Source organism: Streptosporangium sp. NPDC006007 (assembly GCF_040614315.1).
Classification (GTDB): Bacteria; Actinomycetota; Actinomycetes; order Streptosporangiales; family Streptosporangiaceae; genus Streptosporangium.
The window spans coordinates 1-56878 of record NZ_JBEXUG010000008.1; the positions used below are offsets into that span (position 1 = coordinate 1).

Here is a 56878-nt window from a genome sequence, read left to right on the forward strand (position 1 = left end):
CGGTCGATCCTGGCGAAGGTGCGGCCGTGCCGTTTCGCCTTGTACTCCAGCATGCCGACGAACCGCGACCAGCCCGCGTCGTGCACGCTTTTGGCCAGTTTCGTGCGCGCCAGACCCGACACCGCCAGGTTCTCCACGTACACCGCTTGGTTGTCGCGGATCAGTCGCGTGGAGAGCTTGTGCGCGAAGTCGCGGCGCGCGTCGGCCACCCCGGCGTGCGCCTGGGCGACCTTCACGACGGCTTTCTTGCGGTTCGCCGAGCCCTTCTGCGTGCGGCTCAGCGCCTTCTGCGCCTTACGGAGCCTCTTGGCCGTGCGGCGTAGGAAGCGCGGGTTGTCGACCTTCCGGCCATCCGACATGACCGCGAAGTGGGTGAGGCCCAGGTCGATGCCGACCTCGGCCGGTGTCGGCGGCAACGGCTCGCCGGCCGTCTCGATGACGAACGACGCGAAGTACCGGCCCGCCGCGTCCTTGATCACCGTCACGCTGGACGGCTCGGACGGCAGGTCCCGCGACCAGCGGACCTCCACGTCCCCGATCTTCGGCAGGCGCAGCCTCCCGCCGGGGGTGACCTTGAACTTGGCGTTCTTGGTGAAGCGGACGGCCTGCCGGTTGTCCTTGCGCGACCGGAACCGGGGCGGGGCGACCTTCGGGCCTTTCCGCCTGCCGGACAGGGAGGAGAAGAAGGTGCGGTAGGCGGCGTTCAGGTCGGCGAGCGCCTGCTGAAGGACGACCGCTGAGACCTCGCCCAGCCAGGCACGCTCCGGGGTTCGCTTCGCCTCGGTGACGACCCGCTTGGACAGCTCCCCGTCGGAGATGTACGGCAACCCGGCCGCGTGGGCGTCCCGCCTGAGGCGCAGCCCGTCGTTGAACACCGTCCGCGCGCATCCGAACGCTTTGGCCAGCGCCAGGCGCTGACCCGGCGAGGGGCGGAGGCGGTAGTTGAAACGAAGCTGCACGGTAATCAGTGTGCCTTCGACCTGTGACTGAACGTATGGGAATCCGCGAGATCCGCGAACACCTCGGCGACCGCGTCAACGCCGCCCACCACCTCGGCGAACCCACCGTCATCGAGCGCAACGGCCACCCCTTCGCCGTTCTCGTGCCCTACACATGGTGGGAACAGCGGCGAAACACCGAAGGCCAGGGCACGCTCGCGCCCTGGCGGGCACTCCCGCGCGGGCCTTCACCCCCGGCCTGAAGGCCGGAGCACTAGCCCGCAGACCGGTAGCCCTTCACCTTGATGCCGCGGATGGTGAGGCGCTGGACGACGCTGAGGATCATCTCCTGGGTGATGCGCTTGTCGATGTAGGCCAGCATCCGCTCCGAGCCGGACTCGATGCCGAGGGCGACCTCGCGCAGCCCGCACGCGGCGAGCAGGTCGAGCGTCTCATCCGGCACCCGGTGCAGCACGTTGATCCGGCCGGTGGCGTCCCACACCGCCCACTCGCTCACCTTCTCGGCGGCGAACGCAGCCGTCATCCGGTCGATCACGCGGCGGGCACCGAGGAACAGGTCGTCGACGAACCGGAACGCCGTCACGCCCTGGTCGTCGCGGAGCCGGTGCATCTCGCCGAGAATGCCGGACGGTTCGCGCACTCGGATCGTCACGTCCGGGTTCACCGAGACCGCCGCGCCGCAGAACGAGCAGTCGTAGGGGCAGCCGCGCGCCCCGACCATGTTCGCCTCGATCCGGTCGTCCTCGGCCCGATAGGGGTCATGGACGAGGTAGCCGCGATCGACAAATGGCAGCGCGTCGATGTCCGGCGCCAGGTGGTAGCCGGTGCCGGGACGGCCGCCGCTGACCGGCGTGCCCAGGACGGGGTCACGCCACATGACGCCGGGCAGGCCGGTCCGGTTGCGGTGGTCGGCCAGCAGCTCCACGACGCGGATGTGCGGGTCGAGGGCGGCGACGATGTCCGCGCTGATCTCGTAGGTGGGGGCCAGCAGGTTGAAGCCGGCCCAGCGAGGCGCGCTCTGGTTGATCAGGCTGACGGTGTCGGCGATCGGCAGGCCTGCGGCCTCGGCGTCCAGGACACCGACCGTGAAGCCTTGGGAAGCGGCGTAGGTGGCGATGTAGGCCGTGCCCAACACGGGCAGGGTGTAGTCGTTGACGCGGGGCCGGAGGGAGTAGTCCCGCAGAGGGGCGTTGACGAGAAGCAGGTCGAGCTGCGCAGGTGTGGTGCTTGGGTCAGTGGTGCGTACTCCCTTGATCAGCGTGTGCATGGTGATCTCCCCAGGCGAGTGTGAGGACGGTGAGAACGGATAGGTGCGGCCCGGCCAGGCGCCGCCACCTGGCGGCGAACCCTGGCTCGTCGGTGGGCCAGGCGTTGGAGGGGTCGGCCAGCGCCGCCCAGGTGCGGACGGCCAGATCGGCGTACGGGTACAGGGAGAAGTCGCCGGAGAAGTCGGCGACGGCGGCCCCGGCGGTCCACGGGCCGATGCGTGGCACCGATTGCAGGGCCTTGACCAGCGCGTCGGGGGCGAGCTGCGCCCACTCGGCGTGGTGGTCCAGGTGGGCGGCGGCTGCGGCCTGGAGTGGTCGGCGCTTGAAGGCCATGCCGAGCGCGGCGAAGTCCTCGACGCTGAGCGCGAGCGTCTGCTCGGGAGTGGGGACCAGCCATGTGGCCCCGACAGCGTCACCCGCGGCGGCCCGGAACGCGCGGTGCATCTTGCGGGCCTGCCCGGCGCGGATCACCTGCCGGACGATTCCGGTCACCAGCGCCTCCCACAGATCGGGGTTGCGGACCCGCTCGACACGGCCCAGCCGGCGCAAGGCGGCGGCGAGCCCGTCCGGCAGCCGCTCGTCCAGCAGAACCGCGGGGTCGTAGGAATCGACGACGGGCGCAGGGCCGTCTCCGCGGATCAGCGTGGCCGTGCGGTTGAGTGAGCCGGTAAGCCTCCATGCCCCTTCCGGAGTGCGCAGAGCCCTGACCGGGGCACCGGCGTCAAGGTCCCAGGCGGGATGGTCCAGCATGAGCCAGGTCATGGCAGAGGCCCTTCGGTTCGACGATCGACGATGTCCGCGCCACCGTACGCAGCCTTCAGCAGTGGCGCGGGAAAAGGGAGGGATCGCTTCTCCGGAGTTTTGCGGTCGGATCGCGCCCTCGGCTTGGGCGCCGTCTGTTCGTTCTCATGTGGCAGAGCCTGCTGACCCGCGCAGTAGCGCGCGGACCTCGTTCTTGCGGTAGCGGCGGTGACCGCCGGGCGTGCGGATGGACGTGAGCCTGCCCTCCTTGGCCCAGCGGGTGACGGTCTTGGGGTCAACCCGGAACATCAGGGCGACCTCGGCCGGGGTCAGCAGCGATTCGAAGGCCAGGAGGCGCAGCGACTCAAAGCGGAGCGGGAGGGGTGGGAAAGGGGTGAGGCGGGTGGAGCCGTCATCACCGATAATCTTGATGGCTTTCATGGGAGATCTCCTGGTGGGAGTCGGGGGACCACTGGCGGACGCGGTCGAGGATCTCTGCGGGTACGGCGAGCGCGGCTGGGCGTTTGGAAGGTCCTGCGGGCGATGGAGGGCTGGGCGCGAGGGGTGTGCGACCCGGGCCCCCTCCGACCCGGGCCGCACGACGGACGGCGCGACGGTGTCCCCTGGGATACGATGCCGCGCCGCACCGGTTCTAAGCCGCGCCCTGGTAGAGGCGGCGGGAGTGGTGCGGCGCGGCGGCGGGTGCCGGGGAAAGGGCGCTACCGCGCCTGCTCAGGGAAGAAGAGGACGCCAGGAGCGTCGGGGGCGCCGGAGGTGTCGGGGTGGTGAGAGGAGCTTCGCGGCGGGCGGTCACGGTCATAACGGCCTCGTACATCCGCCTCTCCAGCTCCTCGGAGCTAACGGCGTCGACCATCAGCGGCTCGGATATCTGCCAGGTGGCGATGGCGTAGAAGCGTCGGCTGCCCACGCCGTACAGCACGACCCAGCTCGGCCAGGTGCGGGCGAGTCGTTCGGCCTGGGCGCGGGCGGGGCCGTCCCACAGGCGGCGATGCACCACGGCGGTGCGGACCTGCCCGGCGCGGTGACGGCCGGAGGTGTGGGTGTCGTGGGGGTCGCGGCGCCACCTCATGACGTCACCTTCCCGGCCGCCGCGGTCTCCTCCTGGCGGGCGGTCTCGGCCTGGAGCTCCTCGAAGGTGTCGGCGTCCACCGTCCGCTCGGCCCCGGCGTGGAACGCCTCCTTGGAGAACGGCTCCCATCGGCTGGCCCAGAAACGGCCCCTGTCGCTGAGGAACACCTGCCAGCCAGGGATCACCGGCGTCGCGGACTCGGGCATTTTGGAACTAGCATCGTGCATTGATCGGACCTCCATCGTCCGGTTGAGGGCTCGTCTGGACGCTGCCGGCGTCCGGCGAGCCCGTTTTATGGGGTGGGGAAGAAGGCTCTGGGGTGCGCCGTACGGGGTCGGCGGCCGGTGCGCAGGCGGGGTGGTCTCAGCCCTGGGAGCACGGTCGATGGCCGGAGGCATATCGCGGGGGGCGGGGCGCCGGCCGTCCTCACGCCGGGGCGGCGCGGCGGTGGCCCTGAACGGGGGCGCGGGACGCCGGACAGGGCGGGGTGTCCGCTTGGGCAGCGGCGGCCGTACGACAGGCGCGGCCGGAGCGATCACAGGCAGGTCGGGGCGGCGCTGCGCGGGCACCAGCGGGATCACCTCGGTCGGGGCCACGTCCACGGGCGGCTCGACGGCGGGGAGGATGCACGGGCCGCCGTGGCGGCGGGCCTCCAACCGCATCTCCGTCAGCGCGCCGGACGGCTGCGCGTACTCGTGATCGGCGGGCCGGTCGAGACAGCCGTGCGCGTAGGGCGCGTGCCCGCACAGGGCGCACCCCATCGGCATCGGTACGGCGTTGGCGAAGCAGCCGCAGCCGTCCCGGATCGGCGTGGTCCGGTCGAGGACCGGAGCACTAGGGTTGGTCATGGGTCAGGACCTACTTCCTGATCAAGGGCCCGTCCGGACGTCGCTAGCGCCGGGCGGGTCCGCCTTATGTGGCCTGTTCACATCCAGCCGAGAGTGGTCGATCTTGTGTTCGAATACTTATCTCTACACGTCTGCACTCGTAGCTAGATGATCTAGCGCGTGGGCATCCGTTTACATTCGTCGTGTGATCGAATTCGAGCCTGACCGGCCCATATGGATCCAAGTGGTCGAGATTCTTCGGGGGAGGATCGAGCGGGGAGAGTATCAACCGCGTCATCTCGTTCCCTCTGAAGTTCAGATGGTTCAAGAGTTCAGTATCGCGCGCACGACCGTGCGGAAGGTGATTGCATACCTGCGGGATCAGGGTTTCGTATACACCGTTCCACAGATCGGGACTTTCGTGCACCACCGAGACAAATGGCATCAAAGCGAGAGTCGGCAGACCGAAGACTGACGCAGAGGGTAGTCGCGGAACTGCGGTCGCCATGGTGGTCCCTTCGGGGGTGCGCTAGATCACATCATCAACATGCAATGCGCACATGCGCAAGCGTTTTGCTCATAGAACTTTGAGGAAAGTGACGGCAGAATGCCATCATGTCGATGAAGTCCCCCACCGTTCGCCACCGCCGTCTGGGCCGTGAACTGCGGCGACTCCGCGAAAATGCCGGCCTCAGCGTGACGGAGGTGGCCGTCCAACTCGGCTGGTCAGTCAGCAAGGTGAACCGGATCGAGAACGCGAGGATCGCGCTGACCGCGGCGAATGTCGGGCATGCCTGCGATCTCTTCGGCGCGGACTCCGCCACCAAGGCCGGGCTCATCCAGCTTTGTAAGGACGCCGCTGTGCGCGGATGGTGGACGGCTTACCACGATGTACTCGGAGGTTCGTATGTCGTTCTGGAAGCAGATGCATCCGCCATACGCACCTGGGAGCCCCTGCTGATCCCTGGTCTGCTTCAGCACGAGGACTATGCCCGCGAACTCATCCGAGGCGGCCGTCCCGACCTGGATGAATCCGATATGAGGCGGCGGGTGGACGCTCGGATGACCCGCAAGGTCTGCCTCCTCGGAACGAACGCGCCGATGTTTCACGCACTGGTGGACGAGGGCGCCCTGCGGCGTCCGATGGGACCACCCTCCGTCATGGCCCGCCAACTCGATGACCTGCTCCACGTTGCTGAGCGGCCAAACATCACTATTCAGATCCTGCCATTGACCGTAGGCTCGCACATCGGCTTGGACGGCGCGTTCTCCGTCCTGTCCTTTGACGTCGAAGATCCAGATGTGGGTTACACGGGGTGTCCCGGCGGAGACGTCTTTGTGGAGGCCACTGATCAGGTGCGTAACCTTAAGCTGTCATTCGAGCGCCTTGCCAGCGCCTGCCTGTCCCCCAAGGAATCCGCAGTTCTCATCGCTGCGGTGAGGAGTGAGCATGATCTCCCCTGATCTGTCCGGCGCCGAGTTCCGCAAGTCCAGCCTCAGCGGCAGCAGCAACGACAACTGCGTCGAGGTGGCCACGAACCTGCCCGGCCTCGTCGCCGTCCGAGACAGCAAAGACCCCTCCGGTCCGGCACTGACCTTCTCCCCGGCCGCCTGGAGCGACTTCCTCGCGGGCATCCACAGCGGAGACCTCTGACCTCAGCATGAAGGGCGCCGCGCGGCCGGGTACGTGGGATGCCTGACCGCGCGGCCCCGTTGTCCCTCGCCGCTGTGGGTGCCGTCACGGTAGCCCCCCGGCACAGTTTCAGCGTCGGTGGTTTCGCCTACTCCTCTGCACCGATATCCAGGCGGTACATGAAAGTCGGCGCCGCGCTCTCCGAAGTGGAGCGCCGACTTCGTCTCAGACCGCGCGGCGTTCCGGAGCGCCAGCTTCGACCAGGCGGGCACGGCGCCGCTCGCGCAGGCTGACCACGCCGAGCCGTACGCGCTGGGCCTCCAGGAGCGCCTGGCCCTTGCGCATCAGCTCGTGTAGCGACTGTTTGCGGATCCCGAGGATCCCGGCGATGTGGTTGATCGAAATAGAGGTCGCCGTAGTACTCGCCGAAGATCGAGCGGATACGGGTAGGCCACTCCCCGGGGTAGTCGATAACGGACAGTTCGGCGGTTCCGTCTGGGGACCAGGCGAAGATCCGGAAACGGGCTTGCCGATCTTCCCTCCGACTCGGTGATCAACCGGGCATCGTGAGAATATGCCGCGTTTTCTCCCTCGCATCCTCTCCCGGCTGCCCCGCGCGCCCCGCCCCGGCACCGCGGAGCACCGGCCGGTCAAGCTGCTGCACATCGGCGCCGCGATGGCCCTGACCCTGGTCGCCGCCTGCGCCTTGGCCGCGCTGCTGCTGAGCGGTGCGCTGGCCTGGCTCGGCCTGCCCGAGACCACCGGCAAGCAGTACGGCCTGAAGACCCTGCTGGACATCATCAAGATCTCCCTGGCCGTGGTCGGCGGTATCGGCGGTGCGGTCGCCTTGGTCGTCGCCTACCGCAAGCAGCGACTGGCCGAAGAGGAGAACCACCGCGCCCGGGAGGAGAACGAACGCGCCCGCCAGGCCGCCCGCCGCGAGGACACCAAGCTGTACGCCGAGCGGTTCGACAAAGCCGGCGACAAGCTCGGCGCCGAGTCCGCCGCAGTCCGGCTGGCCGGCGTCCACGCCCTGGCCGCTCTGGCCGACGACTGGGACGGAGGCCGCCAGATGTGCAACGCGGCGATGTTCGCTGACTTCCGCTGGCTTTCACCAAGGCCCATGAGCTGGGAAGACGAACTTCAGTGAAAGCCGGCGGCCCCTATGCCTAGGTCTACGGATCAGAAGGTTGGAGTTTCGAGTATCTCCGGCCGCACACATGTGAGAAGGCCCCTGAGCAGATCGGGATTTGCGACGTTCGTTAGAACCTGAGGGCCGAGCTTCGCGGGGGCCTTGACCGGGCAGGACAGGGGCGTACCTTCACTTCTGTCGGCTCTCACCTGTCCGAGCCGTCACAGGTGCACCTGGAGGACGGATGCCTCGAATCACCATCAAGGTGGACGGAATCACCTATGAGGAGGAGGTCGAACCGCGTCTCCTCCTCGTCCACCTGCTGAGAGACCGCCTCGGTAAGACCGGGACACCCGTCGGCTGCGACACCGGCAACTGCGGCGCCTGCACGGTGGCGCTCGACGGCGGGAGCGCGAAAAGCTGTTCCGTGCTCGCCGTACAGGCCGACGGGGGCGAGGTCGTCACGGTCGAGGGCCTGGCGCGCGGAGCCGAGTGGCATCCCATGCAGGAGGCGTTCCACGCCGAGCACGCCCTCCAGTGCGGATACTGCACCCCCGGCATGATCATGGCCGCGCTCGACCTGCTCAAGGACGATCCGGACCCGTCGGAGGAGGCCGTCCGCGAGGGGCTCGAAGGCAACCTCTGCCGGTGCACCGGATACACCAACATCGTCCGGGCGGTACGGCGCGGCGCCCAGGAGATGGCACGGCGCGGAGCGGGCGCGGAGGCACGGCCGGAGACCCCGACGGAGACGGGCACGGGAACGGGGACGCGGGCGGGAACGGGAACGGGAACGCGGGCGGGAACGGGAACGGGAACGGCAACAGGAACGGGGACGCGGGCGGAGGCACGGACGTCATGAGCGAGCGCCTCGGCACGGGCCCGGCCGCCGGGCGGGCCAACGGGAACGGGCGGCCCGCTCCCCCCTCCACCGCGAACACGCCCTCCACCGCCCATGGACCCTCCGCCACACGGGAGGTCGGCAGGGCGCGCAGGCGCAAGGAGGACGCCCGGCTGGTCACCGGCCGGACCACCTGGACCGACAACATCCAGCTTCCGGGCATGCTGTACGTCGCCTTCCTGCGCAGCCCGATGGCGCACGCCCGGATCACCCGGGTGGACATCTCGGCCGTACGCGCCCTGCCCGGCGTGGTCGCCGCCTACGGCGGCCGGGACTTCGCCGACGAGCAGGGCAGCCTGCCGTGCGCGTGGCCGGTCACCGAGGACGTCGTCATCCCCGACCATCCGCCCATGGCGGTGGGCGAGGTCCGCTACGCCGGCGAGGCGGTGGCCTGCGTGGTCGCCACCGATCGCTATCGGGCGGCCGACGCCCTGGAGGCGATCGAGATCGACTACGAGCCGCTGGAGGCGGTGGTCGACATGACCGAGGCGCTCACCGAGGGCGCCCCCACGGTCCACGAGTCGGGAAACCGGGCCTTCACCTGGAAGTTCGCCGGGGGTGACATCGACGCGGCGTTCCGCGACGCCCCCGTGGTGATCGACCGCGCCTACGTCCAGCAGCGGCTGATCCCGACCGCGATGGAGCCCAGGGCTGTCGTGGCCACCACCGACGGCGAGACCTTCACCCTGTACTCCTCGACCCAGATCCCGCACGTGCTGCGCGTGATGCTGGCCATGACCACCGGCATCCCCGAGCACAGACTCCGGGTGATCGCCCCGGACGTGGGAGGCGGTTTCGGGTCCAAGCTCCAGGTCACCGCCGAGGAGGTGCTCGCCCTCCTGCTGACGAGGAGGCTGGGCAGGCCGGTGAAGTGGACCGAGTCCCGCTCCGAGGGCAACCTGACCGTGCACCACGGCCGCGACCAGCTCCAGCGGATCCGGCTCGCGGCCGAGCCGGACGGGCGGATCAGGGGCGTCGAGGTCGACCTGCTCGCCGACATGGGCGCCTACCTGATGCTGGTCACACCGGGCGTGCCGCTGCTCGGCGCGTTCATGTACAGCGGCATCTACAAGGTGGACGCCTACGACTTCACCTGCACGGGCGTGTTCACCACCAAGATGCCGACCGACGCCTACCGGGGCGCGGGCCGTCCGGAGGCCACGTTCGCCATCGAGCGGGCCGTGGACGAGCTCGCGCACGAACTCGGGCTGGACCCCGTCGAGGTACGGCGCCGCAACTGGATCACCCACGAGGAGTTCCCGTACACCACGGTCTGCGGGCTGACCTACGACTCCGGCAACTACGAGGCCGCCACGGACAGGGCGCTGGAGCTGTTCGGCTACGACGGGCTCAGGGCCGAGCAGGCCGAACGGCGCGCCCGGCACGACCCGGTCCAGCTCGGCATCGGCGTCTCGACGTACACCGAGATGTGCGGGCTGGCCCCGTCTCGCGTGCTGGGCTCGCTCAGCTACGGGGCGGGCGGCTGGGAGCACGCCTCGGTCCGGATGCTGCCCACCGGCAAGGTCGAGGTGATCACCGGGACGAGCCCGCACGGCCAGGGGCACGAGACGGCCTGGAGCCAGATCACCGCCGACGCGCTGGGCGTGCCGTTCGAGGACATCTCGGTGCTGCACGGCGACACGGCCGTCTCGCACAAGGGCATGGACACCTACGGGTCCCGTTCGCTGGTCGTGGGCGGCATCGCCGTCCTCTCGGCCTGCGAGAAGGTGAAGGACAGGGCCAGGGAACTCGCCGCGCACCTGCTGGAGGCGTCGGCCGACGACATCGAGTTCAGCGGCGGCTCGTTCAAGGTGCGCGGGACCGCCGAGGGGAAGAGCATCCAGGAGCTCGCGCTGGCCGCCTTCACCGGGCACGACCTGCCCGACGGATTCGAGCCCCGCCTGGACGCGGAGACGACCTTCGACCCGGAGAACTTCTCCTTCCCGCACGGCACCCACCTGTGCGCGATCGAGGTGGACACCGAGACCGGCAGGTCCACGATCAGGTCCTACGTCGCGGTGGACGACGTGGGCTCCGTGGTGAACCCGCTGATCGTCGAGGGGCAGGTGCACGGCGGCATCGCGCAGGGCATCGCGCAGGCCCTGTTCGAGGAGGCGGTCCACGACTCCGAGGGCAACCTGCTCACCACGACGATGTCCGACTACCTGATCCCGTCGGCGGCCGACCTGCCGGTCTTCACCACCGACCGGACCGAGACCCCGGCGACCAGCAACCCGCTGGGCGTCAAGGGCGTCGGAGAGGCCGGCACGATCGCCTCGACCCCGGCGGTGGTCAACGCGATCGTGGACGCGCTACGTCCGTACGGCGTGCGCGACGTGCGGATGCCGTGCACCCCGGAACGGGTCTGGAGGACGGTCACCGAGGCGGTCACGGCCGGATCCGAAGGAGATGCCCGATGATTCCCGCGCCGTTCGACTACATCCGGCCCACGTCTTTGGACGAGGCCTGTCAGGTGCTCGCCGACGCCGCGTCCTCAGGGGACGACGTCAAGGTGCTGGCCGGCGGCCAGTCGCTGCTGCCGCTGCTGCGCCTGCGACTCGCCTACCCCACCGCCCTGGTGGACATCGGGCGGCTGGCCGGGCTGCGCGGCGTGGCGGACCGGGGCGACCACGTGTTCATCGGCGCGCTGACCACCCATGACGAGGTGCGCCACTCCGAGGTGGTCAGGGAGCAGGCCCCGCTGGTCGCGCTGGCCACCGCCACCGTGGCCGACCCCGCCGTACGGCACCGCGGCACTTTCGGCGGATCGCTGGCCCACGCCGACCCCGCCGGGGACCTGCCCGCCGTGGCCCTGGCGCTGGACTGCGTGTTCGTCGCCAGATCCGGCGACGGCGAGCGGGAGATCCCGGCCTCCGAGTTCTTCGTCGACTACCTGGAGCCGGCGCTCGAACCCGGCGAGGTACTGGTAGGCGTCCGGGTGCCCAAGCTCGGCCCCGGCTGGGGCTTCCACTACGAGAAGTTCCACCGGACCGCCCAGTCCTGGGCGATCGTGGGCGTGGCCGCGGCCGTACGGCTGAGCGAGGGGGTCATCGGGGAGGCGCGGATCGCCCTGACCAACATGGGGTCGGCGCCGGTGCGGGCGCGGGCCGTGGAGGCGGCGCTGCGCGGCGTGCGCCCGGCACCGTCCGGTTCCAACGGCGTACCCGATCCGGCCGGGGACGCCTGCGGTCTGGCCGACGAGGGCACCTCGCCCCCCGGTGACCTGCACGGCGCCCCCGACTACCGCCGCCACCTGGCCCGGGTGCTGACCCGTCGGGCGGTCAGAGCCGCGAGCCGCCTTCCCCCTCCGTGAGGCGGAAGCCCACGCCTCCGGCGGAGCCCCGGGGCTCCGCCGGAGGGAAGGTGGTCTTTCCACCGGTGGGACGGGCAGACTGGTAGTGCCGACACGCGCGGTGGTGATGCCGTGTGGGCGGTGGACCGACAAGGAGCGGACCGATGGCGATGCGATTCGAGCACGAGTTCACGGTTCCGGTGCCGGTCGAGCAGGCGTGGTCGGCGCTGCTCGACGTCGAGCGGGTCGCCCCCTGCCTGCCCGGAGCCACCCTGGAGGCGGTGGAGGGCGACTCCCTGACCGGCCGGATGAAGGTGAAGGTCGGGCCGATCACGATCACCTACCGGGGCGAGGCGGCGTTCGAGGACGTGGACAAGGACGCCCACACCCTGACCGTCCGGGCCTCCGGCAAGGAGTCGCGGGGCGCGGGCACGGCCGCCGCCGCGGTCCTCGCCCGGCTGCGCCCCGAGGGGGCGGGCACCCGGGTCACCGTCGAGACCTCCTTCACCGTGACCGGCCGCCCGGCCCAGTTCGGCCGGGGTGTCATGGCCGAGGTGGGCGCCAAACTGATCGACAGGTTCGCGGTGAACCTGTCCCGGCTGCTGGAGGGCGGCGGCGCGGAACCGGCCGTGCCGGTGGAGAGCGCCCCGGAGTCACCGGCGGTCCCGGCGGTTCAGGAGGGCTCGGCGGTTCAGGAGGGCTCGGCGGGCTCGGCCGCGCCGAAGGCCCCGGAGCCCTCGAAAGCCCCGGCGAGCCCGGAAAGTGTGGCGATCTCGAAGGCTCCGGAGGACTTCGGGGGTGAGGTTCTCGGCGAGTCCTTCGGGCAGGGCGGGCCGCACCGCCATCTCAGCTCCGTCCCCCCGGCACGGGAGACCGCCGAGGCCGAGAAGGCCCGTGGCCGCGACATCCACCCGGCCGGCACCTCCCGGACCTCCCGGACCGCCGACGAGGAGGCCCTCGACCTCATGGAGATCGCCGGGCGCCCGCTGCTCAAACGCGTCGCCCCGCCGGTCGCCGTCCTGATCGGCCTCGTCCTGACCGGCTGGCTGATCCGCTGGGCGCTGCGCCACCGGAGCGACCGCGACCGCCCCGGCAAGCACTGAACTCTCCCCCGCCGGAACGGCTCAGTGAGCGAAAGCGTGGCTGTCGCGGCGCGGGGAGGGGCGTCGACGCGGCCCCACGACTGTGAGACGGTGGCGATCTGGTAGCAGTCCAATGACACTTCGCCTGTTCGCTCCAGATTCGGCCCGGGATCAGCCCCCTCGGCGCCGTATCCGCGGGGAGAGGCATGTTCAAGACGGCCGGCCGCGTCACACGGGAAGGACGCGAGATCACCTACCGCGTGCTGGGTGACGGGCCGCGCCCACCGTCTGGATCGGCGGAACCAACCTCGACGGACGGTTCCGGGTCATCGCCCAGGCCGCGGTGTTCGCCCCCGAGGGCGGTTGCCTGCTCGTGGACGCCGCCGGGGGCCGGCACGCCGAGCGGGAATGCCGGGAGAACGCCGGCCCAATCTTCCAACCTCGGTCGCGTCCCGTCACCTGTCCGATCAACCCCAAAAAAAGTTGGGAAACGGTACCAACCAGATTTGAGGGGCAAACCTGAAGACACAGATAGAGTGTTCAGACGGTTCCAGGTTGGCACAATTAAAATCTCAGATTTTCTGCGGTCGAACGGGCGATGGCGTATGGCCGAAAAAAGCAGGGGAAATCCGCCTGACGATCTGGTGAGTGGAGAGCGCATCGAGGCCGCCCGCCGCGCCAGGAAACTGTCACGACGAGCCCTCGCCGACCTCATCGGGTGCAGCGAGGAATGGCTCAGGCTCATTGAGAAGGGAAACCGGAAACTCGATCGGCTCTCCACCCTTCTCAAGCTCGCCGAAGTTCTTGAGGTGGAGGAGCTGTCCGAATTCCTCAGCGTCCCCACCAACCTACCTCTACCGCGCGCCGAAGCGGAGTATTCCGACATCGTCAACGTCCTGCTGCGTCTACGCGGGTCACCGGCCGAGGAGGTGCCGAGTGTCCACCGGTTGTGCGGGTACCTTTCGATGGCCTGGGACCTGTGGCAGCGCTCCCCCCGGCGCTACACCGAGACCCGCCGCGCCCTTCCCGGCCTGCTCCTGATGGCCGAGGCGTCGGCCGATCACGCCACCCCGGAAGACGTGGCCGCCACCGCGGTCAACCTCGTGCAGACCTACCGGCTGTTCTCGGCCTTCCTCCGCAAATGCGGCCAGCACGACCTCGCCCTGCTGGCCTCCGATCGCGCGCTGGTTCACGCCAGGCGCTCGACCGACCCGCTCATGACGGCGGTGGCCTACGGCGGGCTGGCCGAGGTGCTGATCCGGCTGGGCCGGGCCACCCTGGCCCGCGAGTTGTGCCTGGAAACGATCCAACGGGTCGATGCCCTCGACACACAGGGGCCCCAGGCCGTCTCGGTCGCGGGAGCCTGCTACCTGACCGCGGCTCTGGCCTGTGCCGCCGCGGGTGACCGGCTGCTCGCGGAGCAGATGCTGGAGTGGGCGCGGGAGAGAGGGGAACGGCTGGAAGCAGACCGGAACGACCTGCACTCCGCCTTCGGTCCCACCGATGTGGAACTGCACGCCGTACGGATCCATGCCTACCTCGGCCGGCACGGCCAGGCCATCAAGCTGGGGGAGAGTCTGGAGGTCGAGCACCTGTTCGCGCGAGAGCGGCAGGCCCGTCACTTCATCGCGCTGGCCGTTTCGCACGTGAGCGTCCACAACGCGACGGCCGCCGTCTTCGCTCTGCAGAAGGCCGTGCGCATCTGCCCGGAGGAACTCCGCTACGACCTGCTGGCGCGACAGGCCATATCGCTGCTGCACATGCAGAACAACGCGCTGATCAGGAGGGAGGTCCGGGATATCGCCCGCCTGGCGCAACCGGAGCGGTGATCCGCGGGCGGTTCTTTTCCCGGCGGCAGAATTCCTCTCTCCGCATGCGGGCCGACTGCCGCAGCCGAAGTGGTACGGCGGTTGCCGGCAAGGATAATGGGATGGACATGATACCCGTTGTCCATGTCGTGCGGGTTTTTCCCCGACGTGCGACGGCGCTTTTCTACTCCGCGATCCGGGTTCGCCCGGACCATTCGTAGACGGTCAGGGAACGGCCGTCCACATCGATGGTCCTGTCAGTCGGCACGAAATGTTCGTAGCCGTTGCCGCAGGGGATTTTGATCTTCTCGGCGCCGGGCTTGACATGGTGGACGCGCTGGTCGTCGGGCAGGCCGGCGGGGCCGCCCACGAGGATCACGTTGGGGATTTCGCCGTTCACGGCGCCACCCGCCGGGCCGGAACCTCAACCTCAAGACGTTGTCGGAGGCAGGAGACGAATTCCGTCGCCGGTCTCGGTTCTTCGACGCCTTCACCAGGGATCCCGATAAGGAATCCGCCGTCGTTCCTCATGTTTTCCTCCGTATGCTCTCCTCCGCCTTGGACAAGACGGCAAGCATCTCATCTTTTCTTCCTGAGGGGTCCAACAAAAATTGGAGAGGCTTGACCCACCGGATTTGCAGGGCAAATCAACGAAAACCGATACCGTCTCCCGGCGGCCTTGGGCGGGTACAACTAAATTTTTTCCAGGTCTTTCGGCGATCGAATGGGCGATGGCACACGGCCGGACTGGCGGGGAAATATGCCCGACGACCTGGCCGATGGTGAACGCATTGAGGCCGATCGCGGGCTGAATCGTGGCCGGCTCAAATGGAACGGTAAGGGAAATCTTCCTTGTCCGCGCGCCGATTGGATGGGCAGACTCATTTCTCTCTCACCATTATCGGCAAGGGTCATGGGGCGGGTGCGATATTCGTGCCGGTCGAGGTTTCTGCCGGATCGACCACCGCGTGATCGATCAGGCCGCCTCGGACCCCTCAGTCCCGAAAGCGTGACGGCTCATGTGCCCGTCCGCCGCGACGAGGTGAATACAGGATAGGAGTTCGCGATGTCGGCATCCGAAACAGAACCGATCGCGGTGATCGGAATGGGCTGCAGATTTCCCGGCGGGGTCCAGACACCGGGCGGTCTGTGGAGGCTGGCGGCCGAGGGGCGGCAGACGGCGGGGCCCGTACCCCCCCACCGCTGGGACGCGAAACGGCTGGCGGCCCTGCATGACCCGCGGCTTGAGGCTCCGGCGGCCGTCGGGTGCTTTCTCGAAGGAGACGTGTGGGCCTGGGAGCCGGAGGCGTTGTCGGTGGCCCCCACGGAGCGGGAGTGGGTGGATCCACAGTCACGGGTGATGATGGAGGTCGCCTGGGAGGCGGTGGAGCATGCCGGCATCCCCGTGAGCCGTGTCCGCGGCTCACGGACCGGTGTCTACATAGGGACGTACGCTCAGGACAATCTCTTCCGCGAGGCGCGCCCGGTCGAGGACGCCCCCAACAGCCCTTACCTGTTCGGGAACTACACGGCCGGCACCGCGGGACGCGTCGCCTTCGCGATGGATCTGCGTGGCCCGGTGATGGTGGTGAGCACACACTGCTCGTCGGGCCTGGTGGCGCTGGATGTGGCCTGCGGGGCTTTAACGCTGGGCGAGTGCGACATGGCGCTGGCCGGCGGCGTGCTGCTGATGCTCGCCCCACAGACCCACTACCTGGAGGCGCCGCTGCTGCTGTCGGGACACGGTGCCTGCTACGCCTTCGATCCACGTGCCGACGGGTACGTGCGTGGTGAGGGCGCCGGGGCCGTGGTTTTGAAGCGGCTCGCCGACGCCCTGCGGGACGAGGACCGGGTGCTCGCGGTGATCCGCGGAAGCGCGGTCAACAACGACGGGCAGTCGACCCGGCTCACCGCTCCGTCCACCGAGATGCAGCAGCAGCTGTTTCGGGCGGCGGTGGAGAGAGCGAAGATCGACCCGGGTGAGGTCGGCCTGGTCGAGGCGCACGGACCCGGCACCGGGGTGGGCGACCCGATCGAGTACACCTCGATAAACGCCGTCTACGGCAGAGGCCGGGGCCGATGCGCCCTGGGGTCGGTGAAGACGAACATCGGGCACTCGGAGCCGGTCTCCGGCATCGCCGGCTTCATCAAGACGGTGGAGTGCCTGCGCCGAGGCGTGATCCCGCCCAACCAGAACTTCGCACGGTGGAATCCGGGAATCGACCGGAAGACGCGGTCGCGGCTGTTCGTCCCCACCGAGCCGACCCCTTGGCCGGTCAAGGGCGCCTCCCGGCTGGCCGCGGTGTGTTCCTACGGTGTCAGCGGCACCAACGCGCATGTGGTCGTGGAAACGGCCCCCACCGCTCGAAGGCCGGCTGCCGCGAAACGGAGGCCCGCTCCGGGCACACGGCGGCTTTTCCTGCTGTCCGGCAACTCGGCCGAATCACTGGCCGCCTCCGCCTCCCGCCTCGCCGACTGGGTGGAGGGAGACGGCGCGTCGACGGATTTGGCGGACACCGCGCACACCCTGGCGATGCGCCGCGGCCACGCCGACCACCGCCTCGGGGTGATCGCGGACACCACGGACCAACTCGCCGGACGGGCGCGGGCGTTCGCCGAGGGCAGGGAAGCCGAGGGGACGGCGACCGGGACACCGGTGCTGCCGCCGGGACACCCGGGGCCGGTGTTCGTCTTCACCGGACAGGGCTCACAGTACCCGGGAATGGGCCGGAGCCTGCTGAACGACGAGCCGGTGTTCGCTCAAGTGATCGACGAGTTGGAGCCGCTGATCCGCGCGGAGTCCGGCTTCTCGCTTCGGGAGATGATCACGAAGCCGGAAGGCCCGGCCGGTGTCGACCGGATCCAGCCCACCCTGTTCGGCATCCATGTGGCGCTGGCCGCGCTGTGGCGCTCGTGGGGGGTGGAGCCGGCCGCGGTGATCGGCCAGTCGCTCGGCGAAGTGGCCGCGTCGGTCGTCGCGGGCGCGCTCAGCCTCGAAGACGGCGTGAAGGTGATCTGCCGTCGCGCGACCTTGCTGGCCCGCGTCGCCCACGGGGCGATGGCCTCGGTGATGCTCGGCGCGGCCGACACCCAGGCCGCGATCGACGCCGCCGGCGCCGACGGGGTCTTTCCGGGGGTCCTCACCGGCCCGCGCACAACGGTGATCTCCGGGGACGCGGCACAGGTCCGCGGCCTCGTCGAGCACTGGAACGCGCGGGGCGTGGTGGCCCGCATGATCGACGTCGGCGTCGCCTCGCACTCGCCACAGGTCGATCCCGTCATCGGCGAACTGCACGCCGTCCTGACGGAGGTGCGCCCCCACCGGCCCGGCGCCGTCGCCTTCTACACCACCGTCACGGACGACCCGCGCGCACCCGGCCCGCTCGACGCCTCGTACTGGGTGCGCAACCAGCGTGACACCGTGCACTTCCAGCGTGCCGTGACCGCCGCGCTGAGCGACGGCCACCGGCTGTTCATCGAGTGCACCGCTCACCCCCTCGCCTCCCGCCCCATCCTCGACATCGCCCGAGAGGAAGGCGTCGAAGACGTGGTGACCGTGGGGTCGCTGCGCCGGGACACCGACGACCAGGAGGCGTTCCTCACCCATCTGGCCGCCGTGCACGCCGCGGGCTTCGACGGCATCGACTTCACCACGCGTTACGGTGACGGGCGGTTGGCCGACGCGCCCACCACCGCGTGGAACCGCACCCGTCACGGAGGCGCCGACACCCCCTACGCGCTCGTCGCCCCGCACCTGCCCGCCGCCGTCCAGCACCCGCTGCTCGGCGGCCACGTCCACGACCCCGACCAACCGCGGCGCCACCTGTGGCAGTCCCCCATCGGCCCCCGGCGGCTGCCCTGGCTGGCCGACCACCGGGTCGCCGGCACCCCCGTACTGCCCGGCACCGGCTACGCCGAGATGCTGCTCGCCGCCGGCGCCGAGGCCTTCGGCACCGACCGCGTCGCCCTGGACGACCTGCGCGTCGTGACCCCGCTGGTCCTGGACCCCGAGCCACAGGTCACCACCCGTCTCATCCGGGGGGACGACCGGCAGGCACGCGCGGAGATCATCACCCGCAGTGCCGACGGCCTGCTCGTCCACGCTCACGCCACGGTGCGGGCTCTTCCCGGCGACAGGCCCCCCGCCGAAACGGATCTGCTCCACCGTCCCACCGACGCGTGGACCGACACACCCCCCGCCGACCTGCACCGGCACTTCCGTGAACGTCACGACGTCTTCCACGGCCCCGCCTTCGCGGCCATCGACCGCGTCCAGATCCATCCCGACCGCGACCGGGCCGTCTCCTCACTGCGCATAGACGACAGCGCCCGGGTCTCCGCCGCCGCGCTACGGCTGCACCCGGTACTCGCCGACGAGTTCGTCCAGACCGCGGTGGCCGCCTGGCTGGCGCACTGCCCCGTCAGCCCCGGCCCCGTCGTCGTCGCCGGATTCGACGGGATAAGCGTGTACGGCCCCACCGGGCACGCCCGTGTGGCCTCAGTCACCGTGCATCGGGCCGACGACCTGACCTGCCACGCCTCCGGTCTCCTGACCACCGCCGACGGCACCGTCGTCGCCGAACTGCGTGGCCTGCGTCTGACCAACATCACCCCACCCGAGCAGCGCTACGCCGACCGGCTGGCCCACCTCGACTGGCGTCCCGAACCACCCCTGGCGGACGTGAAGTCCACCGGTCAGCGATGGCTGGTCATCGCTCCCGCCGACACCCTCTGGGGTGAACGGCTCCACCGCATGCTCGGCGAACACACAGCCGGCAGCCGTCTGCTCCCCTATCTCCCCGAGCGGCACCCGGATCTCCCCGAGCAGCCCGTGGACGACGCGGCGCTCACCGCGGCGCTGAACGACGAGACCTCCCAGCCCCGCGGTCACGTCCTGCTGATCCTCGACCGTCATGACGCCCAGAGCCCGCCGGCCGCCGCTCTCAACGCCGTCCGCCGCACCCTCGGGGTGCTCCGGCACCTCGCGACCCGCACGGCGTCGACTCACCTGTGGGTGATGTGGCGCGGCGGTGAGACGCCGAGCGCCGCGGGCGTCCGCGGCCTGCTGCGATCCGCCGCCTTCGAACACCCCGAACTGCACGCCGGCAGCGTGGAGATCTCCGGCGACACCCCCCTGGAAGCCGTGCTGCCCGACCTGCTCGCCGCCGGCCAGCCGATCCGCGAGGTCGCCTGGCGTGACGGCGTCCGCCACCTCGCCCGCGTCCGCCCGGGACCGGCCGCTCCCTCACCCCTGAGGAGACAGACCACCCTCATCCGGCCCGACGGCAGTTACCTGATCACAGGCGGCCTCGGCGGACTGGGCCTGCTGACCGCCGGGCGCCTGGCCAAACGCGGCGCCCGTCACCTCGTCCTGGTCGGCCGCGGCAGCCCCACCCCCGACACCGCACGGGAACTGGAGAACATCGGCGCCATCGGCACCCGCGTCGACCTCGTTCTCGGAGACATCGCCGCGGCGGACGTCATCGACCGGGCCCTCACGGCGGCCTCCGGCTCGGGCGGTGTGCTGCGCGGCGTCATCCACGCCGCGGGCGTGGTCGAGGACGCCACTCTCACCAACCTCGACGACGAGCTCCTGCGACGGGTCTGGCGTGGCAAGGCCGCGGGCGCCTGGGCCCTGCACCACGCCACTCTCCGGCTGGACCTGGACTTCTTCGTCGTCTACTCCTCCATCGCCTCCCTGATCGGCTCCCCGGGCCAAGGCGCCTACGCCGCCGCCAACGCCTATCTCGACTCCCTCATCGCCCACCGTCGCGCCCACGGCCTGGCCGGCACCGGGATCAACTGGGGCGCCTGGTCCCAGGCGGGCCGCGGGCGGCACCTCGCGGACCGAGGTTTCATCATGATCAACCCGGATGACGGTCTCGACGCCTTCGAGCGCATCCTCGGCGAAGACCATCGCCAGGTCGCCTACTCCCCGATCGACCCCGTCCTGTGGACCGCCCCCTACCCCGCCCTGAAGAACTCCGCTCTCCTGGCCGATCTCCTGACCGGTCACCCGGTCTCCGCGGAACACGGCGGCTCGCCGATCCGTGACGCGCTCCTCGCCGCCGGCGGCCCGTCCGAACGTCACCGGACCCTTCAGGAGTTCGTCATCGGCCAGGTCCGCGAACTCCTCGGCGACACCACCCGGCACATCGGGGCCCATACAAGCCTGGTTCTCCTGGGTCTCGACTCGCTCGGCGCCGTCCAACTGCAACAGCGCCTGTCCAGCAACCTGCGCATCACCATCCAGCCCGGCGTCATCTGGACGAAACCCAGCGCCGCCGCTCTCACCGGCTGGCTCCTGGATCACATGACCCTGGTTCCCGACAGCGAGGTAACAGACTGATGGGCCGCTACAGCCGCCTGCGCTACATCCAGACCCTGGATCCGGAGCGCGACTACGAGGAGATCTTCCAGCTCACCACCCGCTACGAGTTCCCCTGGGACTACAACACCGGGTACTCCTTCGCCTTCATCACCGACTTCGTCATCCCCTCGATCACCCACACCCTCGCCTCGACCGGAGAGTTCGCCCATCACAGCATGAAGCGCTACGACGACACCATGCTGTTCCCCTTCGACACCCACCGCCACGGCATGGAAACCCCCGACGGACGCGCCACCGTCCGCGAGCTGAACCGGATCCATGGGCACTACGAGATCGACAACACCGACTATCTACACATCCTCGCCGGCCATCTGGTGTCCGCGATCGACTGGATCAACGCCTACGGCTGGCGGAGGCTGTCCGAGCCCGAAGAACGCGCCCTGGTCCTGACGCATCGTCGTCTCGGCCGGCTGATGGGCATCAAGGACATTCCCGAGACGTACGAGGGCTTCAAAGCCTGGCTCGAAGCCGACATCAAGAAGCGCGGCGCCTGGCACTACGCCAACAGCGCCATGGTGGGTTACGTCCTGGGCATCATCGCCGATCTCTGCCCACGGGGCACCGGGGCGATCGCCGCCCGGGGCATCGTCTCCCTCCTGGACGACGACATCCGGATCATGCTCGACCAGCCCAGGACGCCCGCCTGGTTCTCCGCCACCGTGCGCCGGGCCCTGCGCGCCCGGGGGCGCCTCCTGCGTCTCGCCCCGCCCCGCCGCCGCCCCTACATGCGCACCCCCCACTCCTACCCCCATGGATGGAGCCTGGAGCACCTCGGCCCCCGGCACCTGAAAGGGCGGGAAACATGACCACGTCTCATTCCCCGCGGGCCGACGCCCCCGTGGAAACGCGTCGGCGCACCCGGCCGGTCCTCTGGTTCGCCGCCATCGGCGTCGTCTGCACCGCCTTCGCACTTTTCGCCTGGACCGCCTGGATCGTCACAGGTCGCGCCATTCCTACCGCCACCGGCCCGACCCCGGTCCCGCTCGCCTATCAGATCGGCGCCTGGGCGATCCAGGGCATGTCGGTAGCGGCGATCGTCTGGAGCGTGGTCCACGTCGTCCGGCAGTGCAGACGACAGCGTCGCGTCACCTACGACGCGCTGGCCCTGATCGGCGGCACCCAACTCGCCTGGCTTGAGCCGTACATGAACTTCTTCAGACCCGCGGCCGAAACCTACAACTCCTACTACTTCAACCTCGGGTCCTGGGGGCCTTACCTGCCCGGATTCCTCAACCAGGAAAATTTCCGTGAACCACTTCCACTCCTCTACGAAATCGCCTACGGCGCATATTTTCTTCTTCTGGCGAAGTTCGGCTGCAGGGTGATGAACCTGTGCGCGCAACGCTGGCCTCACATGAGCAAGGCCGGCCTTATCGGATGCCTCTTCGCGACGTTTCTTATTATCGAGCCATTCGTCGACAACCTATATGTGCGACTCCATTTCTATCAGTTCTGGAACACGATTCCCGAGCTCACGCTCTGGAGCGGTGAGACCTACCAATACCCGATATATGAAGCCGTTGTGGCCAGCGCACTCTTCACCTCTTTTGGCGCTCTCCGCCATTTCCGCGACAACTACGGGAACTCTCTCGGAGAGCGAGGTGCCGATGAATCAACCAGGCCGCTCCTCCGTTCGACCGTGCTGCGCTTCTTCGGTGTCACCGGATGTCTCAACCTGGTGTTCGGCGCGTACGTATTCATCTACGCCTGGAGCAGCGTCTACGGCGGGCCGATTCCCGGCAACCCTCCCAGCTACATGCTCAACAACGTCTGCGGGGTGGGCGCGGAACAACCCTGCTCCGTGTCCAACGTCCCCATCACACGGTGAAACCCGGCTGGGCGGTCCGATCACGAACGAGTGGCGCCTTAGAGCTCTCCGGGCGGACTGCCCCGGCGGGCAACCTTTCGAAGGTGAACCCATATTCCATAAGACGGAGAACGTGTCCGGCCCATCATGACGCTCCTGGTGGCCCCGCCCATCGTCGTGATGGCCGGCTACGCCGGACCAGGGCGCGAGGTCTGGATGCTGGAGGGCTCGCTGAGCCTGCCCCACCGGGCCCAGCCCTGGATCCGCCTGCTGGCGGGCGTCGGCCTCGTCCACGTGTGCATGGTGGGCTTCGTCGTGCTGACACAGCTCTACACGCCGCTCACCTACCTCATCGACCTTCCCCCCTGGTTCGAGCGGCCGACATGATCACCGCGTCCTCCCGCGCGCGGCACGCCGTGGTGATAGGAGCCGGTATCGCCGGGCTCGCCGGGCTCGCCGCCGCGCGGGAGGACGCGACCATGTTCCGCGACCTCGCCCGCGTGACCAACCTGCTCGCCCACCCGGCGACGTTCGTCCGGCCTCGCCACCTGGCACGAATCCTGCGCTCCCGGCTCAGGACGACATCACGCCGGTTCGGCGCCCACCCCAAGGCGAGCCGGCGGAACGGCGCATCCGGCCCGCCCGTTCCCAGGGGGTGAGCGGCGCCCCCGTCCAGCCAGGTCGCGGGTCAGCTCCAGGTCATGTTGATCTCACGCTGGAAGTCGACGTATCCGGCACGTTCGAATGCTCGGGCCATCGGGACGTTTCCGATGTCCGTGGACGCGCGGATCCGTGGGACGTCCTGTCGCGCGAGGATCCTCGTGCCCTCGGCGAGCAGGTCGTCGATGTGGCCGTTCCCCCGGTGCGCGGGCAGGACGCCGACATAGGCGATGACCGGGTTGTAGCCGTTGTGGCTCGGGATGACGAATCCCACGGACTGGCCGCCGGGCGTCATCGCGATCCGCCACCGGTCCCGCGGGCCGGGGTAGAGCGCCAGCTCTCCGTCGTACTGCTCGGCCGCCACCCGCGCGGCCGGCATCCGGGTCAGCTCGGCGCGGCTGTGGGCGTCGAGGGTGCCCTCCAGGACGAGGGTCATCAGCTCGACGAGCTCCTCGCGGTCGCCGACCGGCCTGAACCTCAGGCGCCCGCTCCGCTCGGGAACCGGCGTCCCGGGACGCCACTCAAGGCGCAGCCGTTCGACGAGCAGCCGGGCGCCGGTCCGTTCCAGAACGGCTACGCGGTCTTCGACGGCACGTCTGGCCGTCTCGTCGTCGCGCCACCGAGGGGGGAGGAACCGGCTGTACTCAGGCGGATGGACGCCCGCCGGCAGGACCGCGCCCATCGCGGTCTCAAGCAGCCGGAGCCCGATGTCGAGGCGCTCCGGCTCATCTGTGGCGTCGTCGAGGTCGAAGGTGTCCAGCATGAACGGCGGGTCGCCCTCGCGCCGCGTCCACCAGGCCAGCCTGGCGGCAAGACGGTCTCCCCGCAGCGCCATCCACATCCACTCGGGCCGCCGGCGGCCGGAGTCGAGGTCGTGCGCCAATTCGTCGTTCAGGACGTAGGGCAGGCGGCAGAAGAGTTCGATTTCCTCGCGCCCGGTGATAGGGCGCATGATCAGGTCGTTGTGGGTCAAGGCACTTCCCTCTGGCAGGTGTGCCCGCTCGTCCCGGGGTCGGCTATCCGGCCGTACCCCGGGAGGGAACCGGCACGACGGTCATGGCGAGCATCGGCTTGTCCCTCCTTTCGCCGTTCAGGTCCGGCCGTCGGCGGCCGGGGGTTGGCGAAGTTCTATCCGACGTTTCCCCGGGTGCGCAAACCCTTTTCGCGCCCCGGGGCGCCGAAGCGGGGTACGAGACCGGTCCAGGCCCGGGGCCCGCCCTTCGGGACCTTGGCATATCGGACCGGAAACTATTAAAAATAGGCCAATAAATCCATAAGCCAGACAATGGTCTCCCCGGCCGGGGGAACACCTCAAAGCGTGATCAATGGTCCGGACTGCAGCGTGGTCGTCATCACCTACAACGACGCCACGCGGCTGCCCAGGGCCGTGCGGTCCGTGCTGGGCCAGTCGCTGCGGAACGTTGAAGCGATCATCGTGGACGACGCGAGCACCGACGACACGGCACGGATGGCGCGAAGGCTCCAGCGGGAGGATCGAAGGGTCCGCTACCTGCGGCGGGAGGTCAACAGCGGCGGTTGCGGAGCACCGCGGAACGACGGCGTCGCGGCGGCCCGCGCGCCGTACGTCATGTTTCTCGACAGTGACGACGAGCTGACCCGGCACGCCTGCAAGAGCATGCTGCTGGAGGCCGAACGGACCGGCGCGGACTTCGTCACCGGGCAGATCTCCCGGTTCTACGACCGGAGCGGCAAGACCAGGCGCTACTACCCCGAACTGTTCACCCGCCGCAGGACCGTCGAGGGGATCGCGCGGGAGCCCGAGATGTTTCTCGACTCCTTCAGCACCAACAAGCTCTACCGGGCCGAGATGCTCAGGCGGCTGCCGTTCCGGGAGGACCTGCACTACGAGGACCACGTCTTCACCACCGAGCTCTACTGCGCCGCCCGGCGGTTCGCCGTAGTCCCGTGGGTGGTCTACCTCTGGCATCGGGCGGCGGAGGAGAGCGAGTCGCGGCTGTCGATCTCGTTGAACATCGGGGAGATGGACAACGTCCGGCAGCGGATCCGGGCGGCCCGCCTCAGCGACGGCATCCTGCGCGAGAACGGCCTCGGCCACCTGGTCACCGCGCGGCAGCGCCGGTTCGTCCGCCAGGACCTGCGGGTCTACCTCAACCCGCTGCCCTCGCGTGGCCCGGTGTGGGCCGAGGAGTTCGCCTCGCTGGTCCGCCCCTACCTGGCGGAGCTGGAACCGGCGGTGTTCGAGCCGGTCGACCCCGTCGTCCGGGTCTGCTGCCACTTCATCCTCGACGGCCCGGCCGACGAGCTCGTGGTGGCCGCCAGGTCCCTGAGCGAGCCGAAGGCCGCGCCGCGCTTCGCCGTGCGGGAAGGCGGGCGGACCTACTGGGGCACCGCCCAGGCCCGGGAGCTGGACATCACCTCGCTCCGGATGGCCGAGCTGCCCTACAGCGCGACCCGGCTCCGCCACGAGGCCGCCTTCGACACCGATGGCACGCGGATCACGTTGACGGTCAGGACCTACGACCCGTTCGGAGTGCTGGCCGCCACCCCGGACTGGAGCGCGTTCATGGAGTTCAAGAACCACCGGGTGAGGCTGGCACCGCGCGCGCAGGACGACGGCAGCCGGCTGAGCGAGGTGACCGTCGACCTCTCCAGGCTGCGGCAGGGCCGCCTGGGGCATGACAGCCACTACGACCCGAAGATCTCGATCGTCCGCGCCGACGGCCGGATCACCTCGGACCGGCTGCTTGTCGATCCGGCCGCCGAACCGGTCACGATCGCCTTTCCCTGGCACCGGGTCACGGTGCGGGCGCAAGGACAGGCCGCGTTCCTGCGGGTGCGGTGGCGGCGGGAGGGGCTGCTCCGGTGGGTGGCGCCCCTGCTCGGCAGGGCCCGCGACAGTCTGGTGCGACGGCTGAGCGGACCCGATCTGAAGCTCCGCGTCTACAAGACGCTGATCAGGGTCGTCCCGCCCCGCGAGGACCTGGTCCTGTTCGAGTCCGACGTCGGCGCCGGCTGCACCGGCAGCCCGCGCTACATCTACGAGGAGCTCAGGCGGCGGCGGGTGCCGTTCGACATGGTCTGGTCGGTCGCCGCGAACCGGCGTAACTTCCCCTCGGACGCCGGGCTGGTGCGGCGGATGAGCTGGCGCTACCTGTGGACCATGGCGCGAGCGGGCTACTGGGTGGACAGCCACGGCCTGCCGCTGGCCTACCCCAAGCCCACCGGAACCCGCTACCTGCAGACCTGGCACGGGCAGGGACTCAAGACGGTCGGCTTCGACGCGCCCGACCTGCGCGCCGACTTCGCCGAGCCCAGGGCGCGCTGGCGGGCGGCCGTGGCGCGCTGGGACGCGCTGGTCTCGCCGAGCGCGGAGTTCGAGCGGATCTTCCTGCCGTCCAACGGGTACGAGGGGCCGGTGCTGAGGTACGGCTCGCCCCGGTGTGACGTGCTCGTCCACGGCGACGAGGACGCGGTACGGCGGGCGAAGGACCGTCTGGAGATCCCTCGGGGACTCAGGGTGCTGCTGTACGCGCCCACCTACCGGGACCGGGCGAAGTCCTCGGGGATGTCGGTCCGGGCCGACCTGGACATGATGGCCGAGGCGCTCGCCGGAAGCTGGGTGGTGATCCTGCGCACCCACCCGGTCGAGCGCTACCGGGTGCCTCAGCGCCTGCGCCACTTCGTCCGCCCGGCCGGATCGTACCCTGAGGTCAACCACCTGATCCTGGCCTCGGACGCGCTGCTGACCGACTACTCGTCGCTGATGTGCGACTACGCGGTGACCGGCCGGCCGATGCTGTTCCTGATCGACGACTGGGACGAGTACCGGCGCGTGGAGCGGGGCGCCCACCACGACCTGCCCGCGATCGCCCCCGGCCCCTGCCTGACCACCACCGAGGAGCTGATCCACGCGCTGCGCGACCTCGACGCCGTGGCCGCGTCGTTCGCCGCGAGATACACCGAGTTCCACCGGCTGTGGTGTTCGGATGAGAGGGGCCACGCCACCGCGAAGGTGGTGGACGCCTTCTTCGGCCCCGCTCCGCGCCCCCTCCCCGATCCGGTGGAGAACGGCGCTTCCGCGGGTGACCGGAGAGGGGCGAAGGAGCGGGAGCCGGCACGGAGCAGGGGCTCGGCGGGCGACCGGGATCCGCTCCCGCCGGGGTGGCGGCGGTGAGCGGCCGGCCGAGGTCCGTCCTGTTCGCCTGCATGGACGCCGACACGCTCGGCGGGATCCAGCGGGTGACCCACACCGTGGCGCAAGGGCTGGCCGAGCGGGGGTACGACGTCCACGTGCTCGGACTGCACCGGGCCGAGACCCCGTTCCGCTACGTGCGACGGCCCGGCTACCGGCAGCACGTGATCCACCGCACCCCGATGGGCGGCCTCTCGTGGCTGGGGACGCGCCGGGAGCGCCGCCGGCTCGGAAGGCTGCTGCGCGAGCTGGGCCCCGGCTTCGCGGTGCTCACCTCGCCGGGCGTGGTGTCCCGGCTCAAGGACCTGCTCCCCGAACGGCTGCTGCCCATCGGGCAGTACCACGGGTCCTACGAGCACGCGCGGGGCTCCTGGCACCTCGGCTCGGTCCGCGGCCACTACGGCGACCTGGAGCAGGCGGTGTTCCTCAGCGAGGACGACGCGCGGCTCTTCTCCGAGCACGCGCTGCTGCCCAACACCTGGGCGATCCCGAACCCGCTGCCCGCCTGGCCGGAACGGACCGCCACGCTGACCGGTCACCGGGTGCTCGGGGTGGGCAGGCTGGAGGGCGTCAAACGGTTCGACCGGTTGATCTCGGCCTTCGCCGAGGCCCGCCGTACCGTGAACACCGTGAACACCGGGAACACCCGGCACACGGGGGGCGGGGGCACGGACGGGGACGGGGACTGGGAGCTGCGTCTGATCGGCGAGGGCACGGAGCTGGAGAGACTCCGGGCACACGCGAGGGCGTGCGGAGTGGCGGACCGGGTGGTGTTCCGCGGCGCGGTGCCCGCCGCCGACATGGGCCGCGAGTACGCGAACGGGTCGGTGCTGGGGCTGTCCAGCGAGCACGAGGGGCTGCCGCTGGTGCTCGGCGAGGCCGCGTCCCACGGCGTGCCCTCGGTGGCGTTCGACGTGTCGGGCGGGGTGCGGTCACTGGTCGTCGACGGTGAGACCGGCCTGCTGGCGCCCCCGGCGGACGTGCCGGCCCTCGCCGCCGCGCTGGCCCGGCTGACGGCCTCGGAACGGGAGCGGCGGCGGCTGGGCACCGCCGCTCGCGCCCATGCCGAGGCGTTCCGCCCCGAACGGGTTCTGGACCGCTGGGAGACGCTGTTCGACCAGGTCACCCGTTGACGGTGGCCGGCTCGTTGCGCGGCAGGGGCACCCCGGCCAGCACGAGCTGACCCGAGGTGAGCCGGGCGCCGAGCGGGTTCGGCTCGCGGAGCCGTACCAGCCGGTCGAAGGCCACCCGTTTGACCCGGGACAGTTTCCGCTTGGCCGCGGTCCGCTCGTAGGCGACCATCCGCGAGGTCTCGGTCTTCGGCGCCCCGCTGAGCTCGTAGCCGTAGGCTTCCAGCCGGTCGCCGAGGACGCTCTCGCAGAGCGAGACCTCCCAGGGGTCGAGCCGTTCACGCCAGGTGCCGGTCCGCGAGGTGGTCACCTCGTCGCGGGTACGCGCGTGCCAGGACTTGTGCGCGGGGCAGGCGACGTCGGCCACCCGCCTCGGCTCGCACATGTCCGGGCCGTAGTCCTCGCCGAGAAAGTCGCAGAGCCTGCGCAGGTGGGCCTCGGGGTCCGCCGTCAGGTCCTCGTACCGCAGCTCGTGGTAGCTGCCCTCCGGGAGCTTCGGCGCGCCGTGCCGGGCGAAGTCGATCGCCTCGGCCCAGGCGGCGACCGCGCTGTAGACGCTCCCGCTGTACCAGGGCATCTCCTTCAGCGACGCCACGCAGTCCCGGCCGTCCCTGATCAGGTGGACGAACTGGGCGTCGGGGAAGAACCTGAGCAGCACGTCGATGTTCTGGAAGTAGGAGGGCCGTTTGTCCCCCCAGCGCGGCTTGCCGTGGTGGGCCGCGTAGAAGCGCAGCACGATTCCCAGCGCCGAGCCGAGCGTCGGCGGTCCGGCGACGATCTCCTTGACCACCTCCTCCCCGTCCAGCCGCAGCTCGTGGAAGCGCGACTGCCGGCGGTTGACCACCCATTCGGCCAGCTCTCGCCTGCGCGCCGAATCGTTCAGATCGCCGAAGTGCAGCCGCCGCTGGTAGGCGGTGACCATGAACCGGGTCTCCGGGGGAATCGCGATGCGCGGGTGGGCGTGCAGCATGAGCTGAAGCATCGTCGTCCCCGACCGGGGACAACCCACGATGAAGATCGGTCGATCCGACTGCATTCTCAGACCTTCGCCAGTTCGCCCAGCTGCCGGGTGGTGAGCTGCGCGGCCACGGGGCTCGGCTCGCGGAACCGGTTCAGGCGGTCCCGCATCTCCTTGCGCCGCCGCGCCCAGCGCCGCTTGGCCGCGGCCCTCGCGCAGGCGTCGACATGGGTCTTGCCGGCCTTGGGCGCCCCGCTCAGCTCATAGCCGTTGGCGGTCAGCCGCTCGGCCAGCACGGTCTCGCAGACCGAGACCTCCCACGGCTCCAGCCTCGCCTTCCAGGAGCCCGACCTGGCGGTGGTCACATCGCCGTGGGTGTTGCTGTGCCAGACCTTGTGCTGCGGGATCGCCATCCGGGCCACGTGGTACGGCTCGCTCATCGCCGGGTCGTACTCCTCGCCGAGGAAGTCGCACAGCTTGCCGAGCTCGGTCTCCGGGTAGGCCGTCAGGTCCTCGTAGCGCAGCTCGTAGTAGGTGTCGGCCGGGAGGTTCCTGGCGTGCCTGCGGCCGTAGTCGATCGCCTCGGCCCAGTTGGTCACCGCGTGGAAGACGTCCTTGGTGTACCAGGGCATCTCCTTCAGCGACGCCACGCAGTCCCGGCCGTCCCTGATCAGGTGGACGAACTGCGCGTCGGGGAAGAGCCGCGTCAGCAGGTCCACGTGGTGGTAGTAGCTCGGGCGCTTGTCGCCCCAGCGGGACTTGCTGTGCTGCTCGGCGTAGGAGCGGAAGGTGATCCCCATCGCCGAGCCGAGCGTCGGCGGCCCGGCGACGATGTCCTCGATCAGCTTCTCTCCGTCGATCTTGAGCTCCTTGAACTTGGTGTCCTTGTCGCTCACGATCCACCGGCCCAGCCTGCGCCGGTTCCCCTGCTCGCGCAGGTCCCCGAAGACGAACCTGCGGTAGTAGCCGGGCACCACGAACCGGGTTTCCGGCGGCACCGCGATGCGCGGGTGCGAGTGCAGCATGAGCTGCAGCATGGTGGTGCCGGAACGCGGACAGCCGATCACGAAAATCGGTCGGTCGGACTGCATGACAACGAACCCCCGTAGAAGATGATCAGACAGCTACGCGCTGCGTGTTTTCCGGGCGCGGCACGGCGGGCACGGCCCTGGTGAACAACCACATCCGGTAAATCAGAAAGACCTCGTTCAGCAGGAGCAGCACCCCGGCCACGATCGACACGGGGACGAGCGCCGCCGTCCCGATCAGCGGGCCGACCACGAACACGGCGGCGTGGAACTCGATGCCGCTGATCAGGTGGCTGCGCACCCGGTGCCGGGTGAGGAGGCGACCCGCCCTGCGACGCAGGCCGGGCCTTCTGAGCGGCCGGTACGCCAGGGAGCGGGCGCTCTCCGGCCGCTCGGGGCGGTTCTCCCTGACCACCTCGCGAACACGCTTCATCTGCGGCGCGTTCACGTAACGGAACAGGTCGAGGACGGCCACCCCCGCGCCGAGCAGGATGTAGGAGACGTCTCCGGTCAGCGCGTACTGCCCGGACGCCAGACCCGCCGCGCAGCAGACCACGCGGATGCGGTCGCCCACGTAGTCGAGCCAGAGCCCGAACGCGGTGCCCGTCTCCTTAAGCCGGGCGATCTTCCCGTCCATGCAGTCGATCATGAAGCTCACGTAGAACAGCGCGGCCCCCGCCACGAGCTGTCCGAACGCGAAACAGACCGCCGACCCCAGTCCCAGGACCAGCGACAGACGGGTGAGCCCGTTCGGGGTGACGTCGGTGTGGTTGGCGATGAGAAGCGTGAGCCTGCACGCCACCGGGTCGACCAGGAAAACCGTCCACCAGGAGTCTCTTCGTTTCCGGGTCGCGTGAACGTCGTTCAACGAATAGGCCCTCATGCCTTCCAGAATGGCCACCCAGAGTGATCGAAGGTTGACACTCTGGCGCCATGAGGGAATCTCCATACCGGTTCTTGACCGGCAGCGTCACCCTGAGGCGTGCGGGCCCGTGCCGCCGAGGTCACGCGGCCCCCCGCCGGGGCCGCTCCGGCCCCCTCCGTAACCGGGCAGCAGGGACAGGAACAGGACGCCGATGATCATCGGCGCCACCATGTAACGGTAAAGCTGCGCGGGGTTGGCCAGCAGCACGCCGAGCTGCTGACCCAGGACGACGGCCGCGAGCACCATCACGGTCCGGTCCCGGCGGGCGTGGGCGTGGGCGACGACCACCGCGTAGGCGAGGTAACACCAGATCGCGCCCCGCCAGAACAGCCACACCAGCCAGGGCTCCCGGGCGGCGTCCCGGAACGCGGTCGCCGCGTCGCGCAGCGGGGCCGACAGGGGGCGCGGGGCGAGAATCGGCCGGTAGGGGCCGGCCCTCATCTCGGCGTTCCAGCGCGCCCAGCCGAACAGGTCGTCCGGCACACCGACACCGTGCACGGCCGTCCGCGCGGAGGGCCCGCCCGCGCCCTCGACCACCTTCCACGCGATCGAGCCCCGGCAGAGCCGCGCGGCGGCGACCACGGCGGGCGTACGCAGGATGACCCGCCTCCAGAGCGCGATCAGCTCCCCGTTGCGGGCGTCGGCGGCGGCGGTGAACCCGGGGCGCTGCGTGGTCGGGTCCGTGGTGTGACAGTCGGCCGATCCCCGCCAGTGGGACAGGGGCGCGACCCCGGCCATCACCGCGGTGTCCCTCGGGGTGAAGGAGTCCCTCGCCCGCTTGAACGCGACCGCGATGTCGCCGTACGCCGTGGCGTAGGTCAGGCTGGGCGGGGCACCCGGTATGCCCATCGCGGGGAAGACCACCCCGGTCAGCGTGAACGCGAGCAGCAGCGGCACGCCGACGACCGCGAGCAGCCGCAGGCGCGTCCCCCGTAGCGACCAGACGATGAGCGGCGCGGCGATGGCGACGAACAGGAACCCGTTGTTCCTGAAGACCACCATGCCGGTGAGCTCCGCCCCGAGCGCCACGAGCGTGGCCGTGGTCCGGCGCGACACCAGCCGGGCGAGCGTCGCCGTGGCCAGCACGGCGCAGACGGTGAACGGCACGTCCTTCCAGACCGTCACCACGAAGGAGCCGGTGGCCGGCAGCACCGGAACCGCGATCGCCGCCAGACCGGCCGCGATCGGCGGAGCGCCGAGCCCGCGCAACGCGGAGGCCGCGTAGGCCAGCGCCCCGGACATCGCGACCGTCTGCGCGAGCGTGAGCGCGCCGAGATCGCCGGTGAGCCGCAGCGAGAGCCAGACCAGCCCGTCGTAGGCCACCGAGTGGTTGGCCATCCAGTGGCCGGTGGTGACGTGCCACACGTAGGAGATCGAGTCGTAGCTCATGAGGCCGGGGTAGAAGGCCGCCCACCAGAGCAGGAAGAGCACCTGGGTGCTCAGCAGGACGATCAGTGGCAGGCGGCCGGAACCCGCGGCCGGGACCGTCCCAGCCCCGGTGGAGGCCCCCTCAGCCCCGGCGGCGGGAGCCCGAGTTCCGGCGGAGGCCCCCTCAGCCCTGACTGAGGCCGTCCCGGCCCTGACGGCGGGCGCCTGACTCCTGAGGCGAGCGAGCATCTCTCTCCCATGAACGTGCGAGGACCGGTCCCTGACGTGGGAGAACCGGCTGTGAGCATGCGGAGACCCGTTCCGGGCGGGCCGGGCGGGCCGGACGGGCGGTGGCCGGACGGGGTGCCGACGTCACGGCCCGACGCAGGCGCAGGCCGAGCAGGGTCGCGATCACGGCGGCGGAGAGCGCCATGGCCGACTCGACGCGGGGAACGACCGGCAGCGGGACCAGGCAGCCGGCGCCGAAGGCGGCCAGACCGGCCGCCCAGCCGGCCGCGTTGAAGCGGTGCAGGCCCAGCGCGACGATCCCCGCCTGGAACATCAGGCACGCCATGTGGCAGCCGCCCACCAGGCTCAGCGCCACGAGGTCGAGCGTGCCGACGCCGTATCGGGGGCCGAAGGTCAGCCGGAGCAGGCCGGGTCCGGCCAGGCCGCCGACCCCGGCGCAGGCCACGCCCAAAACGGCGATCGCGCCCAGCCCGCGCAGCAGTTCACGCCGGAACAGCGTACGGTCGCCGAGGGTCAGAGCCCTGGTCCAGGCCGGTACGAGCACCGCCTGAACGGCCTGGAAGGCGAAGACCGGGACCCGGGCGAGCACGACGGCGGCCAGGAACCGGCCCGCCGACTCGCGGTCGGCCGGGCCGGACAGCACGGCGACCGCGAGCACCGGGACGTTCGCGACCGCCTGGGCGCACACCGAGCCGGCGATCAGCCAGCCGAGGTTGGCCGACAGTTCCCGCCAGGGGGCGGGTGGGCCGGGCCGGAGCGCGGGCCGCACACCGGGGACGGTCAGCGCGACCGCGACGGCCGGGGCCAGGGCCAGAATCCAGGCGTAGGGCATCGGCGCGGTGCAGCCGAGCAGCGCCAGGGCCAGGCAGGCGGCCGTCCGCACGGCCCCTTCGGCGCCGAGCTGCCCGGAGTACCAGGCGTGACCCGAGATCCCGGCCCCCCGCGCGGTTCCGGCGGTTCCGGTGAAGACGCCGCGGGTCAGGTGGCCGGCCGCCATGGTCGCGCTCGCGGCGAGCACGACCGCGAGGTAGCCGTGGTCGCCGGAGAACAGCGGGCCGGCCGACGCGGGCGCGCAGGCCACGGCGGCCAGGGCGAGCAGCAGGACGAGCAGTCCGGCGGCGAGGGCGGCCCGCAGTACCACCGGACGGCCGCCCTCGCCGAGCACCGCCCGGCGCGCGAGCGCGCGCCCGAGTTCCTGCTCGAAGGGGAGAAAACAGCCGATCCCAACCGTGTAGACGACGGTCCAGAGCGTGGTCAGGTCGCCGAAGGCGGCCGGTCCGGTGGCGCGGGCCGCGACGGCCAGGTAGACCAGGCCCGACGCTCCCAGCACCGCCAGCCCGGCGGCCACCGTCGGCGAGCCGGACGCGCCGCCTACCCGCGCCACGTCGTCCCGGACGATTCCAGCCGGAGCAGGGCGACCTGTTCGGCGAGCGTCCTCGTCCGCTCCTCCAGGCGCCCGACCTCTGAGCTGAGCTGGATGTTCACCGCCACCAGGACGAGGCTCCCGACGAAGAACAGCAGGTTGGCCGGGACCTGGACACCGGTGATCCGCGCCGCGGTCACCAGGACGTCCGGCACCAGCGCGATCGTCGCCATGACCGCGGCCAGCAGGACCCAGAACACCGCGTACTTCTCGCGGAGCCTTCTGCGGCGCAGCATCTCGAAGATGACGACGACCGTGATCACCGCTCCCAGCAGGCCCAGGGTGTAGGCGCTCACACCCGTGCCCCCCGTCTCGCGGCGGGCGCGGGGTCGGCCGGCACCCGCTCCCAGCGCCGGACGAGCGCCAGGCCGAGCGCGACCACGACACGCGCCAGGTAGGCGAACGCCCGTATCGGCGACTGGCTGGCCTCGCCGTACCAGCGCTCGCGCATGGCGACCGGGATCTGGGCGACCGAGCATCCGCTGCGGAGCGCGATGACCAGCGACTCCAGCGTGTCCCCGAGATACTCGACGGGGTAGTGCGCGGCGAAGACGGCGATCGTCCGGCGGTTGGCCGCCCGGAAGCCGCTGGTGACGTCGGTCAGGCGGGTTCCGGCGGGGATCGAGACGGCCCTGGCCAGCAGGCGCATGGCCAGTCGCCTGGCGACCCCGGCGGCGGTGTAGTCCCCCACTCCGGCGAACCGGGAGCCGATCACCAGGTCGGCCCCCTCCAGCGCCGCGACCAGCGAGGGGATGTATCCCGCGTCGTGCTGGCCGTCGGCGTCGACCTGGACGGCGACGTCGTAGCCGTGCTCCAGGGCGTAGCGGTAACCGGCCCGCATGGCCCCGCCCACCCCCAGGTTGTACGGCAGGCGCAGCACCGCGACCCCCGTCTCGGCCGCCCTGGCCGCGGTGGAGTCGGCCGAGGCGTCGTCGACGACGACCACGTCGGCCCCGGCGCACACCCGGTGGAGCTCGTCGATCACGAGGGCGATCGACCGCTCCTCGTTGTAGGCGGGAATGACGATCAGCAGGCGGTCCGGCACGGTCACCTCCGGAAGACGTGGTCGAGGACGCGCGCGGAGGCGTTTCCGTCGTCGAGATGGCAGAAGCGGTCCCTGAAGGCGCGGTGGGCGGCGGCGTGGGCCGAGACGGTCCCCTCAAGGTCGGCCAGCGCGCCGATCACCTCGTCGGAGGTGTTCAGCAGCGGCCCCGGCGCGTGTTCGGCGAGGTCGAGGTAGAAGCCGCGCAGCCGTTCGCGGTAGTGCTCCAGGTCGTAGGTGAACAGGAGGATCGGACGGCCGGTGCCCGCGTAGTCGAACATGACGGACGAGTAGTCGGTGATCAGTACGTCGGCCACCAGCAGCAGATCCGTCACATCCGGATATCTGGTGACATCGAGGAACGGGTCGTCCGGACCGGTGGGCCGGGACACCTTGGAGGTGTGCAGGTGCCCCCGGAAGAGGAACACGTGGTCGTCGCCGAGCACCCGGCGGGCCCTGCCGAAGTCCAGCCGCATGTCCGGCTGGTACCCGCCGCCGGAGAGGCCCTGGTCGTCTCGCCAGGTCGGCGCGTACAGCACCACCTTCCGGTCCGGGGAGACGCCCAGCGCCCGCCGGACCCGCGCGGCCTCCCGCCGCCCCTCCGGCCGGTGCAGCAGGTCGTTGCGGGGATAGCCCGATTGGAGCACCGGCCCGTCGTAGCGGAAGGCGCGGGAGAAGATCGGTGTGCTGAAGGAGTTGGGCGAGAGCAGCAGATCCCACTTCGCCACCTCCAGCGAGAACCTCCGCAGATAGTCCGCCCCGTTGTTGAAGCGAATGTCGGGGATGTCGTGGGCGATCCGCTTCAGCGGGGTGCCGTGCCAGGTCTGGACGTAGACCTGGCCCTCGCGCTTGACGAACCAGTCCGGCGCGTTCTCGTTGGAGAAGACGTGACTCGCGTGGGCGAGCGCCTCGTAGTGGGCGCGGCTGCCCCGCAGCACGACCCGGGCGTCCCCGGGCGGCCGTACCTGGCCGTCGGCGGAGATCCAGACGCACTCGCGGTCGTCGCCCCTGCGCCGCAGTTCCTCGTATATCGCGCGCGGGCTGTCGGAGTACTGGCGGCCCCGCCAGGACTCGAAGACCACGAGATCCCGGAGCGGCTCCCTCCTGAGGGCCGGGTAGTCGCGCTCCGCGAGACGGCGCTGGGCGTAGCGCCCCCCGTCGGCGCCGAGCGCGGGCTGGACGTCGACGGCGACCCCGCTCGCCCGGTACGCCCGTACCCGGAACGTGTGAACCCCGGCGCTCCGGGTGCCGGGCAGGCGGCCGAGCAGGCTCTTGGCCGCCCTGAGGGGGACGAGCCCCCCGTCCGACTCGATCATGATCTCCCACCGGCCGCCGGCGAGCGGGACGAGGTCTCCGTACAGGTCGAGCCCGGTGAGCGAGACCGCTGCGGCGAACCGCTCCCCCTCCCGGTCCAGCGGCACGCGATGGATCCCGCCGCCGCCGACCCTGCGCAGCACCAGCCGAGCCCGCGGATCGGCGACCCCGGGGCACCGTCCCGCGACGAGGAGCCTGCCGTCCGGGGCCCAGGCGAGGTCGGTCGTCATCGGCCGGACGGGCCTGGCCACCGCGGTGAGGGTGCCGAGCCTGGTCGCCAGGACGCAGACCTCGCGGTCTCCCACGATCGCGTACTCCTCCGCGACCGTGAACTCGGTCGTCAGCCTGCGCGGCCGGTCGGAGCCAACGTCGACGAAGAGGTCCCAGTTCAGGTCGGGGTAGATCCGTGGATCGGCCGCCTCGCCACCCGCCAGATCGGGCGGGAGCAGCTCGGCGACCGGCAGCGGGGCGCTGAAACCGATCCGCCCGCCGCCGAGCGCCCGGCAGGCGGCGGGGATCCTGAGCTCCCGGTGACCTCGCCGCAGGCGTGCCAGCAGCACCCCCGCTGAAACCTCCCCGGCCCCCTCCTCCCGGGTCTCCTCCCGGGTCTCCGCGGAACCTTCCCCGGCCCCCGCGGAACCCCCATCCAAGATCTCCACGGAGGGCTCTTCCGAAGATCCTTCCCGGCCGGGCGGGATGTCGGACGCCACCCAGCCGGACACCTCGATCACCCCCGCGCCGGCGGTGCGGATCCTCGCCACCGCCTGAATCCGCTGGACCTTGAACAGGACCTCGTCGTCGGGGTTCGTCTCCACCCGCAGGCACACCTCGGAGGCGACCCGGACGACCGGAAACCGGCGGACCTCGCTGATCGCGGTGGCCGTCGCCCAGCCGGACCGCCGGGTGGAGCGGGCGTTGACCTCGATCTCCAGCCGCCACCTAGCGTTACGGGAGGCGTCAGCCAGTACGGCGGGGTCGATGTCGACCTCGAAACCCGACCAGTCGTAGCAGGTCACGTCCTGATCGGAGGCCGCGGTCACATCCTGGCGGAGCACGCGCCCGGCCGGCAGCCCGATCGACTGCTCGGTCCGGAGGTTGCGCAGCGTCACGGTGATCTCCGACGCCTCCTCCACCGACAGGTCGATGCCCTTGATGTAGGCGCGGCCGGACACGCGGAGGCGGTGATCCGCGTCCCGCCAGTGGAGCTGGTCGATCCGGCAGACGAGGGAGAGGTCGCTGTCTCCCGCGCGGAAGACCTTCCTGGGCAGAATGCCCCGGTGCATCAGCGGATGGTCGGCGTACCAGCCGAACACGCGGCGGATCAGCCCGTAGGACATGCCCTGCCGCCGGGCGGCCAGCACCTCGAAGAACTCCTCACTCCGGCGGCGTTTCACCAGCTCGAACACGAGTCGTCGCTCCCAGGGAAGTCGGGACAGCACATCGGAGTCCATCCGCTCGACGAGCGAGCCCACGTTCTCCACCAGGCGCCCCCGGTAGTCCTCGTCGGCGTCCAGCACCTCGTTGACGTAGAGGTTGAGGTCACTGCGGAGCACGAACTCGTCGAACCGGCGCCGCAGCGCGGGGGACGCGTGCGCGGCCAGGAAACCCTGAACCCTGGTGATCGAGGCGATCCGGTCCTCCAGGTTGCCGGGCACGGTCCGGCTCTGGGTGATCGACGGATCCCCCGCCTCCCGCTGCCGCCAGTAGTAGATCGGGTCGTCGAGCACGTCGACGGAGCGGGCCAGCACGTGGGCCGGGATGGTGACGGGCGCGTCCTCGTAGAGGCCGGGCGGGAAGCTGAAATCGTGCTTCCGGTAGAAGTCGTGGCGGAAGACCTTGTTCCAGGCCGTACGGTCCAGCAGCAGCTCGGGCCGGGCGCTGACGTGAGTCCGCATCAGGGTCTCCCTGAAGGGCAGCGCGTGCAGGCCGGACCGCCAGGTCCCGGCCGAGTTGAGATACAGGACGTTGCCGCACGCGAAGTCGGAGCCGGACTCGCGCAGTGAGGAGACCAGCAGCTCGTAGGCGTCGACGGGCAGCACGTCATCGCTGTCCATGAAACAGAGGTACTCCCCGCTCGCCCGCAGCGCTCCGGTGTTACGCGCCGCGCCCAGACCGGCGTTCTCCTGCTTGACGACCCGGAAACGGTCGTCCTCCCCGGCGAACACGTCGGCGATGGCGGCACTGCCGTCGAGTGACCCGTCATCCACACAGATGACCTCAAGGTCACGGAGTGTCTGCCGGGCGATCGACGCCAGGCACTCCCGGAAGTACGGTTCCACATTGAAAAAGGGGACAACGACACTGAGAAGTGGCGACAAGGGGTCAGCCCTCCAGCGTTCTCGAAGTCCGGACCGGCCGCTGATCGCATGGTCGCGTCGCACGGGCGGATCCGGAACGGGGGCGGGCAGGTTCCACCTCGACGAGAATGCGGAAAACTCCCGATAGGCGCCCCGGCCATGTCGTTAAATGGCACGGATCTTGCCGACCCTTGACCCCTCACCCCCACCGGCCACCCGCGGAGCGTCCCCTCAGCCGGAAGGGCGTGCGGTCACCTCGGCGTGTGGCGTGCCGTATCCGGGGGCCGGACCGGCGGTTTCCGGGCGCCGGGCGGCTGCCGTACCGGCGGATCTGACAGGTGGTTTTCACAGGACATCGTGACACTCCTGTCCCGGGAAGGTTCTGGCACCTCGATAAGATGCCACTTCCTCCGAAACCACTCGACCCGGAAGCCCCTCATGAAGTCTCCCGCCCGACTGCTCATGGCCGCCTCCTGCGCGGTGGCCCTGCTGTCCGCGCCCACCGCGGCGTGGAGCGCCGGCAAGACGACAGCGGACAAACCCGCGTCGGTGAACTGCGCCAAGGTCAAGTGCATCGCGCTGACCTTCGACGACGGCCCGGGCAAATACGCCGACCGTCTGCTCGACACCCTCAAGAAGCACAAGGCCAAGGCCACGTTCTTCCTGGAGGGCCAGTATGTGAAGTCGCGTCCGGCGTTCGCCAGGCGGATGGCCGACGAGGGCCACGAGCTCGGCAACCACAGCTACACCCACGCCCACCTGCGCGAGGCGGACGATGACAGGATCCGTGAAGAGCTGACCAGGACCCAGGACATCGTCAAGCAGGTCACCGGCAAGTCACCGACCATGATCCGCCCGCCGTACGGCGAGCTGGACGACCGCGTCCAGGCGATCGCGACGGAGATGCGGCTGCCGATCGTGCTGTGGAACGGCGGTTCCCGCGACTGGGCGACCAGGAACGAGAAGGCCATCTACGACGAGGTGCTCAAGAACGCCAAGCGTGACGGGGTCATCCTCATGCACGACTGGGTGGAGCAGACCGTCAAGGTGATGCCCAAGCTGCTCGACGCGCTGCGCAAGCAGGGCTATCACGTGGTGTCGGTCTCCTCGCTGCGCGGCGGGGGGAACCTCCAGCCGGGCGACATCTACCCGGCCGGCACCGACGACGCGACCCTCTCGGCCGAGGCGCCCGACGACGGCTTCTGAGCCAACCTCCGGCCCAGCCGCTGCATGGGCAGCTCCACGTAGCGGTAGGTGCCCCAGCTCAGGACCAGCAGCACGGCGACGAAGGCCGCCGACAGCGACACCTGCGCCACCGGCGGCATGGCCCGCACATCTCCGGCGACGGCGTACACGAGCCGCAGCAGCGGGTGGTGCAGGAGATAGAGCGAGTAGCTGGTCAGGCCGAGCCAGACGAGGAAGCGGGGCAGGCGGCGTCCGCGCAGGGCCATGGCGCCCGCGAACGTCGCCCCCGCGAGCGCCGTCGTGGTGAACCAGACACCGGGCTGGACCCACCACCAGCCCGCCTGGATCGACCACACCGGAGCGAGCGCGACCAGGACGGTCGCGACGGCCATCGGCCAGAGCCGGCCCGTGCCCTGCTCCCAGCGGCGGATCGCGGTCCCGGTGAACATCATCGCGAGGATCGTCGCCCCCAGCCACGGCACGTATCCGGCGCAAATCGTCAGCACCACGGCCATCGCGCCGAGAACCCAGGCGGCCACGGCGCGGAACCGGCCGCCGACCAGGCAGGCGACGCCCACCAGGAACACCGCCCCCGACACGTAGGCGGGCCAGGAGCCGGTGAGCAGCGGCCCGGACAGCACCAGCCCCGCGAGGACGCCCACCGCGCCGAACCCCACGGCCAGCGCCCCGCTCCGGCGGTGCAGGCCGCCGATGAACAGGGCGGTCACCAGCAGGTAGAAGACCATCTCGTAGGAGAGCGTCCACATGGTGTCGGCCAGACCGCCCATGTGCACCACGTCCAGCAGCATCGTGACATGCCCGGCCACGGCCGACAGGTCGCGCGGCACCTGCTCGCGGACCGGCATCCACGGGGCCATGGCCAGGACGAGGACCACGACCAGCAGGTAGATCGGGTAGAGCCGGAAGATCCTGCTGATCCAGAAGGCCCGCACGTCACCGCGCCCCTCCAGCGAGACCGGGATGATGTAGCCGCTGACGAGGAAGAACACCATGACGCCGTACATGCCGAGGTTGAACCAGTACGGCCGGAGCACCGGCATGAACCAGGGCAGCATGTGCTCCAGCAGCACCGCGACGGCGCCGAGCCCGCGGAGCGCGTCCAGCCAGGCCAGTCGCGAACCGGTCGGAGAGCGCGCGGACAGGGGAGCGGTGGCGGAGGTCGACACTCGCCCCAACCTACTCCTCCACTACCTATAAAACCGGATTAACGCCCATACCAACCCGCACATCTACCGCCCGTCGATCTCCGTCAAAAGCACCAGGCGGACTTCTCGGGGACAGCCCCGGCCCCGCGAGTACGGGAGTATCGGCTTGAATCCTCTACCTGGGCGTAAACGCCCCCGCAACTCGTAGCGGCGGACCAGGGCGCGCACAGCCTCGGTTCAGGCCGACATCGAGAGCGCTTCTTCGAGGTCCCGCGCGCCCGGCGCGCGCATGCGGTCGAGCAGCCTGACCACCTTGCGAAGATCCCGGACGGCGTAGGTGTTCACGGCCACGGCGTCGGGCGCGACGCCGAGCGCCGTCACCGTCGCCGCCTCGGCCTCGCCCGTCATCGCGTGGGCACGCGCCAGGCACGCCCCGAACCACGCGCGGTCGCGCCGGTAAGACTCCGGAAGCCTCGACAACCCTCGTTCAAGAAGCGGCACCGCGCGTCGGCCGTCGCCGAGTTCCAGCTCGGCCATGCCGCGTTGCATGAAGAACCAACCCTCACCGTAGAAGTACATCCACGGCGGCTCATCGCCGGGGCGCTCCGCCGCGCTCTTGATCGAAAATCTTGGGCGCAGACCCCCGGATTTATCCGTGGGGTTAGCCCATCCATCTACCCTTCAGATCATTAGATAGCCTCCTTCTGTATACTGTTGTTGTGGCTGTAACCCTGCGGTCGAACAGCAACGTCGTCTTTCAGTGCGCGTTCCACGTCGTGTGGTGCCCGAAGTACCGGCGGCGCGTGCTGGGCGGCCGGATCGAAGAACGGTTGAAGGACCTCATCCGCGAGATCGTGGATGAGAAAGGGGCGTGGCTGGTGGAGATGGAGGTCATGCCCGACCATGTCCACCTGCTGATCGAGGTCGACCCCCAGTACGGCGTTCACCGCCTGGTGAAGGCCATCAAAGGCCGCTCGTCCCGCGTACTGCGCGAGGAGTTCCCGCACCTGAAGTCGAAGCTTCCGACGTTGTGGACGAACTCCTACTTCGTGGCCACCGTCGGCGGCGCCCCGCTCGCCGCGGTGAAGCGGTACGTCGAGCAGCAGAAAGGCCGCTGAATGCTGACCGGCCGCCGATATCTCCTGGCATTCACGCCCGAGCAGGAAGCCTTCGCCGAACTCATCGGCGACGCCTGCCGGATGGTATGGAACACCGCCCTGGAACAGCGCCGCACCTACCGGCAGCGCGGCGCGTGGATCAACTACGTGGAGCAGGCCCGGCAGACGGCCGAAGCCAAGAAGGACTTCCCGTGGCTGGCCGCGGCCCCTTCGCACACGCTCCAGCAGACGCTCCGCGACCTGGACAAAGCGTGCAAGACGCACGGCACGTTCAAAGTACGCTGGCGATCGCGGCGGAAGAGCCCGCCGACCTTCCGTTTTCCCGACCCGAAACACATCGCCGTGGAGGGCCTCTCCAAGCGCTGGGGCCGGGTCAAGCTCCCGAAGCTCGGCTGGGTGAGGTTCCGCTGGTCCCGCACGGTCGGAGAGTTCCGCAACGCAACCGTCCTCAAGGACGGCGGGCGCTGGTACATCTCGTTCTGCGTCGAAGACGGCCTGGCCGAGGTATCTCCGAACGGCAAGCCCGCCGTGGGTGTGGACCGTGGCGTGGCCGTGGCGGTGGCCACCTCCGGCGGGTGGATGCGCGACCGGGCGTTCGTCACCACCGGCGAGACCGCGCGGCTGAAGCGGCTCCAGCGGAAACTCGCACGGCAGAAGAGGGGTTCCAACGGGCGGGCCGCCACTAAGGCGAAGATCGGGAAGCTGAACGCCCGTATCCGCAACCGGCGTACAGACTTCCTGTCGTGGACGGCGAACACGCTCACCCGTGACCATGGGCTGGTCGCCGTCGAAGACCTGAAGATCCGCAACATGACGGCCGGCGCCAAGGGCACCGTCGAAGCGCCCGGGAAGAACGTCCGGCAGAAAGCCGGGCTCAGCCGCGCCATCCTGAATAAGGGCTGGGGCGGGCTGCTCGCCGCTCTGGAGCACAAGGCCCGTTACAACGGCTCCCGCATCGTGCGAGTGCCTGCCGCGTACACCTCGCAGCGCTGCTCGGCGTGCGGGACGGTGGATGCGAAGTCCCGCGAGAGCCAAGCGGTCTTCGCCTGCACCTCCTGCGCCTACACCGGCAACGCCGACGTGAACGCCGCGAAGAACATCCTCGCCGCCGGGCTGGCGGTGACAGGGCGTGGAGACCTCGCCGTTGGGCGGTCTGTGAAGCGCCAACCACCCGAGGCGGAGGCCGCGTGAACGCGCCTCACTCAAGGGAATCCCCCGCCTTCAGGCGTGGGGAGGAAGTCAACCGTTCGTACAGCTCCGGATCGGGCGCGAGAGACGGGAGAGCGAGAGCCGGAAGCGGCATGTCCGCCGAACCGAACAACTCCCCTTCGCTCAGTCTGAATCGGCCGATCGTGTCCTGGTCCGCGCCGTGCTGCGATGCGAAGTCGTCCAGACGCGGGAGCCTGGCTCCGGGCTCCCACTCGCCGGTCTCGATCCGTGTCCGGATCTGAGCGGCGAGGTCCGGATAGCGCGAGGGCACGGCCGTCACACAACTCTCCCTTCCGCCAGAAGTGGTTACTCCTCACCGCAGTGACGAGCACCACGGACTCCTCCGGAAACAGGCACGCGCCGACGAGGCGCCCGAACATCAGCTCAACCCGCTACAGATGTTCAGACGCGGTCATCAACGCAGTCGTTGATCGATCATTTCACTGTCTACTCGGTAGAACAGCTCCGTCGGTAGTCTCAACGGGTCGAGCTTTTCGTAAAACCGCTGAGCAGCCGCGTTGTCCTTGTCGGTGGTCCACTCAACTCGGCTACATTCATGCTTGGCTGCGATCTCGAACAGAGCCCGCATAAGCAACGTCCCGATCCCGGCCCTCCGTTGCTCCTGGCTGACGTACAGCTCCTTCAAGTAGAGCGACCGAGTCAGGCCCACGGCAGGCCACAGAAAGGAGTAGGAGGCGATACCGGCAAGCTTCTCACCCTCCCAGGCCAGCAGCGCATAAGCAGCCGGCGGATCAGCGAAAAGCGCCTGCTGTACCTGGCGTACGCGAACATCGAAGGGTTCGATGTCCGTCGCCCCGTAGAAGCGATCCATCTCTTCGAGCAAGGCTACGATCGCATCAGCGTTTTCGGGCGACGCGAGGGTTACGGTCATGGATACTCTGCCTCTCCGCCGGTTGTTGGTGTCAGCAGCTCGCATAGCTGCCGCGTGGTCGGCAGCGCCCGCTGCCGGTGGGGCAGCACTGCCAAAACGTCACGTCCACGCAAGGTAATGATCCCCCGCCTCTGCGGCTCTGTGAGGGGAGCGAGAGTACCGATCGCATATTCCAAAACCGCGGTGATGTCTCCTTCGCGCACAAGGCAGATCGTCCGGTCGAGGCGCGTCAGAGTGAGATCCATGTAGTCGCTATCCGGACAGAGCCGCAAAGCCCTCTGCTGCGCCCTCCAGGCAGCATGCGTGTCGCCCAAGTGAGTGCATGCTGCGCGGCGCGCTACCCGGCCTGGACGACACCGTCCCCGGCGAGCCGGACGGCCCGTAACAGAGTCCATCACGGACTCGGTGGCCATGGGCCGATGATTCGGTCAAGAGATCAACGAGCTGTCTCGTGACGCCCACCGGGATACTCGCGACCGACACACCGAAGCGCCGTACGGTGGCCGGTCGAATCACCGTATCCGGATCGGTGCGGACTTGGCCTACCCTGCCAGGTGTGATCAGGGCTGTGGTGTTCGACATCGGTGAGACGCTGGTCCGAGACGATCGGTACTGGGCATCCTGGGCCGACTGGCTCGGCGTCCCCCGGCACACCTTGTCCGCTCTCGTGGGCGCGGTGACGGCACTGGGCCTGGACAACGCGGAAGCGGTGCACCTGCTCCGGCCCGGCATAGACCTGCGCGAGGAACGCCGGGCCCGGGAAGATTCCGGGCACGGCGAGTACCTCGATGAGACCGACCTGTACCCCGACGTCCGGCAAGGGCTCCAGGGGCTACGCGACATGGGAATCCGCGTGTGCGTCGCCGGTAACCAGACGGCCAGGGCGGGGAACCTCGTGCGCGGCCTATCGCTTCCCGTCGATGAGATCGCGACGTCGGAGGAGTGGGGAGTGGCGAAACCGGACCTCGCGTTCTTCCGCCGCGTTGTCGAGCTGGGCGGAGCGGCACCCGGAGAGACGGTCTATGTCGGCGACCATCCAGCCAACGACATCATCCCCGCGAAAGCGGCGGGTTTGCTGGCATGCATGATCCGGCGGGGCCCTTGGGGGAATTTATGGGGAAACGATCCAGCTATTCTACATTCAGCTGATTGGCGAATTGATAGCATCATAGAGCTCCTCTCCCTCCTCTCCGGAAGTTCCGAATGGAGCTGAAAATGCCCCCCGCAACACATAGCGACGGATTAGGGCAGCGCATAGCCTCGATTCGCAGCGCGCACCGTATGACGCAGGTCGGCCTCGCCCAGGCGGCAAATGTCTCTCCGAGCATGATCCGGAAATTGGAACAGGGCGTTCGCATCCCCAGCGATAGCGTGCTCGAAGCTATCGCAGCGGCATTGGGCGTTGACCCGTCTCGACTGCTCGGCGAAACCACACGCCTGGACAGCCGAGTCCATGACGCGATTCCTCTCCTGCGCACGGTCATAGCCTCCTACGACCTCCCGGATGACGGCCCAGTACGTCCTACCTACCACCTGCGAGCGGCCGTCAACGAAGCAGTGCAATGGCGACTGGACGCTCAGTACGTCCGCCTGTCCCGCACAGTGCCCGACCTGATTGCGGAGCTTATTCGCGGGCTTAACGGATCGAAGAATTCGACGCATTCCGATATCACGCCGTTACTTGTCGCCATTTACCGGTCGGCTGACGCGGTAGCGTACAAATACGGCTACCACGACTTGTCGGCCCGGCTGATCGAGCTGATGCGCGGCGCTTCCGGCCTCGTTGATGATCCCCTTCTCACGGCATCAACGGCCTACGTGCGAACGGAGATCTTTTTCGCCGCGCAGGCGTATCACACAGGACTGCGAGCCATCGAATCAGAGATCGACCGCCTGCCGGCCGGGCGGCAACGCCAGCAGATCGGCGTCCTGGGCTCCCTCCACATGCGGGCCGCCGTCATCGCGGCCCGGGCCGCCAACCCCGATGCCGCCGTGAGCCACCTCGCTGAGGCACAACGACTCGGCGATCTCGTGACCGAGGGCATCTACTACGGTACGGCTTTCGGACCGAGTTCGGTCCGCATCCACGAGGTCTCGGTCGCCGTCAGCCTCGGAGATCGTTACCTACAGCTAGCTCTCAACATCAGCGACAACTGGGCACCCCCGTCTGAGATCCCCGCCGAACGCCGAAGTGGCTATTACGTCGAACTGGCACGCGCTCAACTCTGGGCAGGTCTGAAGGAGGCAGCCTTCGAGTCGCTGAAGATAGCCCGACGCATCGCTCCCCAGCACACACGCCAACACCGGTGGGTTCAGGAGGATACCGAGACCTTGCTGCGTCTCTACCGGGCCAGCAGCGAGAGTCTGGTCGGATTCGCCGAATGGGTGGGCGCAATCTAGGGGCTGTAGTGAGTGACACACGCTGTGTCACTTCTCGCGTGCTACCTGAATCACCATAGGGCGGTCCGAACCCTCGCGCGGCCGACGGCGATCACATCGACGCGGTGGCGTTAAGGCGGACTCGTCCGGCGCTAGCGACGACCGGACGGGCCCTTGATCAGGAAGTGAGTCCTGACCCATGGCACACCATAGTGCCCCGATCCTCGACCGGGCCATGGCGTCCCGAGGCGGCTGCGGCTGCTTCGCCGACGCCGTACCGATGCCGATGGGGTGCGCCGCCTGCGGGCACGCCCCCTACGCACACGGCTGTCCCGGCCAGTCCGCTGACCACGAGTACGTACAGCCGTCCGGTGCGCTGATGCAGATGCGCCTTCAGGCTCGCCGCCTCGGTCACCCTCTGCCCGTCTTCGAGCCGCCCGCCGACGTGGCCCCGGCCGAGGTCATCCCCCTGGTGCCCGCGCAGCGCCGCCCCGAACAGCCCGCGATCGCCCCGTCCGCGCCCGCCGTACCGGCGCCGCCACCCAAGCAAACGCCCCGCCCCCTCCGACGCCCCGCACCGCCGTTCCGGACCGCCACCGCGCCGCCCCGGCGCGAAGACGACCGTCGCCCCGCACCCCGCACCATGCCCCCGGCCATCAGCGGCCCTCGCGAAACCGCTGCACCGCCCCGGCGACCGCACGCGCCGTACGGCGCCCCCCGGAACCTTCTTCCCCCACCCGCAAAACGGGCTCGCCCGACGCTACCCACGTCCGGACGAGCCCTCGACCGGACTCTGGAGGTCCGATCCATGCACGATGGTAGATCCACAACGCCCCAGTCCGCGAGACCCGCGTCCGCGACGTCCGCGACGCCGGTGATCCCCGGCTGGCAGGTGTTCCTCAGCGACAGGGGCCGCTTCTGGGCCAGCCGCCGGGAGCCGTTCTCCACCCAGGCCGCCTACGCCGGAGCCGAGCGCACGGTGGACGCCGACACCTTCGAGCAGTTGCGGGCCGAGACCGCACGCCAGGAGGAGACGGCGGCGGCCCAGGCGGTGAGGTCGTGATGTGGCGCCGCGACTCCCACCCCTCCGGCACTTCCGGCCGTCACCGCGCCGGGCAGGCCCGCACCTCCATGGTGCACCGCCGGTTGTGGGACGGCCCGGCCCGCGCCCAGGCCGAACGGCTGGCGCAGGCGTGGCCGAGCTGGACCGTGCTGTACGGCGTCGGCAGCCGACGCTTCTACGCCATGGCCACCTGGGCGACCTCCGAATTCCTGATGGTCGAAGCCGCCACGTCCGAGGAACTGGAGAGGCGGATGTACGAGGCGATCATGGCCGTGACCTCCCGCCGTGAGATCCCCCTCACCGCCCCGGCATCCCTAATACCTCCGGCACCCCCGGCATCCTCCTCTCCCCCAAGCAGGCGCGGCGGCGCCCCTTCCCCGGCACCCGCCGCCGCGCCCCACCACCCCCGCCACCCCTACCAGGACGCGGCCTAAAAAGCCGGTGCGGCGGCGGCATCACCTCCCAGGGGACGCCGCCGCACCCACCACCGTGCGACCCAGGCCGGAGGGGACCCGGGCCGCACCCCAACGCGGCCCTCTCCTGGAGGGGAAGGAGGCCGCCCGCACCGGCCGGACCACACCCCACGATCCGGCCGGTGCACCCCCAAACGCATAGCCACCGCGCTCGCCGTACGCACCGAACTCCTCGACCACATCCGCCGATAACCCCTGCCCCCACCAGGAGAGATCCCCCGATGAAAAGCATCAAGATCCTCGATGACGACGGCTCCACCGCCATCCCCCCTCTCCCCGCCACCTCACCCCGCTTCGAGCCGCTGCTCACCCCGGCCGAAGTCGCCCTGATGTTCCGCGTCAACCCCAAAACCGTCAACCGCTGGGCCCTGGCGGGCAAGCTGGCGTCCGTCCGCACCCTCGGCGGCCACCGCCGCTACCGGGCGACCGAGGTCCGCGCGCTCCTGGCAGACGTCACACAGAAACGCGGCGAGTAATGACAAACCGCCTCCCCGAGGCGCCCCCCTCTGTCCCGGCCTGTCTCTGCCGGACGGCCCGGCTTTCCTCCGTACCGGCAAAGAGCTGAACATGAGCGATGATCCGACTACAATGGGTGATGCGCAGTCCACTAGGACTGTGAAGTGAGGCCGGGCTTCCCGCCGCATGACGGGCACCCGGCCTTTGCGTTTCACAGGGTGACCTGCTCGCACATCACTCCTCGGACAATCCGCCCAAGCGCCTTCAAATGGAGCTCTTCCCGTCCCGTCAGTGGGATTCGGTAACGTCGCGACGGCTCGGACCAGCGCATACTTCGTGGCCTCGTCCTCGCCGTGCCAGTGAGGACGCCTGGCGGCCGGAACACAGGCCGCGAGCGCACCGCGCACCTGGTCGGCCGGCGAGGGGACGGCACTTACCGGCGCGACAACGTAGAGGCCGGCCGAATCGTGGATGGACTCGTCAATGTAGCCGAACCTGACGGGGGGTGAGGTGGTCACGGAACACCATGATTGCGTAACGTATTGTTACAGGACGGTTCCTTTCCGTAACGCGATTCGACAATCCGCCGGAGGCGAGGGCGGGATGACGGATAGCGGGGGCGAGAAGTACCGGTGTGTGACGGATTCCGGGGGTGGCCGATCTCCATACCGTGGTGACCTGCGAGAACGTTCGCAGGAATCCCCGAGAGCAAGGAGACGGGCGGGATGAACAACGCCGCGAAGCTGGTCGAGCGCTATCTGGCCATCTGGAACATGACCGACGTGGCCGAGCGTCGTGCGGAGATCGACGCCGTCTGGACCGGGGATGCCCGCTATGTCGACCCGATTGCCGACGTCACCGGCCGCGACGCGATCGACGCCGCGATCAACGCCGTCCAGCAGCAGTTCCCCGGCCTGGTCTTCACCCTGGGCGGCGACGTCGACGCCCACCACGACCTGGTCCGCTTCACCTGGCACCTGGGCCCCGAGGGGGGCGAGGCGATCGTGATCGGCTTCGACGTCGCGATTCTGACCGAGGACGGCCTCATCCGGACCGTCTACGGCTTCCTGGACCGGGTGCCCGCCCTCTGAGCCGGGCTCGTGTCCCACGGAACGGGCGCGGCCCCCGGCACGGGGCTTCGGGGGCCGCGTCGCCTGTTCACTCCCATTCGATGGTGCCCGGCGGCTTGCTGGTGACGTCGAGCACCACCCGGTTGACCTCGCGGACCTCGTTGGTGATCCGGGTGGAGATGCGGGAGAGCACGTCGTAGGGGACGCGGGACCAGTCGGCGGTCATGGCGTCCTCGCTGGAGACCGGGCGCAGGACGATCGGGTGGCCGTAGGTCCGGCCGTCGCCCTGCACACCCACCGAGCGGACGTCGGCGAGCAGGACGACCGGGCATTGCCAGATCTCCCGGTCGAGACCGGCGCGGGAGAGCTCCTCGCGGGCGATGGCGTCCGCCTCGCGGAGGATCTCCAAGCGGTCGCGGGTAACCGCGCCGACGATGCGGATGCCCAGGCCGGGGCCGGGGAACGGCTGGCGCCAGACCATCGCGGCGGGCAGGCCGAGCTCCTCGCCCGCGCGGCGGACCTCGTCCTTGAACAGCGCGCGGAGCGGCTCCACCAGGGAGAACCGCAGGTCGTCGGGGAGGCCGCCGACGTTGTGGTGCGACTTGATGTTGGCGGTGCCGGTGCCGCCGCCGGACTCGACCACGTCGGGGTAGAGCGTGCCCTGGACGAGGAAGTCGACCGGGCCGTCGGCGAGGATGGCGCGCTGCTCGTCCTCGAAGACCCGGATGAACTCACGGCCGATGATCTTGCGCTTCTCCTCGGGGTCGGTGACCCCGTCGAGCGCCTTGAGGAAGCGTTCCTGGGCGTCGACCACCCTGAGCCTGACTCCGGTGATCTCGACGAAGTCGCGCTCGACCTGCTCGGCCTCGCCCTTGCGCAATAGCCCGTGGTCGACGAACACGCAGGTCAGCCTGTCACCGATGGCCCGCTGCACCATGGCGGCGGCGACCGCGGAGTCCACGCCGCCGGAGAGCGCGCAGATGGCACGGCCCTCGGGGCCGATCTGGGCGCGGACCGACTCGACGGCGTCCTCGACGATGTTGAGCATCGTCCAGGAGGGGCGGCAGCCGGCCGCGTCGAGGAAGCGCTTCAGGACGGCCTGGCCGTGCTCGGAGTGGAGGACCTCGGGGTGGAACTGCACGCCGTACAGGCCGCGCCCGGGGTGCTCGAACGCGGCGACCGGCGTCTGGGAGGTCGAGGCGGTGACGAGGAAGCCCTCGGGGGCGGTGGCCACACTGTCGCCGTGGGACATCCAGACCGACTGCCTGGCGGGCAGCGAGGCGAAGAGCACGCCCTCCCGCGTCACGTCGAGGCGGGTCCCGCCGTACTCCGCGACGCCGGTCCTGGCCACCTCGCCGCCGAGCGCCTGGGCCATGACCTGGAAGCCGTAGCAGATGCCGAAGGTCGGCACCCCGGTCTCGAACAGGCCGGCGGGCGCGGCCGGGGCGCCTTCGGCGTAGACCGACGAGGGACCGCCGGACAGGATGACGGCCTTGGGCTTCTTGGCCATCATCTCCTCGACCGGCATCGTCGAAGGGACGACCTCGGAGTAGACGTGGCATTCACGCACCCGTCGCGCGATCAGCTGCGCGTACTGCGCGCCGAAGTCGACGACCAGGACCGTGTCGAACTCTGACACCAAGACCCCCAGGGAAAACCTCAATCGGTCCCCCCAGTCTATCGACACCCGCCCGTCCACCCGTTCGCTCACCGTCCGGGGAGACCGGGCAAGCCCGCAGGCACGCTTCGGCGCCCCCTTGTTGAAGCGCGGGCGACACCACGGCCACCGGCCGGGGTGCCGGGCCGCCGGCCTCGACGGCGGGTGGGGCCGCCCGAGGTGTCGCCGGTCCAGGCCCGGGATCATCGCGGGCTTGGAGGGGTGAGCGTGGTGCGGGGACGGCCGGCGCCTCATCGGAGGAAGCGGATCTGCGGGTAGCGGGGTGAGGGGCGCTGGAGCAGGTGGTTGTCGAGGTGGCGTAGATGAAGGTCGAAGAACGCTCGTACGTAGTCGCGTTGCGCGTGGATGGCGCGGTGCGGGTCGAGGGTGCCGATCGCCTGCGTCACCTGGCTGGGCGTCAACCCGAGGATGGGCGCGGCCTGGGGGAGCAGCGTTTCCAGGTCGGTGAACGAGGTGTGGGTGGAGCCGATGAGGGCCAGTTCGCGTTTCCAGCCGCGCTGGCCGGCCAAGAACCGATCCCAGCTGGGATCCTCCGGACCTGGGCCGGGGTCGCTGCCGAAGAGAAGGAAGGGGCGGTCGGTGCCCGCGGTGACAGGTGGCGGAAGGCTGCCGTCCAGGTTGACGCCGGCCCGCAGGCGCCGGTCGGCGCGGATGGCCGCGGCGGCTGTGGCGCCACCGAGGGAGTGACCGAGCATGCCTGTGCGGGACAGGTCGAACGCTCCGGCGAGGGCGGGTGGCAGGGGGCGCCGTCCGGCGTCGGCGTTGTGTCCGGCGTTGAGCGCGGTGAGCCGGTCCAGCACGAACCGGGTGTCCGCGGTGCGCACCGCGAGGGCCTTGGCGATCAGGGCGTCGTCGATGTCGCCGGTCACGGCGAAGGTTTCCACCCGGCCGCCGGGAAACTCGACCTGGTCGGCGTCGTAGGTGTGGTCGATGGCCACGACCAGGTAGCCGTGGCTGGTCAGTTCCTCGATCAGGACGGTGCCGAGGCTGCGGTCGCTGCGCAGGCCCGGCGAGTACAGGAGGACCGGCCTCCCGCACCGGCCGGGGTCCACCGGTGCGGCCAGGCGGGCGTGCGTGGCCGGCAGCAGCAGCGTGCCGGACGGGATGCCCTGTTCCCGCTCGAAGACGGTGGCGCCACCGGGTGACATCCACGGCGCGGGCGGGTGGCCGGGGGCCGCGTGTGCCGGGTACCAGATTTGGATCATAAGTTCACGGGCCGGGCGGGAGTCCTGCCAGGGATCGGCGCGTGCCCGGTCGACCAGGTGCAACCAGACCGTGCCCAGGGGATGCCGGCCGGTTGGCGCGGGCAGGGTAAGCGGCACCGGAGCCGGCGTGGGGCCGGCGGCGATCGGCGAGTCCGCGGCGGGTCTCGACCGGGCGAACGCCGAGGCGGCCATCGGGACGGAAGCGATGGCTGACGCCACGGCGCTACCGAGCAGCGCTCGGCGGGTCAGGAGTCGTCTCTCGTTCAACATCACCGAAATGTAAGGTGTCCCTTCCATGAAGTCAAGCGACCTTGACTTCATGGAAGGGGCGCCTTACATTCATCGCATGGCGAAACAGGTACAGCAGGACCAGGTGACACGCGCGGCCCGCCGCGCCGTGCTCATCGACGGCATACCCGTGGCCACTTTGGGCGGGATCGCCCTGGCCCTGGGCAGCACCCCCGATCAGAGCACCGCCCAGAAGGCCTGGTGGATCGCGACCACCACCGTGTTCACCCTCGCGGTGGCCTGGGTGCTGCTGCGGGCATTCCGGCGCGCGGACGAATACCTGCGCAGGATTCAGCTGGAGAGCATGGCCGTCGCGTTCGCCGCGGTCCTCGTAGGGCTGCAGGTGGCCACCCTGCTCGATGCCGCGGGCGTCATCCGGCTCCGTCAGCTCGCGCAGTTGATCCTCCTCGGTGGCGTGGCGGTCTGGCTGCTGATCGCGGACCTGCGTACCCGCTTGCACCGGTGACGGCGCACCATGAGGAACCGACTACGCGAACTGCGTGCGGCCCGCCGGTGGAGCCAGGCCGACCTGGCCGACCGGTGCCAGGTCTCCCGGCAGGCCATCAACGCCATCGAAACCGAGCGGTACGACCCCAGCCTGCCCTTGGCGTTCACCATCGCCGACGTCTTCGGCCTGGCCATCGAGGAGATCTTCCATCCTGACCGGATGGAAACGACGGGCGACCCGGCCTGACACCGAGTCTTCTCATCCGGCTACGGCGCTTCGATGCGATGTCATGCAGGACGAGGACGGTCCGCACGATCGCGGTGGCGCGGCAGGGACAGCGGCGCGGCTTGGCCAAGATCTTCCAGGTCTTGAGAGTGGCGATCGCTCGTTCACCGCGGGCGCGGATCTTCGCGTGGGCCCCCTTCACACGCCGTGGCGGGAGCGTTCGCCGGGTCTCGCACCGCTCAGCCGCGCCGATCCGGCCGGGAGTGGGGTGAGCCGGTCGGGAGGAGGGTGCCGAGGGGACCGAGGTCGAGGTTGAGATCCTCGGGGGAGAGCCCGAAACGGTCGCACAGCTCTTCCATGGCCTCTTCGAGGCGCATCAGGGTCAGGCCCAGCCTCTCGATCTGCTCGTCGGACAGATCCCCCTGGTCCATCCGCCGCAGGCACTGGCGTTCCACCAGCTGGCGCACGAGCTCTACAAGGGTCAGCACGAGGCGGCTCAGGTCGCGCTCGACCGCCTCGGTGTCGGCCTCGATCCGCAACCGGGCGGACCTCGTCCGACACGGCGCCTCATCGTTCTCCCCGTACGGCGCCGCCCCGACTCCTCCCCGCCCCCGTTCGGCGGCGGAAGTGCCCGCTCTCCCGGCCGGTTCGGTGTTCCCGGGAGGTTCAGCGGAGGGGTGGTTCATCCCAGTCTCCCCCGTCCGTGGTCTCAGATCCCCGTACGGACATGATCAGTGCCCGCAAGGAGATGCGGACGAGGTCGATGTCGGCGATGGAGAGCACGAGGTCCCCGCTCACGACGACGCCGCCCGCCAGCAGCCGGTCGAGCAGGTCGACGAGCGCCACGCGTTCGGGGGGAAGGCGGCCCTCCGCGGCCAGGGCGGCGCCGCGTGGGGCGGCGCGCGAGCGTTCGGGCATCCGGCCAGGCGTCCGGCCGATCGCTCCGTCGATCGCTCGGCCGGTCGCTCGGCCGGTCACTCGGTCGCTTGCTCCGTCGGGCGCTCGGTCAGCGGTCATCGCGCGTCTCCGTCTCGGTGGCGCCGAAGTCCACGGTGATGAAGGAGTACGGCGCCCAGGGGCCGGTGAGCTGAAGGTCGAGTCCCTGGCCGCGAAGAGTGTCGAGAACCGCGGCGAACTCGCCCTCGTTTCCCTCCTCGATGAGATAGGCGCCGTTGAGCACCATCCACTCCGGACGCCCGGAGAGCTGGGGGTCCTGCGGCCGGTGGAGCCTGCTCGCGGCGGCGACCGCGGCCAGTGTCTCGTGGACGTGCTCGGCGCGCGCGGCGGCCTCACGCCACCTCTCCTCCCGGCCGCGCAGACTCGCCTGGCGGCGTTTCAGATAGGCCCTCCCGGGGCTCTCCGCCTCCGGGAGGGTCTCGTCGGCGGAGGCGTCGGCGGGGGGCGGCGCGTCCTGGCCGGCGCCGGCATACGCCTTCACCCCCCACTCCCGCCGTCCGGCGATCTGGGAGAACACCACCAGGAAGTCGTCACGCCGCCGATCCAGCAGGTCACGCACCTGCTCCTCACCGCTGTAGACGGTCGCGAGCCGGACCGGCGCGGTCGGGGCCGTCTCCGACAGGGCTTCCACGACGCGGTGGTGGGCGCGGGCCGTCTCCTCCACCCAGTCCAGATCCTCCAGCGAGTGCCGGAGCGGCTCCTCTCCGAACCGGTCCAGCGGCACGGTGCTCACATACGCGACGAGATCGGCGCGCGTGATCACCCGCACGGGTGTCCCCGCCACCCCCGTCAGGTCCACCGGGCCGGTACGGCCCGCCTCACCCGTGACCGCGTACAGATAGACGCCCGTGTCAGTCATCGCGTTCCCCCGCGGAGAGCCGCCTGCCTCCGCCCTCCTCGTCCGCCTCCCTCGCGCGGATGGACCGGGACCGTGCTCCCGTCTCCCTCTCGCGAATGGACAGGGGTTCCTCGTCCTCCTCCACCGCGGCGAGCCGGTTGCGGAGCCTGCGGTTCTCCTCGATCAGGTCACGGTTTTTGGAGCTGAGCCACGGGTCGTGCTCCCACCAGTCGATGCCCAGCTCGCGCGCCGTGTCCACCGAGGCGATCACCAGCCGGAGCTTGATCGTGAGCAGCTCGATGTCCAGCAGGTTGACGCGGATGTCCCCCGCGATCACCACTCCCCTGTCGAGCACCCGCTCCAGGATGTCGGCCAGGTTGGCCGACTCGCGCCTGGCGGGGGCCGCGCCGGACTGCGACGGGGAACCGAACCGTGCCGGGCCGGCCATCAGGACGCCCCCGAGTCGTCGCCTCTGCCGCGCCTGTAGCGCCGCACCCTGCGGTAGGACAGCAGATGGCCGCGGGTGTCCATGTCCGCCTCGTAGAGGGCCAGGATGTCGCCCGAGGACGGGATCCGGCGATCCTCGACGACCTCGACCTCGACCTTCCAGCCGTCCTCCACCGGGCTCACCCGCGTGATCCCCTCGGTCTCCTTGCCGGTCAGCTCGGCGATGTGCCGCAGTCCGGCGCCCCCGGCGGAGACCGCCGACAGGTCGCGGCCGCGCCGCCT

54 protein-coding genes and 2 pseudogenes (1 of these 56 cut by a window edge) are annotated in these 56878 nt (G+C 69.9%); 28 read left to right on the plus strand and 28 right to left on the minus strand.

Annotated features, from left to right (window positions below; genetic code table 11):
- A partial coding sequence (locus ABZ194_RS08830) for a transposase (protein WP_355593942.1) occupies positions 1 to 959 on the minus strand: 959 nt, incomplete at its 3' end.
- Between the two features lie 23 nt (positions 960 to 982).
- Here ABZ194_RS08830 and ABZ194_RS08835 point away from each other — a divergent pair.
- Positions 983 to 1201 (plus strand): type II toxin-antitoxin system Phd/YefM family antitoxin, encoded by a 219-nt coding sequence (locus ABZ194_RS08835; protein ID WP_355593944.1) that lies wholly within the window; start codon positions 983 to 985, stop codon positions 1199 to 1201.
- An 11-nt stretch (positions 1202 to 1212) separates the two neighbouring features.
- Here ABZ194_RS08835 and ABZ194_RS08840 read toward each other — a convergent pair whose 3' ends face one another.
- The 5 genes from ABZ194_RS08840 to ABZ194_RS08860 all read right to left on the minus strand — a co-directional run bounded on the left by ABZ194_RS08840 (position 1213) and on the right by ABZ194_RS08860 (position 4906).
- Complete coding sequence (locus ABZ194_RS08840) at positions 1213 to 2226, minus strand: radical SAM protein (protein ID WP_355593946.1); 1014 nt, start codon at positions 2224 to 2226, stop codon at positions 1213 to 1215.
- Positions 2192 to 2989, minus strand: a complete 798-nt coding sequence (locus ABZ194_RS08845; protein ID WP_355593948.1) for a hypothetical protein — start codon at positions 2987 to 2989, stop codon at positions 2192 to 2194. Before ABZ194_RS08845 ends, ABZ194_RS08840 begins: the two co-directional genes overlap by 35 nt.
- A 144-nt stretch (positions 2990 to 3133) precedes the next feature.
- Positions 3134 to 3328 (minus strand): BldC family transcriptional regulator, encoded by a 195-nt coding sequence (locus ABZ194_RS08850; protein WP_355594273.1) that lies wholly within the window; start codon positions 3326 to 3328, stop codon positions 3134 to 3136.
- 292 nt (positions 3329 to 3620) lie between these two features.
- The gene (locus ABZ194_RS08855) at positions 3621 to 4058 is read right to left on the minus strand and encodes a hypothetical protein (protein ID WP_355593950.1); all 438 of its coding nucleotides are present in this window, start codon (positions 4056 to 4058) and stop codon (positions 3621 to 3623) included.
- On the minus strand, positions 4055 to 4906 hold the full coding sequence (locus ABZ194_RS08860; RefSeq protein ID WP_355593952.1) for a hypothetical protein: 852 nt from the start codon (positions 4904 to 4906) through the stop codon (positions 4055 to 4057). The genes ABZ194_RS08855 and ABZ194_RS08860 overlap by 4 nt, the downstream gene beginning before the upstream one ends.
- Positions 4907 to 5090: 184 nt before the next feature.
- Here ABZ194_RS08860 and ABZ194_RS08865 point away from each other — a divergent pair, with 184 nt between their 5' ends.
- The 9 genes and pseudogenes from ABZ194_RS08865 to ABZ194_RS08905 all read left to right on the plus strand — a co-directional run bounded on the left by ABZ194_RS08865 (position 5091) and on the right by ABZ194_RS08905 (position 14754).
- Positions 5091 to 5360, plus strand: a complete 270-nt coding sequence (locus tag ABZ194_RS08865) for a winged helix-turn-helix domain-containing protein (protein WP_355593954.1) — start codon at positions 5091 to 5093, stop codon at positions 5358 to 5360.
- Between the two features lie 140 nt (positions 5361 to 5500).
- The gene (locus ABZ194_RS08870) at positions 5501 to 6349 is read left to right on the plus strand and encodes a helix-turn-helix transcriptional regulator (RefSeq protein ID WP_355593956.1); all 849 of its coding nucleotides are present in this window, start codon (positions 5501 to 5503) and stop codon (positions 6347 to 6349) included.
- A complete protein-coding gene (locus tag ABZ194_RS08875) occupies positions 6336 to 6539 on the plus strand; it encodes a DUF397 domain-containing protein (protein WP_355593958.1) in 204 nt (67 codons plus the stop codon). Before ABZ194_RS08870 ends, ABZ194_RS08875 begins: the two co-directional genes overlap by 14 nt.
- Positions 6540 to 7092: 553 nt before the next feature.
- On the plus strand, positions 7093 to 7668 hold the full coding sequence (locus tag ABZ194_RS08880; protein WP_355593960.1) for a hypothetical protein: 576 nt from the start codon (positions 7093 to 7095) through the stop codon (positions 7666 to 7668).
- Between the two features lie 226 nt (positions 7669 to 7894).
- A pseudogene (locus ABZ194_RS08885) lies at positions 7895 to 8353 on the plus strand ((2Fe-2S)-binding protein); the annotation flags it as partial.
- A gap of 155 nt (positions 8354 to 8508) precedes the next feature.
- On the plus strand, positions 8509 to 10971 hold the full coding sequence (locus ABZ194_RS08890; protein WP_355593962.1) for a xanthine dehydrogenase family protein molybdopterin-binding subunit: 2463 nt from the start codon (positions 8509 to 8511) through the stop codon (positions 10969 to 10971).
- Positions 10968 to 11864: a xanthine dehydrogenase family protein subunit M gene (locus tag ABZ194_RS08895; protein ID WP_355593964.1), complete on the plus strand. Its 897-nt coding sequence runs from the start codon at positions 10968 to 10970 to the stop codon at positions 11862 to 11864. The genes ABZ194_RS08890 and ABZ194_RS08895 overlap by 4 nt, the downstream gene beginning before the upstream one ends.
- A 143-nt stretch (positions 11865 to 12007) precedes the next feature.
- Positions 12008 to 12946 carry an SRPBCC family protein gene (locus ABZ194_RS08900; protein ID WP_355593966.1) on the plus strand — a complete coding sequence of 313 codons (939 nt, stop codon included), beginning with the start codon at positions 12008 to 12010 and terminating at the stop codon, positions 12944 to 12946.
- A 623-nt stretch (positions 12947 to 13569) separates the two neighbouring features.
- Positions 13570 to 14754, plus strand: a complete 1185-nt coding sequence (locus tag ABZ194_RS08905; RefSeq protein ID WP_355593968.1) for a helix-turn-helix transcriptional regulator — start codon at positions 13570 to 13572, stop codon at positions 14752 to 14754.
- Positions 14755 to 14917: 163 nt separating this feature from the next.
- Here the strand turns inward: ABZ194_RS08905 and ABZ194_RS08910 are convergent, their stop codons facing one another.
- Positions 14918 to 15133, minus strand: a complete 216-nt coding sequence (locus tag ABZ194_RS08910) for a DUF5988 family protein (RefSeq protein ID WP_355593970.1) — start codon at positions 15131 to 15133, stop codon at positions 14918 to 14920.
- A 666-nt stretch (positions 15134 to 15799) separates the two neighbouring features.
- Between ABZ194_RS08910 and ABZ194_RS08915 the strand changes: the two genes are divergently transcribed.
- The 5 genes from ABZ194_RS08915 (at position 15800) to ABZ194_RS08935 (ending at position 23590) form a co-directional block, all read left to right on the plus strand.
- Positions 15800 to 21082: a type I polyketide synthase gene (locus ABZ194_RS08915; protein ID WP_355593972.1), complete on the plus strand. Its 5283-nt coding sequence runs from the start codon at positions 15800 to 15802 to the stop codon at positions 21080 to 21082.
- On the plus strand, positions 21082 to 21930 hold the full coding sequence (locus ABZ194_RS08920) for an oxygenase MpaB family protein (RefSeq protein WP_355593974.1): 849 nt from the start codon (positions 21082 to 21084) through the stop codon (positions 21928 to 21930). The genes ABZ194_RS08915 and ABZ194_RS08920 overlap by 1 nt, the downstream gene beginning before the upstream one ends.
- Entirely contained in the window at positions 21927 to 22952 is a 1026-nt protein-coding gene (locus tag ABZ194_RS08925; protein ID WP_355593976.1) for a spirocyclase AveC family protein, read from the plus strand. Before ABZ194_RS08920 ends, ABZ194_RS08925 begins: the two co-directional genes overlap by 4 nt.
- Positions 22953 to 23078: 126 nt before the next feature.
- Positions 23079 to 23318, plus strand: coding sequence for a hypothetical protein (locus ABZ194_RS08930; protein ID WP_355593978.1), 240 nt, complete (start codon positions 23079 to 23081; stop codon positions 23316 to 23318).
- Complete coding sequence (locus tag ABZ194_RS08935) at positions 23315 to 23590, plus strand: hypothetical protein (RefSeq protein WP_355593980.1); 276 nt, start codon at positions 23315 to 23317, stop codon at positions 23588 to 23590. Before ABZ194_RS08930 ends, ABZ194_RS08935 begins: the two co-directional genes overlap by 4 nt.
- Positions 23591 to 23619: 29 nt before the next feature.
- On the opposite strand, the gene ABZ194_RS08940 is transcribed toward ABZ194_RS08935, so the two are convergent.
- On the minus strand, positions 23620 to 24564 hold the full coding sequence (locus tag ABZ194_RS08940) for a GNAT family N-acetyltransferase (RefSeq protein ID WP_355593982.1): 945 nt from the start codon (positions 24562 to 24564) through the stop codon (positions 23620 to 23622).
- A 345-nt stretch (positions 24565 to 24909) separates the two neighbouring features.
- Here ABZ194_RS08940 and ABZ194_RS08945 point away from each other — a divergent pair, with 345 nt between their 5' ends.
- Together ABZ194_RS08945 and ABZ194_RS08950 are read left to right on the plus strand one after the other, a co-directional pair.
- A complete protein-coding gene (locus ABZ194_RS08945) occupies positions 24910 to 27747 on the plus strand; it encodes a CDP-glycerol glycerophosphotransferase family protein (protein WP_355593984.1) in 2838 nt (945 codons plus the stop codon).
- A complete protein-coding gene (locus ABZ194_RS08950) occupies positions 27744 to 28898 on the plus strand; it encodes a glycosyltransferase (RefSeq protein WP_355593986.1) in 1155 nt (384 codons plus the stop codon). The genes ABZ194_RS08945 and ABZ194_RS08950 overlap by 4 nt, the downstream gene beginning before the upstream one ends.
- Here the strand turns inward: ABZ194_RS08950 and ABZ194_RS08955 are convergent.
- The 8 genes from ABZ194_RS08955 to ABZ194_RS08990 form a co-directional block, all read right to left on the minus strand.
- Positions 28888 to 29931, minus strand: a complete 1044-nt coding sequence (locus ABZ194_RS08955) for a sulfotransferase (protein WP_355593988.1) — start codon at positions 29929 to 29931, stop codon at positions 28888 to 28890. The two genes, ABZ194_RS08950 and ABZ194_RS08955, sit on opposite strands and share 11 nt — an antisense overlap.
- A 2-nt stretch (positions 29932 to 29933) precedes the next feature.
- Positions 29934 to 30944, minus strand: coding sequence for a sulfotransferase (locus ABZ194_RS08960; protein ID WP_355593990.1), 1011 nt, complete (start codon positions 30942 to 30944; stop codon positions 29934 to 29936).
- Between the two features lie 25 nt (positions 30945 to 30969).
- On the minus strand, positions 30970 to 31749 hold the full coding sequence (locus ABZ194_RS08965) for a CDP-alcohol phosphatidyltransferase family protein (protein ID WP_355593992.1): 780 nt from the start codon (positions 31747 to 31749) through the stop codon (positions 30970 to 30972).
- A gap of 102 nt (positions 31750 to 31851) precedes the next feature.
- A complete protein-coding gene (locus tag ABZ194_RS08970) occupies positions 31852 to 33423 on the minus strand; it encodes a hypothetical protein (protein WP_355593993.1) in 1572 nt (523 codons plus the stop codon).
- Positions 33359 to 34807 (minus strand): hypothetical protein, encoded by a 1449-nt coding sequence (locus ABZ194_RS08975; protein ID WP_355593995.1) that lies wholly within the window; start codon positions 34805 to 34807, stop codon positions 33359 to 33361. Before ABZ194_RS08975 ends, ABZ194_RS08970 begins: the two co-directional genes overlap by 65 nt.
- Positions 34795 to 35142, minus strand: coding sequence for a DUF2304 domain-containing protein (locus ABZ194_RS08980; protein ID WP_355593997.1), 348 nt, complete (start codon positions 35140 to 35142; stop codon positions 34795 to 34797). Before ABZ194_RS08980 ends, ABZ194_RS08975 begins: the two co-directional genes overlap by 13 nt.
- Positions 35139 to 35891 carry a glycosyltransferase family 2 protein gene (locus tag ABZ194_RS08985; RefSeq protein WP_355593999.1) on the minus strand — a complete coding sequence of 251 codons (753 nt, stop codon included), beginning with the start codon at positions 35889 to 35891 and terminating at the stop codon, positions 35139 to 35141. Before ABZ194_RS08985 ends, ABZ194_RS08980 begins: the two co-directional genes overlap by 4 nt.
- A 2-nt stretch (positions 35892 to 35893) precedes the next feature.
- Positions 35894 to 39583: a CDP-glycerol glycerophosphotransferase family protein gene (locus tag ABZ194_RS08990; protein ID WP_355594001.1), complete on the minus strand. Its 3690-nt coding sequence runs from the start codon at positions 39581 to 39583 to the stop codon at positions 35894 to 35896.
- Positions 39584 to 39937: 354 nt separating this feature from the next.
- Here ABZ194_RS08990 and ABZ194_RS08995 point away from each other — a divergent pair, with 354 nt between their 5' ends.
- Positions 39938 to 40705 (plus strand): polysaccharide deacetylase family protein, encoded by a 768-nt coding sequence (locus ABZ194_RS08995; RefSeq protein ID WP_355594003.1) that lies wholly within the window; start codon positions 39938 to 39940, stop codon positions 40703 to 40705.
- On the opposite strand, the gene ABZ194_RS09000 is transcribed toward ABZ194_RS08995, so the two are convergent.
- Positions 40645 to 41871, minus strand: coding sequence for an acyltransferase (locus ABZ194_RS09000; protein WP_355594005.1), 1227 nt, complete (start codon positions 41869 to 41871; stop codon positions 40645 to 40647). The genes ABZ194_RS08995 and ABZ194_RS09000 overlap by 61 nt on opposite strands.
- Before the next feature lie 216 nt (positions 41872 to 42087).
- A complete protein-coding gene (locus tag ABZ194_RS09005; protein ID WP_355594007.1) occupies positions 42088 to 42429 on the minus strand; it encodes a hypothetical protein in 342 nt (113 codons plus the stop codon).
- A 140-nt stretch (positions 42430 to 42569) separates the two neighbouring features.
- Between ABZ194_RS09005 and tnpA the strand changes: the two genes are divergently transcribed.
- Together tnpA and ABZ194_RS09015 are read left to right on the plus strand one after the other, a co-directional pair.
- The gene (gene tnpA / locus ABZ194_RS09010) at positions 42570 to 42968 is read left to right on the plus strand and encodes an IS200/IS605 family transposase (RefSeq protein ID WP_355594009.1); all 399 of its coding nucleotides are present in this window, start codon (positions 42570 to 42572) and stop codon (positions 42966 to 42968) included.
- On the plus strand, positions 42969 to 44159 hold the full coding sequence (locus ABZ194_RS09015; RefSeq protein ID WP_355594011.1) for a transposase: 1191 nt from the start codon (positions 42969 to 42971) through the stop codon (positions 44157 to 44159).
- A gap of 7 nt (positions 44160 to 44166) precedes the next feature.
- Here ABZ194_RS09015 and ABZ194_RS09020 read toward each other — a convergent pair whose 3' ends face one another.
- Both ABZ194_RS09020 and ABZ194_RS09025 read right to left on the minus strand, forming a co-directional pair.
- Positions 44167 to 44457 carry a hypothetical protein gene (locus tag ABZ194_RS09020; RefSeq protein WP_355594013.1) on the minus strand — a complete coding sequence of 97 codons (291 nt, stop codon included), beginning with the start codon at positions 44455 to 44457 and terminating at the stop codon, positions 44167 to 44169.
- A gap of 135 nt (positions 44458 to 44592) precedes the next feature.
- Entirely contained in the window at positions 44593 to 45069 is a 477-nt protein-coding gene (locus ABZ194_RS09025) for a GNAT family N-acetyltransferase (protein WP_355594015.1), read from the minus strand.
- Positions 45070 to 45625: 556 nt separating this feature from the next.
- On the opposite strand from ABZ194_RS09025, the gene ABZ194_RS09030 reads away from it, so the two are divergent.
- The 6 genes from ABZ194_RS09030 to ABZ194_RS09055 all read left to right on the plus strand — a co-directional run bounded on the left by ABZ194_RS09030 (position 45626) and on the right by ABZ194_RS09055 (position 50531).
- The gene (locus ABZ194_RS09030) at positions 45626 to 46282 is read left to right on the plus strand and encodes an HAD family hydrolase (RefSeq protein WP_355594017.1); all 657 of its coding nucleotides are present in this window, start codon (positions 45626 to 45628) and stop codon (positions 46280 to 46282) included.
- A gap of 2 nt (positions 46283 to 46284) precedes the next feature.
- Positions 46285 to 47469, plus strand: a complete 1185-nt coding sequence (locus tag ABZ194_RS09035; RefSeq protein ID WP_355594275.1) for a helix-turn-helix transcriptional regulator — start codon at positions 46285 to 46287, stop codon at positions 47467 to 47469.
- Positions 47470 to 47647: 178 nt separating this feature from the next.
- Positions 47648 to 48511, plus strand: a complete 864-nt coding sequence (locus tag ABZ194_RS09040; RefSeq protein ID WP_355594019.1) for a hypothetical protein — start codon at positions 47648 to 47650, stop codon at positions 48509 to 48511.
- On the plus strand, positions 48508 to 48945 hold the full coding sequence (locus tag ABZ194_RS09045; RefSeq protein WP_355594021.1) for a hypothetical protein: 438 nt from the start codon (positions 48508 to 48510) through the stop codon (positions 48943 to 48945). The genes ABZ194_RS09040 and ABZ194_RS09045 overlap by 4 nt, the downstream gene beginning before the upstream one ends.
- Positions 48946 to 49205: 260 nt before the next feature.
- Entirely contained in the window at positions 49206 to 49460 is a 255-nt protein-coding gene (locus tag ABZ194_RS09050; RefSeq protein WP_355594023.1) for a BldC family transcriptional regulator, read from the plus strand.
- A 705-nt stretch (positions 49461 to 50165) separates the two neighbouring features.
- Positions 50166 to 50531: a nuclear transport factor 2 family protein gene (locus ABZ194_RS09055; protein ID WP_355594025.1), complete on the plus strand. Its 366-nt coding sequence runs from the start codon at positions 50166 to 50168 to the stop codon at positions 50529 to 50531.
- Positions 50532 to 50598: 67 nt separating this feature from the next.
- On the opposite strand, the gene guaA is transcribed toward ABZ194_RS09055, so the two are convergent.
- A complete protein-coding gene (gene guaA, locus ABZ194_RS09060) occupies positions 50599 to 52149 on the minus strand; it encodes a glutamine-hydrolyzing GMP synthase (RefSeq protein WP_355594027.1) in 1551 nt (516 codons plus the stop codon).
- Positions 52150 to 52418: 269 nt separating this feature from the next.
- Entirely contained in the window at positions 52419 to 53663 is a 1245-nt protein-coding gene (locus ABZ194_RS09065) for a lipase (protein ID WP_355594029.1), read from the minus strand.
- Between the two features lie 76 nt (positions 53664 to 53739).
- Here ABZ194_RS09065 and ABZ194_RS09070 point away from each other — a divergent pair, with 76 nt between their 5' ends.
- Both ABZ194_RS09070 and ABZ194_RS09075 read left to right on the plus strand, forming a co-directional pair.
- Complete coding sequence (locus ABZ194_RS09070) at positions 53740 to 54147, plus strand: hypothetical protein (RefSeq protein ID WP_355594031.1); 408 nt, start codon at positions 53740 to 53742, stop codon at positions 54145 to 54147.
- Between the two features lie 9 nt (positions 54148 to 54156).
- Complete coding sequence (locus ABZ194_RS09075) at positions 54157 to 54375, plus strand: helix-turn-helix transcriptional regulator (protein ID WP_355594033.1); 219 nt, start codon at positions 54157 to 54159, stop codon at positions 54373 to 54375.
- Between the two features lie 25 nt (positions 54376 to 54400).
- On the opposite strand, the pseudogene ABZ194_RS09080 reads toward ABZ194_RS09075, so the two are convergent.
- From ABZ194_RS09080 to gvpO, 6 genes and pseudogenes are all read right to left on the minus strand, one after another.
- Positions 54401 to 54547 (minus strand): annotated as a pseudogene (locus tag ABZ194_RS09080) (IS5/IS1182 family transposase); the annotation flags it as partial.
- A 46-nt stretch (positions 54548 to 54593) separates the two neighbouring features.
- The gene (locus tag ABZ194_RS09085) at positions 54594 to 54893 is read right to left on the minus strand and encodes a gas vesicle protein K (RefSeq protein WP_355594034.1); all 300 of its coding nucleotides are present in this window, start codon (positions 54891 to 54893) and stop codon (positions 54594 to 54596) included.
- 127 nt (positions 54894 to 55020) lie between these two features.
- A complete protein-coding gene (locus tag ABZ194_RS09090) occupies positions 55021 to 55332 on the minus strand; it encodes a gas vesicle protein (protein WP_355594036.1) in 312 nt (103 codons plus the stop codon).
- 28 nt (positions 55333 to 55360) lie between these two features.
- Complete coding sequence (locus tag ABZ194_RS09095; RefSeq protein WP_355594038.1) at positions 55361 to 56170, minus strand: GvpL/GvpF family gas vesicle protein; 810 nt, start codon at positions 56168 to 56170, stop codon at positions 55361 to 55363.
- Positions 56163 to 56597, minus strand: coding sequence for a gas vesicle protein (locus ABZ194_RS09100; protein ID WP_355594040.1), 435 nt, complete (start codon positions 56595 to 56597; stop codon positions 56163 to 56165). The genes ABZ194_RS09095 and ABZ194_RS09100 overlap by 8 nt, the downstream gene beginning before the upstream one ends.
- Positions 56597 to 56878, minus strand: partial view of a gas vesicle protein GvpO gene (gene gvpO / locus ABZ194_RS09105; protein ID WP_355594042.1) — the 3' portion only. Its footprint extends 198 nt past the window's final position; the window shows 282 of its 480 coding nt (coding positions 199–480); its start codon lies off the right edge, out of view; the stop codon is at positions 56597 to 56599. Before gvpO ends, ABZ194_RS09100 begins: the two co-directional genes overlap by 1 nt.

Bases quoted from the DNA above. Each gene is read 5' to 3' on its own strand.
- ABZ194_RS09035 (WP_355594275.1), top strand. From the start codon at position 46,285: ATGCCCCCCGCAACACATAGCGACGGATTAGGGCAGCGCATAGCCTCG.
- ABZ194_RS08925 (WP_355593976.1), top strand. From the start codon at position 21,927: ATGACCACGTCTCATTCCCCGCGGGCCGACGCCCCCGTGGAAACGCGT.
- ABZ194_RS08855 (WP_355593950.1), bottom strand. From the start codon at position 4,058: ATGAGGTGGCGCCGCGACCCCCACGACACCCACACCTCCGGCCGTCAC.
- ABZ194_RS08935 (WP_355593980.1), top strand. From the start codon at position 23,315: ATGATCACCGCGTCCTCCCGCGCGCGGCACGCCGTGGTGATAGGAGCC.
- ABZ194_RS08955 (WP_355593988.1), bottom strand. From the start codon at position 29,931: ATGCAGTCGGATCGACCGATCTTCATCGTGGGTTGTCCCCGGTCGGGG.
- ABZ194_RS09015 (WP_355594011.1), top strand. From the start codon at position 42,969: ATGCTGACCGGCCGCCGATATCTCCTGGCATTCACGCCCGAGCAGGAA.
- ABZ194_RS08970 (WP_355593993.1), bottom strand. From the start codon at position 33,423: ATGCTCGCTCGCCTCAGGAGTCAGGCGCCCGCCGTCAGGGCCGGGACG.
- ABZ194_RS08890 (WP_355593962.1), top strand. From the start codon at position 8,509: ATGAGCGAGCGCCTCGGCACGGGCCCGGCCGCCGGGCGGGCCAACGGG.
- ABZ194_RS09100 (WP_355594040.1), bottom strand. From the start codon at position 56,597: ATGGCCGGCCCGGCACGGTTCGGTTCCCCGTCGCAGTCCGGCGCGGCC.
- ABZ194_RS08915 (WP_355593972.1), top strand. From the start codon at position 15,800: ATGTCGGCATCCGAAACAGAACCGATCGCGGTGATCGGAATGGGCTGC.
- ABZ194_RS08960 (WP_355593990.1), bottom strand. From the start codon at position 30,944: ATGCAGTCCGACCGACCGATTTTCGTGATCGGCTGTCCGCGTTCCGGC.
- ABZ194_RS09025 (WP_355594015.1), bottom strand. From the start codon at position 45,069: ATGACCGTAACCCTCGCGTCGCCCGAAAACGCTGATGCGATCGTAGCC.
- ABZ194_RS09095 (WP_355594038.1), bottom strand. From the start codon at position 56,170: ATGACTGACACGGGCGTCTATCTGTACGCGGTCACGGGTGAGGCGGGC.
- ABZ194_RS08870 (WP_355593956.1), top strand. From the start codon at position 5,501: ATGTCGATGAAGTCCCCCACCGTTCGCCACCGCCGTCTGGGCCGTGAA.
- ABZ194_RS08840 (WP_355593946.1), bottom strand. From the start codon at position 2,226: ATGCACACGCTGATCAAGGGAGTACGCACCACTGACCCAAGCACCACA.
- ABZ194_RS09070 (WP_355594031.1), top strand. From the start codon at position 53,740: ATGGCGAAACAGGTACAGCAGGACCAGGTGACACGCGCGGCCCGCCGC.
- ABZ194_RS09075 (WP_355594033.1), top strand. From the start codon at position 54,157: ATGAGGAACCGACTACGCGAACTGCGTGCGGCCCGCCGGTGGAGCCAG.
- ABZ194_RS08875 (WP_355593958.1), top strand. From the start codon at position 6,336: ATGATCTCCCCTGATCTGTCCGGCGCCGAGTTCCGCAAGTCCAGCCTC.
- ABZ194_RS08995 (WP_355594003.1), top strand. From the start codon at position 39,938: ATGAAGTCTCCCGCCCGACTGCTCATGGCCGCCTCCTGCGCGGTGGCC.
- ABZ194_RS08895 (WP_355593964.1), top strand. From the start codon at position 10,968: ATGATTCCCGCGCCGTTCGACTACATCCGGCCCACGTCTTTGGACGAG.
- ABZ194_RS09055 (WP_355594025.1), top strand. From the start codon at position 50,166: ATGAACAACGCCGCGAAGCTGGTCGAGCGCTATCTGGCCATCTGGAAC.
- ABZ194_RS09050 (WP_355594023.1), top strand. From the start codon at position 49,206: ATGAAAAGCATCAAGATCCTCGATGACGACGGCTCCACCGCCATCCCC.
- ABZ194_RS09065 (WP_355594029.1), bottom strand. From the start codon at position 53,663: ATGTTGAACGAGAGACGACTCCTGACCCGCCGAGCGCTGCTCGGTAGC.
- ABZ194_RS08930 (WP_355593978.1), top strand. From the start codon at position 23,079: ATGACGCTCCTGGTGGCCCCGCCCATCGTCGTGATGGCCGGCTACGCC.
- ABZ194_RS09005 (WP_355594007.1), bottom strand. From the start codon at position 42,429: ATGTACTTCTACGGTGAGGGTTGGTTCTTCATGCAACGCGGCATGGCC.
- ABZ194_RS09040 (WP_355594019.1), top strand. From the start codon at position 47,648: ATGGCACACCATAGTGCCCCGATCCTCGACCGGGCCATGGCGTCCCGA.
- ABZ194_RS08900 (WP_355593966.1), top strand. From the start codon at position 12,008: ATGGCGATGCGATTCGAGCACGAGTTCACGGTTCCGGTGCCGGTCGAG.
- ABZ194_RS08880 (WP_355593960.1), top strand. From the start codon at position 7,093: ATGCCGCGTTTTCTCCCTCGCATCCTCTCCCGGCTGCCCCGCGCGCCC.
- ABZ194_RS08920 (WP_355593974.1), top strand. From the start codon at position 21,082: ATGGGCCGCTACAGCCGCCTGCGCTACATCCAGACCCTGGATCCGGAG.
- ABZ194_RS08860 (WP_355593952.1), bottom strand. From the start codon at position 4,906: ATGACCAACCCTAGTGCTCCGGTCCTCGACCGGACCACGCCGATCCGG.
- ABZ194_RS08845 (WP_355593948.1), bottom strand. From the start codon at position 2,989: ATGACCTGGCTCATGCTGGACCATCCCGCCTGGGACCTTGACGCCGGT.